This is a genomic window from Micromonospora sp. NPDC049366, assembly GCF_044466625.1.
Taxonomy (GTDB): domain Bacteria; phylum Actinomycetota; class Actinomycetes; order Mycobacteriales; family Micromonosporaceae; genus Micromonospora.
Map to the genome: position 1 here is coordinate 1 of NZ_JBITMV010000024.1, position 56751 is coordinate 56751.

Here is a 56751-nt window from a genome sequence, read left to right on the forward strand (position 1 = left end):
CATCCTGCACTGGTCGTACTGGCGGCGAACATCCCAAGCCCGAGCCCGACGATCCCACTACCAGCGCAGACAGGCCAAATGACGTTGGAGTACTAAGAGGTCGCGCAAATAGGTCGGCGGGGCACCGGCGGGTAGGAGACGGGCACAGGCATCAGTGATCATGAAGGTTCCTACGCCTAGTGATCACTGGAACGCCTGTGACCGCTGTCCCATCAGCGCTGAGCGACCCCTTGTCGGACCAATTCGCCGCGCTGCTGCCGCACGACCCGCCACCGATCCGAGCCACCCCCTGGGCTGCCACCGCCGACGCATCGCCGACCGGATCGTGTTCGACAAGCTCCTGCAAGTGCTGCGATTCGGCTGCTCGTACGAGGCCATCGCCGACTCGACCTGCTCGGCCACCACAATCCGCAACCGCCGCGACGAATGGATCAACCTCGGCGTCTTCGCCCAGCTCAAGGCAATCGCGCTCGACGCCTACGACCGCATCGTCGGCCTGCTGCTCAACGACCTCGCCATCGACGGGTGCATCACCAAAGCACCCGGCGGCGGCGAGATCGCCGGGCGATCACCAGTCGACCGCGGCAAGCAGGGCATGAAACGCTCACTGATGGTCGAGGCCCGCAGCATCCCGCTGCGACGCGTCCTGGCCGGCGCCAACCGCCACGACTCCCCGCTGCTGCAAGCCACCCTCGACCGGCTCGGAGACCTCGGTCAACTACCCGACACATCACCGTGCACCTGGACGCCGGCTACGACTCCGCCGCGACCCGCGACCTCCTCGCCGGACGCGGCCTGACCGGCGAGATCGCCCGCAAGGAGTCAAGGCCCCCGTCCAGGCCACCAAACGGTGGCATGTCGAGCGCACGAACGCCTGGCACAACGCCTTCAACCGGCTCCAACGCTGCTACGAACGCAAGGAGACAGTCGTCCACGCCTACTTCGACCTCGCCGACGCCATCCTCAGAGGCAACCACGGCGCACTGAGGGTGATGGCGATGACTCAGCAAAAATTGGTCAGGCATGTTGTTTCACTAGCGGCGGCCGGGCTAGCCGCCGCAAATATTTCCGGCTGCTCAAAACCAGAAAGTTCGGAGCCGTCAAACAAGCCCAACAGCAAATACCAGGAATTCGACGGATACCTGGCGGAGTACAATTCCGCTATCAAAAGCATGACGCTTCCGCGTAATGCAATGTGGGGAGCAGCGCCAACGAGGCCGCCGGAGCCTATGTTGTATGCACGCGGAGTTGGGTCGACGCGAGCAGAGTTGACTTGGTATTGCGCCTGGGAAAAGGAATGGCTGGCGGCCCTGGCCGAAAACCCGCGAAGCGAGCGACACGACTACGCCATCGAACAGCTGGAACGAGTGAGGACGTTGCAGCTTTATCAAGTCGCGCTGGACGAGGAAGGCAGAACTCAAATCGAAAGAAGTCTGGCGGAAGCGCGCAGAGGCAATCCGGCAGCGGTCGAAGCCGACGTCGCGACGAATTGCTGATAGTCGGCCAGAGGACGGGACCAGCCGTCAGCAGTTAAGCAGACTCCTACGCCTCCAAGACGCGCCGGGCGGCGGCGCGGGAGCGGCGGCCGGTGCGCAGATACTCGTCGAGGAACTCGCCCGGGTCGTCGGCACCGAGCAGTCGTACCACGCCGGCCAGCTCCACCCCGTGCCGGGGCAGCTGGTCGCCGGCCCGCCCCCGCACCAGCATCAGCGCGTTGCGGACCTGCGCGGCGAGGGTCCAGCCGGCGGCCATCGCCGTGGCGTCCGCCGGGTCCACCAGGTCGGCGTCCCGGGCGGCCGCGAGCGCGTCGAGCGTACGCGTGCCGCGCAGCGCCGGGACTGCGCCGGCGTGCCGCAGCTGGAGCAGCTGCACGGCCCACTCGACGTCGGCGAGCCCGCCCCGCCCCAGCTTGGTGTGGGTGGCCGGGTCGGCGCCCCGGGGCAGCCGCTCGTTCTCCACCCGCGCCTTGATCCGACGGATCTCGACGATCTGCTCGCGGGTCAGCCCGTCCGCCGGGTAGCGCACCGGGTCGATCAGCGCGACGAACTCGTCGCCGAGGTCGGCGTCGCCGCAGACGAACCGGGCGCGCAGCAGCGCCTGCGCCTCCCACACCCGCGACCACCGCGCGTAGTACTGCGCGTACGCGGCGAGGCTGCGCACGAGCGGACCCTGCCGGCCCTCCGGGCGCAGGTCGGCGTCCACCCCGAGCGGCGGGTCGGGGGCGGGCATGCCGAGCAGCCGCCGCAGCTCCTCGGCGACGCCGTGCGCGGCGCCGCTCGCCGACCGCTCGTCGACCCCGGCCGGCGCGTCGTAGACGAAGAGCACGTCCGCGTCGGAGAGGTAGTTCGACTCGTACCCGCCGAGCCGGCCCATGCCTATGACGGCGAACCGCAGCCCCGGCGGCGTCGGCTGGGCGGCCCGGGCGGTGCGCAGCGCGGCGGCCAGCGTGGCGTCGGTGACGTCGGCGAGCGCCGTGCCCACCGCCCGCACGTCGGCCAGTCCGGGCACCACGGGGTCGGGGCCGTCGGCGCGAGCCGGGGACGGCGTCGGGGCCAGCGAGCCGGCGCGGCACAGCACGTCGGCGCAGGCGATCCGGACGAGCTCCCGGCGGCGCAGCGCGCGTACCGCCCGGGTCGCCTCGACACGGTCGGCGTGCCGGCTCGCCGCCGCGGTGAACCCCTCGTGCAGCACCTCCCGCGGGCGGGCCACCAGCTCGTTCTCCTCGGCCAGCAGCCGCAGCGCCTCCGGTTCGCGGGCCAGCAGGTCCGCGGCGTAGCGCGACGAGGAGAGCACCCGGGCCAGCCGGCGGGCGACCGGGCCGGAGTCCCGCAGCAGCCGCAGGTACCAGGGGGTGCTGCCGAGCTTGTCGGACACCTGCCGGTAGTTGAGCAGCCCCCGGTCCGGTTCGGGGGCGTCGGCGAATTCGCTGAGCAGCACCGGCAGCAGGGTGCGCTGGATCGCCGCGGTGCGGCTCACGCCGCCGGTGAGCGCCTGGAGGTGGCGCAGCGCGCCGGCCGGGTCGGCGAAGCCGAGGATCTCCAACCGGTGTCGCGCCGCCTCCGGGGTGAGGCGCAGGCCGTCGGCGGGCACCCGGGCCACCGCCTCCAGCAGCGGCCGGTACAGCAGCTTGGCGTGCAGCCGGCGTACCTCGGAGGCGTGGGTGACCCACTCGGCGCGGAACTCCTCGACGGCGCTGCGCCCGGGGGTGGCCGTGTAGCCGAGCGCGGCGGCGAGCCAGCGCAGCGCGGCCGGCTCGGTCGGGACGGTGTGCGTGCGGCGCAGGCCCTGCAACTGCAACCGGTGCTCGACGGAGCGCAGGAAGCGGTAGCCGCGCAGCAGCGCCTCACCGTCGGCGCGGCCGACGTACCCGCCGGCGACCAGCGCCCGCAGCGCCGGCAGGGTGCCCGGCGCCCGCAGCGTCTCGTCGCCGCGGCCGTGCACCAGTTGCAGCAGTTGGACGGCGAACTCGATGTCGCGCAGGCCGCCCGGCCCGCGCTTGATCTCGCGTTCCAGCTCCTTCGGCGGGATGTGGTCGATGATCTTGCGACGCATCGCGCGGACGTCCTCGACCGCCTCCGGCCGCTCCGCGGCGCGCCACACCAGCGGGGCCAACTGGTCGATCCACTCCTGGCCGAGCGCCAGGTCGCCGGCGGCCGGGCGGGCCTTCAGCAACGCCTGGAACTCCCAGGTCCGCGCCCAGCGGCGGTAGTAGGCGACGTGACTGGCGAGGGTCCGCACCAGCGGCCCACGGTTGCCCTCCGGACGCAACGCGGCGTCGACCGGCCAGGCGACCAGCCCGCAGACGTGGATCAGCCGGGTGGCGATCGTGGTGGCCGCCGCCAGGTCGTCGTCCTCGGCGGCGACGAAGATGACGTCCACGTCGGACACGTAGTTCAGCTCGTCGCCGCCGCACTTTCCCATCGCCACCACGGCCAGCCGGGGCCGGGGCGTGTCCTCCGGCAGCTCACCGACGGCGATCGCGTACGCCTCGGCGAGCGTGGCGTCGGCCAGCGCCGACAGCGCCGCCATGGTCTGCTCCAGGCCACGGCCGCCGGTCAGGTCGGCCGCCGCGATCCGCAGCAGCGCCAACCGGTAGGCCTGACGCAGCGCGGCGATCGCGTTGCCCGCGGACTCCCCACCCTCGACCGGTTCGAGGCGCCCCTCGGCGGACGGGGCGCAGCCGTCCGGCCCGGTCCGCAGGACGGTCCAGTGGCCGGGGTTGGCGACCAGGTGGTCGCCGAGCGCCGAGGAGGCGCCGAGCACGGCGATCAGCCGCCGGCGCAGACCCGGATCGTCGTGCAACGCGTCCAGCAGCGCCGGGTCGAGTTTCCCGCTGCGGCGTTCCGCCTCGACGATCCGGTGCAGCTGACGCAGCGCCAGGTCGGGGTCCGCCGCCCGGGACAGCGCCGAGAGCAGGTCCCGCGCCCGGTCGTCCACCGGCTCCTGGAGGTCGGGCCGCCACAGGCCCAGGCCGTCCGGCCCGAGCAGGTCGGCGGCCCGGGCGCCACCGTCGCCCTGCGCGGTGCCGAAGCCGTACCGGGCGAGCCGGCCGGGTGCGCTGGTCGGCCGGCTCATCACTGCCCGAGCAACGGCAGGCTGCGGCGGGCGGCGCCCTCGTCCAGCTCGCCGAGGGCCAGCGCGGCGAACCGGGCGGCGAACGGCTGCCAGACCTCCTCGACGTCGACCATCACCGCGGCGCAGGCGGCCACCACCAGCTCCGGGTCGTAACCCAGGTCGGCGAGGAGCGTGGAGTCGGTGGCCCAGTCCGCGATCATGTCGGTGTCGCACTCGATGTGGAACTGGAGCCCCCAGGCCCGGTCACCGAGGCGGAACGCCTGGTGCGGATAGCGGGTGGACGCGGCGAGCAGCGTGGCGCCGCGCGGCAGCTCGGTGATCTCGTCGGAGTGCCACTGGAGCACGTCCGGGATCAGCGGCACGTACCGGAACAGCGGGTCGGCCTCGGCCGCGTCCCGCCGGCCCACCACCGCCGGCCCCACCTCCGGCCCGGACGGGCTGCGCTCGACCTGCCCGGCGTGCGCGGTCGCCAGCAGCTGCGCGCCGAGGCAGATGGCCAGGGTCGGCACCCGGTGCCGCACCGCCTTGCGCAGCAGCCCCTCCACCTTCGGGAACCAGGGCGCGCCGGGCGAGCCGTCCGCCAGCGGGTACGCCTGCTGTTCACCGCCGAGCACCACCAGCGCCGCGTAGCCCTCCAGGTCCGCGGGGAGCTCGTCACCGGCGTGCGGGCGTACGACCCACAGCTCGAGGCCGGCCTCCGTGAGCCATTCGCCCAGCCGGCGCGGGTCGTCGGTCGGGTCGTTCTCGATCACCAACGCGGTTGCCACGCCGTCGAGGCTATCCGGTGACGGCCCGTGTTCCTCGGCGGCTCCGCCGGGCGTGCCGGGGTGCCGGTGCCCGGGACGGGCGCCAGTCCGGCCCGGTCAGCGGCGCCCTGGCCTCGGGCAACTAGGCTCAGCCGCTGTGCCCGACCACACCGCGCCCACCCCGTCGACCGCCGTCCGCCCGCCCGCGCTGCGTCCCGGCGACACGGTGATGCTGGTGTCGCCGTCCGGGCCGACCCGGCCGGAACGGGTCGCCCGGGGCATGGAGCTGCTCACCGGTTGGGGGCTGCGGCCGGTGCTGGCGCCGAACGCGTACGCCCGGCAGGGTTACCTGGCCGGCGCGGACAACCTGCGGGCCGCCGACCTGAACGCGGCGTTCGCCGACCCGCAGGTGCGCGGGGTGATCTGCACCCGGGGCGGCTACGGCGCGCAGCGGGTGGTCGACGACATCGACATGGCGGCGGTTCGCCGGGACCCGAAGGTGGTGGCCGGCTTCTCCGACATCACCGCCCTACAGTTCGCGCTCTGGCGCGGGGCGCGGCTGGCCAGCGTGCACGGGCCCGGTGCGGCGTGGCTGGACGACCGCACTCCACCGCGCTCGGCCGAGTCCCTGCACGCCGCGCTGATGACCACCGAGCCGGTGACCGTGGCCGCGGTCCCCGAGGAGGAGACCTTCGCCGTCCGCGTACCGGGCCGCGCCACCGGCCCGCTCCTCGGCGGCAACCTCTGCCTGATCGCCGCCTCGCTCGGCACACCGGACATGCCGGACCTGACCGGGGCGGTGCTGCTGATCGAGGATGTGCAGGAGCCCCCGTACAAGGTGGACCGGATGCTCACCCAGCTGCGTCGGGCCGGCGCGCTGGACGGTCTCGCCGGAGTGGCCGTCGGACAGTTCACCGACTGCGCGGACGGCTGGTCGGTGACCGTCGCCGACGTGCTCACCGAGCGACTCGGCGACCTGGGCGTGCCGGTACTCGGCGGCCTGCCGATCGGGCACGGCGTCGGCCAGCTCACCGTGCCCGTCGGCACCGAGGCGACCCTCGACACCGAGACCGGAACGCTGACCGTGGCGCCCGCGGTCCGACCAACCGCGGCCAGGGGGTCAGCGGGTTAGGCGGGCCACGCTGTGCCCGGGCAACCGGTTTGTCCGGTCCGGCGGCTGGACTTCCAGCTCGCTGACAGCTTCGCCACGGGTCCCGCCCAGCCTGACTCGTCACCGTCGGTGAGGTCATCGCACCACCTACCGACGAGCTGGAGGAAGCATGTCCCGCACGATCAGGAAGAAGCACCTGCTGGCCGGCCTGGCCACGGCGGGTGTGCTGGGCGTCGGGATCGCGGCGCCGACGATGGCGTTCGCGGCCGACGGGGGCACGCCGACGCCGAGCGCCAGCGCCGACAGCGGCCCGCAGCAGAAGAAGGCCGACCGTCAGTCGGAGTTCGCCGAGGCGCTCGCCAAGGAGCTGGGCGTTTCCACCGACAAGGTGACCGCCGCCCTGGAGAAGGTGCGCGAGCAGCACAAGGCCGACCGGCAGGGTGACCGGCCGGCGCGCCCGTCCGCCGCGGACCGGCAGGCGAAGCTCAAGGAGCGGCTGGACCAGGCGGTCAAGGACGGCAAGCTCACCCAGGAGCAGGCCGACGCGATCACCAAGGCCGTCGAGGCCGGCGTCTTCCCCGGCGGCTTCGGCGGCGGCTTCGGCGGCGGCTTCGGCGGGCCCGGCCACCGCGGCGGTTGGGGCGGCCACGGCGGCCCCGAGGGTACGACCGGCAAGTGAGCCACCGGCGGCCCCGCCCTACCGCAGGGCGGGGCCGCCCCCCTTGATCGACGCCGGTGGGCCCGTCGCGGCGTTCCGCCCGCGTCGGGCCCCGCCAGGTCGCGCCACTGATGTCGATCAGGCGGCCGGCGGCGAGAAGACGCCGATGTGGTTGCCGGCCGGGTCGAGCAGGTGGGCGAAGGTGAGCCCGGCGGCGTTGGTCTTCGCCGGCACGTGCACCTTCCCGCCGGCCGCCTCGGCACGCCGGATGGTCTCGGCGACGTCCGGCACCTCCACGAAGAAGGTCGCGTAGCGCGGCCCGCCCTCGCCCGTGCCGCGGATCGCCCCGCCGCTCCCCCGGCCGGCGCCTCCCTCGGTCGTCCGGTACGACACCCCGCCGGCGCCCACCTCAGTGAACGTCCAGCCGAACAGCTCGCCGTAGAACCGCTGTGCCTCGTCCGGCCGCTCGGCGCCGATCTCGAACCAGGTGACGGCATTGCTGATGGTCATGTGTTGGCCTCCCGTTCCACGCGCCGGCCGATCGACCGGCGCCGTCAGGAGTCAGCCTCGACGCCGCGAGCGACAGCGTCCTGTCGGTGTTTCCGCATGGATCCGCCGGGGCAGCGCTGGCGGACACCGAAGGGACCGCAACGGGCAACCCGGCCACGCCCCGTCGGGCGCGGACTCCGACCACGCGACGGGCGGGACGGGCGAGACGGGCGGGCCGAGAGGGTCTCCCCGACGCCTGTCGAGCTGCCCCAGATGTGGGGCAGCTCGACAGGCTGCCACCCGGACAAGGGCGCGGTGCCGCCCCCCGCCGGAGCGCGCCCCCGCCAGAGCGTGGGCACCGCAGAGCAGCGCGGGCACCGCAGCGGGCGGGCTCGGACTCAGACCAGGGTCAGCGGGCGGACCCGCTCGTGGGGGATGTCCAGGTCGTCGAGGCGCAACTCCCGGGTGACCGTATCGGCGAGCGGGTGCACCGACCCGATCCGGTCGGTGCGGAAGGCACGGACGCCGCCGCGCAGACGACACCAGGCCAGCAGGTACCAGTGGCGGGAGTTGCCGAGGTAGCCCAACGGCTCCACGTCGCGCGTCGAGTCGGCGCCGTCGCGGTCCGCGTACGCGATGCGCAGCACGCGGCGCGCGGCGACCGCGCCGGCGACGGGGGCCGGGACGGGCGTCACCGGTCCGTCGCCGATGAGGTGCACCCGGCCGGCGAGTCGATGCGCCTCCGCGACGTCGGCCGCCCGCATGACGGCGACGAGCTTGCGCAGCGCGGTGCCGGCCGCGGCGGCGAACGGTGTGCCGCGCAGCCGGTGCAGGGCCAGCGCCATCGCGACCGCCTCGCCGGCGGTGAGGTTGACCGGCGGCAGGGTGCGGGCGCGGTCGAGCACATAGCCGCCGGTGCGGCCCGGCTCGGCCCAGATCGGCACACCGGTCTGCTGCAGGGCGCCGATGTCCCGTTCGATGGTGCGGCTGCTGACCTCGAAGCGGTCGGCCAGCCACCGGGAGCTGCGTGGCCGCGGCGAGACCGCACGCAGCTCCTCGACCAGGGCGTAGAGGCGGTCCGTCCGGTTCACACCCCGCAACCTACGTCCGGGGTGTGACGGAACCGGTCAGGCGATGCTGGCGCAGACGATCAGCGCGGCGCCGAAGTGGGTGGCGGCGCTGACCCGGGCCGCCGGGTGCGGCTCGTCGGTGCAGATGATCTCGCCGAGCCGGCCGGGGGTGAGCAGGTCGAGGACGAAGAACGCCAACGCCATGACCCCCAGCCCGAGCAGCCCGAAGAGCACCGTGGACGCGAGCCCCTTGGCGAAGTCGCTGTAGCTGGTCAGGATCGCGGTGAACACGATCGCGGCGACGCCGAGCTGGTTGGCGGTGAGCAGCAGGCCCGCGTTGCGGTTGCGCTGCACCCAGATCAGATCCCGCAGCTTGCCGGGTGTCAGCAGGTCCACGAGCACGAACCCGGCTGCCAGGAGACCGACCCCGACGACTCCGAACACGACGCTCTGCCAGGCCCCGCTGAGCAGATCCTCCAGCACCGACTGCCTCCCGATCTCCTCCGCCCGGCGGGGGTGCCGGCGCGGTGATCGAGACGATAGCGGCACCGCGCCACCGCCGGCAGCCCCGAGTGGGCCACCGGCGGGACAGGCCCCCTAGAGGGACAGGTAGCGCTGCCGCTCGTACGGGGTGACCTCGCGGCGGTACTGCTCCCACTCGGCGCGCTTGTTGCGCAGGAAGAAGTCGAAGACGTGCTCGCCGAGCACCTCGGCGACCAACTCGGACTCGGCCATCACGTCGATCGCCTCGGCGAGGTTCTCCGGCAGCGCCTCGTAGCCCATGGCGCGCCGCTCCGCGCTGGTCAGCGACCAGACGTCGTCCTCGGCGCCCGGCGGCAGCTCGTACCCCTCCTCGATGCCCTTCAGGCCGGCGCCGAGCAGCACCGCGAACGCGAGGTACGGGTTGGTCGCCGAGTCCAGCGAGCGGACCTCGACCCGGGCCGAGTTCGGCTTGCCGTACGCGGGCACCCGGACCAGCGCGGACCGGTTCAGGTGACCCCAGCAGACGTACGCCGGACTCTCCGTGATGCGGTCCGGCAGGTGCTGCGGGAAGAGCCGCTTGTACGAGTTGACCCACTGGTTGGTGACCGCGGTGTACTCACGGGCGTGGGTCAGCAGGCCGGCGATGAAGGACCGGGCGACCTTGGAGAGCTTCATCGGGTCGCCGCCGTCGTGGAACGCGTTGCGCTCCCCCTCGAACAGCGAGAGGTGCGTGTGCATGCCGCTGCCCGGCTGGTCGGTGAAGGGCTTCGGCATGAAGGTGGCCTGCACGCCGGTGGAGAGGGCCACCTCCTTGACCACGTGCCGGAAGGTCATGATGTTGTCGGCGGTGGTGAGCGCGTCCGCGTACCGCAGGTCGATCTCCTGCTGCCCGGGCGCGACCTCGTGGTGGCTGAACTCCACCGAGATGCCGATCCGCTCCAGCGCCAGCACCGCCTGGCGCCGGAAGTCGCGCGCCACCGCGTGCGTGGTGTGCTCGAAGTAGCCGCCGGTGTCGACCGGGATCGGCAGCGAGCCGTCCATCAGGCCGTTCTCGAGCAGGAAGAACTCGATCTCGGGGTGGGTGTAGAAGGTGAAGCCCTTGTCGGCGGCCTTCGACAGCGCCCGGCGCAGCACGTGCCGCGGGTCGGCCCAGGACGGGCTGCCGTCCGGGAGCAGGATGTCGCAGAACATCCGGGCGCTCTCACCGCTGACCCCGCCCTCGAACGGGAAGACCTGGAAGGTGGTCGGGTCCGGCATGGCGACCATGTCCGACTCGAAGACCCGCGCGAAGCCCTCGATCGCCGAGCCGTCGAAGCCGATGCCCTCCTCGAACGCGGACTCCAACTCGGCCGGCGCCACGGAGACGCTCTTGAGCGTGCCGAGCACGTCCGTGAACCACAGCCGGACGAACCGGATGTCCCGCTCTTCCAGCGTACGGAGGACGAACTCCTGCTGACGGTCCACTTCCACCCCTCGTGACACATTTCCCCGCGGCCGGTCGGGCCGGAGCGGCCTGACCGACCAGTCTCCACGGGCCTGGTTACGCCGACGTTACGCGACCGCCCGGGGGCCGTCCTGCGGTGTCCCGCCTCTCCCCCCGCCCACCGTGTCGCGTCCGGAGCGCTGCGGCAAGATGAGGACATGCCCACCCTGCGTATCGCCCTGTCCCAGGTCAACCCGACCGTCGGCGACCTCGCCGGCAACGCACAGCTGGTCCGCGCCTGGACCCGCCGGGCCGCCGACGCCGGCGCCCAGCTCGTCGCGTTCCCGGAGATGATGCTGACCGGGTACCCCGTGGAGGACCTGGTCTTCCGCCGGTCCTTCGTGGCCGCGTCGCGGGCGGCGCTGGAGCGGCTCGCCGCCGACCTGGCGGCGGACGGGTTGGGCGACCTGCCGGTGGTGGTCGGCTACCTCGACGCCGACGGCCCGCCGCAGATCAGCTCCGACGCCGAGCCGGGCCACGGGGCGCGCAACGCGGCAGCCCTGCTGCACCGGGGCGCCGTCGCCGCCACCTACTTCAAGCACCACCTGCCCAACTACGGCGTCTTCGACGAGGACCGCTACTTCCTGCCGGGCGACATGCTCACCGTCGTGCGGGTCGGCGGCGTCGACGTGGCGCTGACCATCTGCGAGGACCTGTGGCAGGCCGGCGGCCCGTTCGCCGCCGCCCGGCACGCCGGGGTCGGGCTGGTCGTCAACATCAACGGCTCGCCGTACGAGTTGAACAAGGACGACATCCGGCTGCCGCTGGTCCGCCGCCGGGCCGCGGAGGCGGGCGCCGCCATCGCGTACGTCAACATGATCGGGGGCCAGGACGAGCTGGTCTTCGAGGGCGACTCGATGATCGTGGGCGCGGACGGCGAGCTGCTGACCCGGGCCCCGCAGTTCGTGGAGCACCTGCTGGTCCACGACGTGGCGCTGCCCGCCGCCGGCGAGCGCCCCGGCGACGACAGCGCGGTCGTCGACGGGATGCGGGTGGTCCGTACGACCGTCAGCGAGAGCCTGCCGGCACCGGCCGGCCCGGCGGCGGTCGGCGGGACGATCGAGCCGGTGGCCGACGAGGCCGAGGTCTGGCAGGCGCTGGTGCTGGGCCTGCGCGACTACGTCAACAAGAACCGCTTCCCGTCGGTGGTGCTGGGTCTGTCCGGCGGCATCGACTCCGCCGTGGTGGCCGCGCTGGCCGTGGACGCGCTCGGGCCCGACCGGGTCGTCGGGGTGTCCCTGCCCAGCCAGCACTCCTCCGAGCACTCCCGGGAGGACGCGGCCGAGCTCGCCAAGCGCACCGGGTTGGACTACCGCATCGAGCCGATCCAGCCGATGGTCGACACGTTCCTGGCCAACATGTCGCTCTCCGGGGTCACCGTGGAGAACCTCCAGGCGCGCGTACGCGGGGTGATCCTCATGGCGCTGTCGAACCAGGAGGGCCACCTGGTGCTGACCACCGGCAACAAGAGCGAACTGGCGGTGGGTTACTCGACGCTGTACGGCGACTCGGTCGGCGGCTTCAACCCGGTCAAGGACGTGTGGAAGACGCTGATCTGGCGGCTGGCGAAGTGGCGCAACGTGGACGCCGAGCGGCGCGGCGAGACCGCCCCGATCCCGGAGAACTCCATCGGCAAGCCGCCGAGCGCCGAGCTCAGCCCGGGGCAGCTCGACAGCGACACCCTGCCCGACTACGACGTGCTCGACCCGATCCTGATCGGCTACGTGGACGGCGACCTCGGCCGCGACGGGCTGGTCGAGGCGGGCCACGATCCGGCGGTGGTCGACAAGGTGCTGCGGATGGTGGATACCGCCGAGTACAAGCGCCGCCAGTCCGCCCCGGGCACGAAGATCTCGATCAAGGCGTTCGGCCGGGACCGGCGGCTGCCGATCACCAATCGCTGGCGCGAGGACGGCTGAGCTCTCCCGGCCGCCGACGGCACCGTCCCGGCGGGCCGGGCAGGCCGGGCTGCTCGGGCGAGCCGGGCAGGCCGGGCGAGCCGGGCGGGAGTGAAATCCTGCACTGCTCCCTGCCGCCGCCGGGTCGTCCGGTGCGACGATCGCGGTGGAACCCGGGGACCGCGCAGGCGGCCTCGAGGAAGGAGAGAGTCATGGTGGAGTCCACCCCCGCCGAGGTGACCGCCCTCTACGGCGGGCCGGCGACGCGACGGGTCCGCACCCGCGACCTGATCGCCGCCAAGGAGCGTGGCGAACGCTGGCCGATGCTCACCTCGTACGACCAGTACACGGCGTCGATCTTCGACCAGGCCGGCATTCCGGTGCTGCTGGTCGGCGACTCCGCGGCCAACAACGTGTTCGGCTACGAGACGACCGTCCCGGTGACCGCCGAGGAGCTGCTTCCGCTGGTACGCGCGGTGGTCCGCGCCACCCGGCAGGCACTGATCGTCGGTGACCTGCCCTTCGGCTCGTACGAGGAGGGGCCGACCCAGGCCCTGCGCACCGCCGTACGGTTCATGAAGGAGGGCGGCTGCCACGCGGTGAAGCTGGAGGGCGGCCGGCGCTGCGCCGCGCAGATCGCCGCGATCACCGGCGCCGGCATCCCGGTGATGGCCCACATCGGCTTCACCCCGCAGAGCGAACACGCCATCGGCGGCTACCGGGTGCAGGGGCGCGGCGACGCCGCCGAGGAGGTCATCGCCGACGCCCGGGCGGTCGCCGAGGCCGGCGCCTTCGCCGTGGTGCTGGAGATGGTGCCCGGCGAGGTCGCCAAGCGGATCACCAACGACCTGCACATCCCCACCGTGGGCATCGGCGCCGGCCCCGACACCGACGCCCAGGTCCTGGTCTGGCAGGACATGGCCGGCCTGCGCAGCGGCAAGACCCCGCGCTTCGTGAAGCGCTACGCCGACCTGGCCGGCACCCTGACGGACGCCACCCGCCGGTTCGCCGACGAGGTGCGCGGCGGCGACTTCCCGGCCGCCGAACACACCTTCTGACCGGGCGCGGGGGGGGGGGGGGGGGCCCCCCCCCCCCCCCCCCCCCCCGCGGGGCCGGGGGGGGGGGGGCCCGCCCCCCCCCCCCCCCCCCCCGCGACCCTGACCGCCTCAACGGGGCCCGCGGCGAGCCGGCCCCGGACCTCGCAACCCGACCGTGGTCCACTTCGGCCGCCGGAATGTGTCGTACAGGCGTTCTAGTCTGTCGATGTGATGGACGAGCTGACGCGGGCGCAGACGGCCATCCGGCCGTGCCACGACGCGGCGGTGTGGGCCATGCCCGAGCAACATCTGGTCGAAGCGTTGGACGCTGTCCATCGGCTGGAGCAGCGCCTGGCGGCGCTCAAACTGGCCGTGGTCCGGGAGCTCGACGGCCGGGGCACCGCGGCCGCCCAGGGCGCGACGTCGACCGCCGTGTGGCTGCGTGACCGGCTGCGCCTCACGGTGCCTGCCGCCCGCCAGCTGGTCGAGCTCGCCGCCGCCCTGGCCGACGGACCGTCCGCGGTGCGCGACGCGCTCGCCGAGGGCCGGGTCGACGCGGCGCAGGCCCGCGTGATCGCCGACAAGACCTCCGCCGTCCGCGCGGAGGCCGGCGAGGCCGCCGCCGACAAGGCCGTGCACCTCCTGGTCGAGTGGGCCGCGGAGTTCGACCCCGGCCTCCTCCGCAAGCTGGGCAGCCGGATCCTCGACCACGTGGCCCCGGAGTTCGCCGACGCCGCCGCCGGTCGGGCGCTGGCAGCCGAGGAGGCCCGCGCGGCGCGCGACCGCCACCTCACGCTCTCCGAGCTGCGCGACGGGCGACTCCGACTCACCGGCAGCCTCGACGCCGAGACGGCAGCACTTCTCCGCGCCGCCGTCGACCCGCTGACCGCCCCGTCCGGCCCGGACGACGTCCGCTCACCGGGACAGCGCCGCCACGACGCACTGGGCGACGTCTGCCGACTCGCCCTGCGCACCGGCGAGTTACCCGAGCGCGGCGGGGAGTCGGCGCAGCTCGTGGTCACCACGTCCTACGACAGCCTCACCCGACAACTCGGCGCCGGCACCCTCGACACCGGCGCGACGCTGACAGCCGCAGCGGTCCGCCGACTGGCCTGCGACGCCGCGGTGCTGCCCGCCGTCCTCGGCGGCGCCGGTCAGGTGCTCGATGTGGGCCGGCAACGTCGGCTCGTCTCCGGGGCGTTGCGCCGCGCACTCGTGATCCGCGACGGCGGCTGCGCCTTCCCGGGCTGTGACCGCCCGCCGCGCTGGTGCGAAGGTCACCACCTGCGCCACTGGGTCGACGAAGGCGAAACCAGCCTGGCCAACGCGGTGCTGCTCTGTCGTCACCACCATCGGCAGGTGCACCACCACGGCTGGCAGGCACGGCTCGCCGGCGACGGGCACCCCGAGTTCGTCCCGCCCGCCTGGCTGGACCCGCGCCAACGCCCCCGCCGCAACCGCCTACGCCGAAGGAACACCGCATCGTCAGGCGCCCCTCCCACCACACCGGTGGGCCGGCACCATGCGCCGGGCGGGCTGCACGCCGTCTTCGACGTCCCATCCCGAAGCCCGGTGCGCGCTCCGAAGACCACGGCACGACCAGCCGCGCCCATCGCAGCCTCGACAGCCGCGCCGCCAACGGCGCGGGCACCGTCGACGCTGCCGGCAGCGTCGACGGTGCCCGCGCCTTCGGCACTGCCTGTGCCTTCGACGGTGCTCGCACCATCGACAGTGCTTGCACCATCGACGGTGCCGGCACATCCAGCGGCGCCCGCACATCGCGCGGAGGCGGCACATCCAGCGGCGCCGGCAAATCGCGCGGTGCCGGTGCATCCAGCAGCGCCCGCACAACGAGCGGAGGCGGCACATCCAGCGGAGGCGGCACATCCAGCGGCGCCCGCAAATCCAGCGGAAGCGGCACATCCAGCAGCGCCGGCAATTCCAGCAGCGCCGGCAATTCCAGCCGCACCGGCGCTTTCGGCAAGGCGGGCAAGACCGACCGGCGGTCGCCCACCGCGCAACCCCTCACCCCGACGGCGTCCGCCATGACCGACACCGTCACGACGCGCCGACACGGCCGCCCGCAAGGCACCGGGCGTTGGCGGTGCCGTCTCCCGCGGCCGCTGAACTGTCGGCACTGCCGGTGGCTGGGGCACCTTCCAAGCGCCGCCGAGCTGTCGGTGCCGCGGCCGGGCGGCCGTCGCCCGGCGCGGAGAATCTCCGCCCAACGCGAAGAGTCCCCGCCCGGCGCCCACTCAACGCGAAGAACCTCCGCCCGGCGCGAAGAGCCCCCGCCCGGCGCGAAGAACCCCCACTCCAACTCGGAGAACCCCCGCCCAACGCGGAAAGCCCCCGCCCCACGCGGACAACCCCCACTCCAACGCGGAGAACCCCCGCCCCACGCGGAGAGCCCTCGCGCGGCGCGGCGGGCCGTCAGCTCCGACCGAGGTCGGTGTAGAAGGCACTCGGGTCGGCGGCCAGTGACGCCTTGACGTGGGCGCTCCACTCGTCGGCGACGACCTCCAGGGCGTCGGCTTCGATGCCGTCGAGGGCGACGCGGACGACGTCGGCGGGATCGCCCTTCTCGCCGTCGTAGCTGGCCATCATGTCGGTGTCGACGCTACCGAGATGCAGGCCGGTCACCAGAGTGCCCTGCTTGGCCAGTTCGAGCCGGACACCGTTGGTGAGGCTCCAGGCCGCCGCCTTCGCGGCGCCGTAGGCGTTGGCCCCGTCGTACGAGAACCAGGAGGCCGCGGACAGCACGTTGAGGATGGCGCCGCCGCCGTTGCCCGCGAGCACCGGGGCGAAGGCTCGCACCATGCTGAGCGTCCCGTAGAAGTGGGTGTCCATCTCCAGCCGGACGTTGGCCAGGTCGCCGGTGACCAGGTTGGTCCAGGTGCTGACCCCGGCGTTGTTGACCAGCAGGGTGACATCGGAGGCGATCGCCGCCGCGGCGGCGACCTGCTCCGGGTCGGTGATGTCGAGCCGGAGCGTCTCCACGCCCGGGATGTCGATGCGCTCCGGGTTGCGGGCCGTGGCGTAGACCTTCGCCGCGCCGCATTCGAGCAGTTGCCGCGTGAAGTGTCGGCCGATGCCCCGGTTGGCGCCGGTCACCAGCGCGACCGAACCGTTGATCTTCATGTCTTGCCTCCAGTCAGGCAGGGAGTGAGCCCGTTCGCGAGCTACGCTAAAACCTGACGTTGACGTCAGAGACAAGAGCTGTGGCCGAGGTCACCCGGGGAGAGGATGCGCATGCGGATCGGTGAACTGGCCGCGAGGACCGGTGTGTCGGTGCGGGCGCTGCGCTACTACGAGGAGCAGCAGTTGCTGACCTCGGTACGCAGCAGCGGCGGACAGCGCCACTACCCGGACGACGCCGCCGAGCGGGTGCACCTGATCCAGACGCTGTACGCCGCCGGCCTGTCCAGCAGGACGATCCTGGACCTTTTGCCGTGCGTCGACGCGAAGGTGAACACCCCGGAGTCCCGGGCCCTGCTCCGCGCCGAACGGGACCGCATCGACCAGCGGATCTCCGAACTCGTCGCGGCCAGGGACCGACTCGACGCGGTCATCGCGTCCAGCGAGAGCCCGGAGAGCGGGTGCACGTACGCGGATCTCGCGCCAGCGCGCTGACCCGACGACGACAGCAGGCCGGGTAACCGCCGGGGCCCTGGTCGCCGCTGCCCGCCGACGGCGCGGACAACCGGCAGCGCTCGGGCCGGCTGCTGTGCCGCCAACCGGGACGGCTGTGTCGCGCGGTGCCCTGCCGGCAGCTCGGGGGCGAGCAGGTCGGTGGCCCGTGACGGCACACCGGCAGGGCTGAGCCGTCAGAGGTCGGTGACGCGGATGCCGGCGTGCGCCTTGTAGCGCTTGTTGATGGCGATGAGGTTCGCGGTGAACGCCTCGATCTGGTGGGCGTTGCGCAGCCGTCCGGCATAGATGCCACGCATGCCGGGAATCTGCGCGGCGAGCGCGGCGACCACGCCGACGAGTTCGCGGTCCTCGGTGCAGATCAGCACGTCCAGGTCGATCCGGTCGATCGCGGGGTCGGCCAGCAGCGGCGCGCTCACGTGGTTGAACGCGGCGCAGACGCGGGAATCCGGGAGCAGGCCCGCGGCCTGCTGCACGGCGCTGCCCTCCGGCACGTCCAGGGCGTACGGGCCCTGCTTGTCGAAGCCGAGCGGGTTGACGCAGTCGACGACGATCTTGCCGGCGAGCGGTTCGGCGAGCGCGGCGACGATCTCCGCGTGGCCGTCCCACGGCACGGCGATGATGACGACGTCGCTGGTGCGGGCCACCTCGTCGTTGCTCGCGCCGGTGACGGTGCCGCCGGCCGGCACGCCGGGCATCGCGGCGATCTCCTCCGCGGACTGGGCGGCCCGCTCGGCGGAGCGGGAGCCGATCCGCACGGTCTGGCCGGCCCGGGCGAACCGGTAGGCAAGGCCCCGTCCCTGGTCACCGGTGCCGCCGATGATGCCGACGGTCAGCCCGGAAACGTCGGGCAGCGTGCTCGCGTCGTATGCCATGGGCTCATCCTCGCAAATCCGACGGCCGATCATCAGCGTCGAGCGCTGTGACAATCCCCGCTGCGGCGGTCAGGCCCGTTCGAAGAGCACCGTCCGCGCGGCCGGGTCGGCCGTGACCAGGCGCACCCGGACGCGCTCGCCGAGGGGCAGGTCGCCGAGGCAGCGGGCGCGGACCGGCGGGGCGTCGACGGCCACCGTGCCGCCCGGCGGGCGGGGACGGGACCGCCCGTTCGGCGGGGCGTCGACGTCCAGCACCGCCGCGTCGAAGGTCTCCCCCACCCGGTCGGCGAGCAGCACCGCCTCGGTGAGTTCGACCGCGCCGCGGGTCGCCGCGGAGGCCGTCCGGTCGGTGGAGGCCATGACCTCCGGCAGCCGGGGCAGCGCGTCGCGCACCCAGTCCGGCACCGGTCGGCCGTCGTGCAGGGCCAGGCAGGCCTCCGTCGCGTACCGGTCGGCCAGTCGCCGCAGCGGCGCCGTGACATGGGCGTACGCGGCCGCGACCCCGCCGTGCTCCGGCTGCTCGGGTGGCGCGCCGTCGAAGGCGGTGTACGCGGCGCCGCGCATCAGCTCGGCCGCCTGGTCGATGAACGCGGCCGCCCGGGGCTGCGCGGGATCGAGCCCGGCGATCACCTCGCCGGGGCCGGCGTCGTCCGGCCACTGCACGCCCAGCGGCGCGGCGGCGGCGCGCAGCCGTTGCACGGCCTCCGGTTTGGGCGCCGGCATGGTCCGCACCAGCCCGATCCGGCCGGCGAGCATGATGTCGGCGGCGGCCATGCCGGTGAGCAGCGAGATCTGTGCGTTGTACTCCTCCAGCGGGGCCGGCCCCCGCAGCACGAGTCGCCAGCCGTCGCCGTCCGCCTCGACGTCCTGCTCGGGCAGCGGCAGGTTGATCGCGCCTCGGCGCAGGCCCCGGGCGACGAGCCGGGCGCCGATCTCGGGCAGCAGGGCGATCGGCTCGGGCAGCCGGCCGGCGTCGGCGTCAGCCTGCGCGCCGACGTAGTCCAGCTTGGCCCGACTGCGGACCAGGGCACGCTCCAGCGTCACCGCGACGGTGCCGGCGTCGGCGTCCAGGTCGATGGTCCAGACCACCGCCGCGCGGTCGACGTCGGGGAGCAGGCTCGCCGCGCCCTCGCTGAGGGTTTCCGGGTGCAGTGGCACGTTGCCGTCGGGCAGGTAGATGGTCTGCCCGCGCCGCCAGGTCTCCTCGTCGAGCGCGCCGCCGGGGCGCACGTGGGCGGCGACGTCCGCGATCGCGTACCGCACGCGGTAGCCGCCGCCCGGACTGCGGCTGAGGTGCATCGCCTGGTCGAGGTCCCGCGAGCCGACGGGGTCCACGGTGACGAACGGGACGTCGGTGTGGTCGATCGCGGGACGCGGCGGCCGGTCGGCCGCCGCGTCCGCCTCCTGCTGAGCGGCGGTCGGGAACTCCTCGGGCAGCCCCAGCTCACGGCGGAGCGCGGCGAAGTCGATGCGGGGCGCGAGGACGCGTCGGATGACCACGCGTCCATCCTGGCAGTGGGGCCGGTGATCCGCCTCCCCCGGACGACGGGCGCCGGTCCGGCGCCTACCGGGTGGTGCGGCGAGCGGTGGTGGCAGACGTCTTGCGGGCCGGCGCCTTCGCCGCCGTCTTGCGGGCGGTGGCGGTGCCGGCGAGCGACGCGCGGGCCGCCGCCTTCTTGCTGGCGGTCGTCCGGGCCGTGGTGGTGGTGCGGGCCGCGCCGGTCGGGCGGGTGGCGGCGGACACCCTCTTGGCGGGGGCCTTCTTCGTCGCCGTCTTCTTCACCGCGGTGCTCCGGGCCGTGGTCTTCTTGGCCGGCGCCTTCTTGGCGGTGGTCTTCGTGGCGGGCGCCTTCTTGGCGGTGGTCTTCGTGGCGGGCGCCTTCTTGGCGGTGGTCTTCGTGGCGGGCGCCTTCTTCGCCGCCGTCTGCTTGGCGGCGCTGGTGGTCTTCTTGGCGGTGCCCGTGGTCTTCTTCGCCGCGCCGGTGGTCTTCTTCGCGGCGCTCGTGGCCGTCTTCTTCGCCGCGCCGGTGGTCTTCCGCGCCGCCGACGTCGTCTTGCGCGCCGCCGCGGTCGTCTTGTTCGCCGCCGAGGTGGTGGTGCGCTTCGCCGCCGCGGTGGTCTTCTTCGCGGTCGTGCCGGCCTTCTTCGCTGCGGCCGAGGACGTGGCGGGCGCCTTCTTCGCGGTCGCCGCCGTCTTGCGGGCGGCGGTCGACGTCTTCGTCGCCGCCTTCTTGGCGGGAGCCTTGGCGGCGGTGGTCTTCTTCGCCGGAGCGCGCCCCGCCCCGCCGGCCGCCTTCTTGGCCGGCGCCGACGCGGTCTTGCCGGCGGCGACCCGCCGCGCCGGCGTGGTGCGGCTCGCGGCCGTGTTCCGCTCCGCCGCGGCGGTCTTCTTCGCGGTCGTACGTTTGGCGGCCGGGCGCGTGGTGGCCTTCGATGTCTCGGCCATCTCGGTTCCCTCCTCGGGGACGTGCTCTCGCGTGTCTCCTCGCGGAGCACGGAGTACCTCGGCACGGGCCGTCCCGCGCCGTCTACCTGTCCTCCCCGGCCCAGCGGGCGTCCTCGGCGTCCCACGCTTCGTTACGCTCCTGCACCCGCTGCAGTGCGTTCTCCGCGTCGGCTGCCGAGGCGTACGGGCCGAGGACGTGCTTCGCCGGGCACACGTTGTCGTCGGTCTCGACCCGGTGGTGTCGGGTACACCAGTAGAAGTGCCCACCACGTCCGCTGTCGCTCATGGGATCACTGTGCACCGCGCACCGCCGGGCCGCCACCTGAACACCGCAAGTCGCCGCTGGTCTCCACAGTAGATCTGCTAGCGGCACCTCGGGATGAAATCCGGCAAAAAGGGCAGGATCTCCCCGGTCGGTGACCGGGACTGGACGGCCCGGCGGGACCCGGCCGGGCCCTCGACCGAACGGCTGGTTCCGGCGCGCCTCGGCCGTGGGCAGGATCCCTTCGTGATCATGACGACGACGGACACCGCGGTCTGCCCGAACTGCGGCGCGGCCACGGTCACGCTCTTCGACGGCCCCGCCTGGTGCGCCGCCTGCGAGTGGAACCTCGACGCCTTCGACCCGCGGCGTCGCGCGCCCGAGTTCGGCTGGGCGTGGGTCGACCGGTGGACGCACCGGGTCGCGTACCGACTCACCCGCGGCCAGTTCGCCGGACTCGTCGGGCGTCCGCTCGGCAGCGACCGGTCGAGCGCGGCGGAGGTCGCCATCGCGGTCGCCTCCGTGCTGCTGACCCTCGGTGTGCTGGCGCTGGCCGCGACCGGTGTCTGGCTGACCGTCGCGTTCGGCTTCCCGTCGTTCGCCGCCGTGCCGGGCGTCGCGTTGATCGGGCTCGCCGTCGCGCTGCGTCCCCGGTTCGGACGCGTCGACCCGGACCTGGAGGTGCTCACCCGGGACCGGGCACCGGAGCTGTTCGGGCTGGTCGACGAGGTGGCGGCGGCCGTCGGAACACCCGCGCCGGACATCATCGGCGTCGACGCCGACCTGAACGCGTACGCGGGCGCGGTGGGCGTGCGTCGCCGGCGGGTGCTCTGCCTCGGGCTGCCGTACTGGGGCTCGCTGGACGCGCCGGAACGGGTCGCCCTGCTCGGTCACGAACTGGGCCACTTCGGCAACCGCGACCCCCGTCGGATGCTGCTCACCCAACCGGCGTTCACCATGCTCGGGTCGGCCGCCGACCTGGTCCGGCCGGTGGACACGGTGCGGGGCGGCGGCCTGCTCGAGATGGCCGGCGCGGCGTTGGCGACGGTGTTCCAGTGGACGCTGTCCCGCCTTCTCTTCGGCGTACACCTGGTGCTGCTCGCGGTGGCGCAGCGGGACGCGCAGCGCGCCGAGTACCGGGCCGACGAGATGTCCGCCCGGGCCGCCGGCACCGACGCGGCGAGCCGCCTGCTGGACATCGCCCTGCGGGCCGAGTCGGTGGCGCTCGCCGTGCGACGCGAGGCGCGGGCCGGGCACGGCCCGCAGCGGTGGCGGGCGGCGGTGGCCGAGGCCCGCGACGCCGCCGCCGACCAGCTACCGCTGCTCCGTCAGCTGTCGGTACGGGACGACGCCTCGCTGTTCGCCTCCCACCCGCCGACGGGCCTTCGCCACCGGATGCTGCGGGAGGGGCCGCGGTACGAACCGGCAGTGGTGCTCACCGAGGAGCGGTCCGCGCGCATCGACGCCGAACTGGCCCGGGAGTACGAGCGGGTGCGGCGGGACCTGAGCTGGTCGGGCTGAGGTGCGCGCGCCCGGTCGGGGGTCGACGGTTAGGGTCGCGGCATGGGCGTACCGGACTACATCCTTCGCATGCGAAAGCACATCGGCCACGACCTGCTCTGGCTGCCGAGCGTCAGCGCGGTGGTTCGCAACGACGCGGGTGAGCTGCTGCTGGGCAAGCGGTCCGACGACGGTCGCTGGTCGGTGGTCAGCGGTTTCGTCGAGCCCGGCGAGCAGCCGGCGACGGCCGTGGTCCGGGAGGTGCGGGAGGAGACCGGCCTCGACGTGGAGCCGGTCCGCCTCACCAGCGTCGTCTCGCATCCGCACAGCTACCCCAACGGCGACCGCTGCGAGTACCTGAACCTCGGCTTCCACTGCCGTCTGCTCGGCGGCACGGCCCGGGTCAACGACGACGAGTCCGAGGCGGTGGAGTGGTTCCCGCCCGACCGGCTGCCGGACCTCGACGCCCACGCCCGGCTGGTCCTCGCGCACGCCCTCGACGACGCCCAGGGCGCCTGGTACCTGCCGCCGGGCGCGGTCTGGGACGACGCGACCGGGCCGCGCTAGACGGCCCGGTCGTACGCCCACTGCCTTGCTGTCAGGCGGGAATCCGCTCGACGGGGATCCACAGCTCGGACTCCGCCTCGGTCCCGTCCGAGGAGAGCACCGTCCGGGAGATCTGCGGTCCGGGTCGGCTGTGGTACGGGTTGGACGGGAACCACTGCGTGAAGACGTCCCGCCACAGGTACTGCACGGCCGACGGAAACGCGCCGGAGGCCTCGAAGACGGCCCAGCTCCCGGCCGGTACGTCGATCGCGTCCAGGTCCTGCGGCACGTCCGCGCCGGTGACCACCGCGTGCCAGTAGTCCAGCTCGCTGCCCTCGGCCCGGTCGCCGATGAGGTTGTCGCTGACGTTGACGATGCCGGCCGGCTCCTGGTCGGAGAGCGCCTCGATCCGGGCGATGGTCTCCCGGCCGAGGCCCTTGATGAACGCGACGATCGCCGGGTTCATGCCCTCGTGGACGAGCGGCACCCGCGCCTTGCGGCCCACCAGCCGGAACCCGTCCTTCTGCACGATCCGGTATCGCATGCTGCTGCTCCCTTCGACGGTGAGTCGGAAGGACATCCGGGGCTGGGCGTGCAGCGCGGCGCCGGTCCGCCGGGCCTCACCCGGCCCGACGCCGTGCATCGCCTGGAACGCCCGGGCGAACGCCTCGGCGGAGCCGTAGCCGTAGCGGACGGCGATGTCGAGGAGCGTCTCCTCGCCGGCGATCACCTCGGCCGCCGCCACGGTGAGCCGCCGACGGCGGACGTACTCCGACAACGGCAGTCCCGCCAGCGCGGAGAAGAGCCGCCGGAAGTGGTACTCCGACGTCATCGCGATCCGCGCCAGCTCGGCCACGTCGATCCGCTGGTCGAGATGCTCCTCGACGTACGCCATCGCCTGGTTGAGCCGCTCCAGCACCCCGGTCTCCTTCCCTGTCGACGACGACGCTAGGCCGCACGGGCAGGCCCGGACCCGACATGCGGTGCCCGTGATTGTCGGGTCACGACCAGGTCTTCGCCTCGGCGTCGAAGACCTCCGGTGCGGACTCCACCGGCAGTACGCAGAGCAGGTGCCCGCCGGGCGCGCGCAGGATCCGGCACTCCTGCCACCGCGTCATCTCGGTGGCGCCGAGGCCGACGAGCCGCGCCGTCTCCGCTTCGACGTCGTCGGTCTCGATGTCCAGGTGGAACCGGGGCGTGTCGTCGACCGCCTGGACGGCGAGGACCAGTCCGGGCAGCGCGCCGTGCAGGTCGGTGAACTGCGGCTCCGGTTCGTACGTCCGGGCGGGGACGCCGAGCGCCGCCGACCAGAAGGAGGTCGACTGGTCCGCCTCGTCGCGGGGAGCGTCGATCAGCAGGGCGTAGACGCGGCTTCGGTGCATCCGCGAAGGCTAGCCCGCGCGGCTGCGGCCCGTCCGGCCCGGCGGCCCCGGGTTTGACCGCGCGTGCACAGTGAAACGGCGTAGCCCAGGTCGCCGGCCGCGAGGAGAAGCGATGCGCAGAGGTGTGCGGATGCTGGGGTTGTCGGTGTTCGGCGCAGGCGTCGGCATCGGGGTCGGCTGGGGCCTCGGCACGGCCGCCACCCCGTGGGCGGTCGCCACGTGCCTGGTCGGCCTCGCGCTCGTGCTCCTCGGCGCGGGGGCGGCGGCCGAACCCCTCGCCGATCCGCAGCGGCCACCCGCCGAGCGACCCACCTTCGCGCAGCTGGGGCCGCGGGTCGAGCAGATCCTCCGGTTGGCGGAGGAGCAGGCCGAGGCGGTCGTCGAGGAGGCCAGACGCGAGGCGGAGCGGATCGTCGCGGCGGCGCGGTCGGAGGCCGCCACCGTCGGCGACGCGACGCGGAGCGACCTCGCCGGGCCGGGGGCGGAGTTCGGGGCCGCGCCGGACGACCGGCGGCGTAGCGGCGGGTCGGCTGACCCTGACCAACTCGGTCCCGCGTCGTCGGAGTGACCGCCGGCGTCGGGCGCGAAGGTGCGGGGGTGCGACGACCGCCGAACCGGCACCGCCGCAACGCCTGGTGACGAGGCCGGTCGGTACGATCCTCGCCATGCCGCCCGAAGCCTTCGGTGTCGCGTCCGAACCGGGTTCGGAAGCGCTCCCAGTCATGCCGGGCGTCGAGGACGTCTACCGTGACCTGCTGAAGGCGGCACCCGTACCGGAGCGGGAGTTCCTTGCCGACACGGCGCCGGCGGCCCGCGCGGCCCTCGCCGGGCTGATCGGCTGCGGGGCGGTACACCGCGACGGCGCCGGCGTGCTGCACGTCCGGCCACCGCGCGCCGCGCTGGAGAACTGGGCCATGCAGCGGGAGGTGGAGGCGGCCCGGGCCCGCGCCGCGGCGGAGACGCTCACCGGCCTGTACACCGCCGTGCACGGCACGGGAGCCGCGTTCGTCGAGGTCATCGAGGGCAAGCACGCCGCCCGCGAGCTGTTCCGCCAGTTGCAGGTCGGGGCCCGCACGGAGGTACGCGGGCTGGAGCGCGGGCCGTACCTTCGCGACACCGCACGGGTGCCGGAGGAGGTGCAGTACGACGGGCTCCGGCGGGGTCTGCGCTACCGCTGCGTCTACGAGGGCGAACTGCTGCACGACGAGGCGATGCTGGCGGCGGTGCGCGCGGCGGCCGGAGCCGGCGAACGGGCCCGGGTCTTCCCCGAACTGCCGCTCAAGATGATGCTCACCGACACCGACCGTGGCCTCATCATCCTGCCGCGCGACGGCGGAGACGACGCCGACGCGGTGCTGGTGCACCGGTCCCGGCTGCTGGACGGGCTCAGCGACCTCTTCGAGGTGTTCTGGCGGCTCGGCGCGCCGATCCACCCCACCGCCGACGCCGCGGAGCCCGACGCCGAGCCGACGGCCGCCACCCAGCGGCTGCTCGCGCTGCTCACCGCCGGCCTCACCGACGAGGCGATCGCGCGCGATCTCGGGGTCAGCAAACGCACCGTGCACCGCCGGGTCAGCCGGCTCCAGGAGCTGCTCGGGGCGCGCAGCCGGTTCCAGCTCGGGGTGCAGGCCAGCCGACGCGGCTGGTTGTGAGCGGGGCGGCGCCGGGCTGGCCGGATCCTGCCATGTCCGGTCTTCGTCAGCGCGAGACGCGAGCGGCGAAACACAACTCCGTCAGGGTGTAGCCGTATCGATCAACAACGGAGAGGACCCGAGGATGCCTCACCCCTCGATCGGCTCGCGCCGCTCCGCCCGGGCGCGCCGGGCGACCGCCACACTCGCCACCGCCCTCGTCGCCGCCGTCCTGACCGCCGGCACCGCCGTCCCCGCCGCCGCGGCCACGGCGACCGAGCCCGACACCGCCGTCCTGGCCGCGGCGCTCGCCGGTCAGCAGCCGCACTGGGAGCCGTGCGGGCTGCCCGACGTCGCCCCGGAGCAGGAGGCACAGCTGCGGCTGACCTGCGCGACGGTCACCGTGCCGCGGGACTGGCACAACCCCACCGACGGCAAGACCATCCAGGTACGCGTCAGCCGCACCGCCGCCACCGGCAGCGACCGCAAGGGCGTCCTGCTGGTCAACCCGGGCGGTCCGGGCGGCAGCGGGCTGTCGCTCGCGCCGTACGTGGCGCTCTCCGCGCCCGAGCTCGCCGCGCACTACGACGTGATCGGCTTCGACCCGCGCGGCGTCGGACAGAGCACCCCGCTGCTGTGCACGGTGACCTACACCGACGAGGACGTCACCAACGACCTCATCACCCGCGCCAACGTGGCCGGCTGCCGCTCCACCGAGCTGACGAAGTACATCACCACCGAGCAGACCACGTACGACATGGACTTCATCCGGGTGCTGCTGGGTGAGCGGAAGCTGAACTACCTCGGCTACTCGTACGGCACCTGGCTCGGCACCTGGTACGCGGCCACGTTCCCGAGCCGCACCGGCCGGATGGTGCTCGACTCGGTCGCCGCGGTCGGCTCGTCGACCCTGCAGGAGACCTGGGACCTGCAGCCGTTCACCCGGGACCGGGCGTTCCAGGAGCAGCTGCTGCCGTACATGGCGCGGCACGCCGACCTGTACGGCCGGGGCACCGACCCGATGGCGATCCGCGAGATGTTCGAACGGGCCGGCGGCACCCGCCTCGGCATGGGGCCGTTCATGTTCGGCTACTTCATCCTCGGCGCGTTGTACGACACCACGAACTACCCGACCGCCGCCGCGGCGGTGAACGCGGTCATCGAGTACTACGAGGAGTGGAACGGCTGGACGCCGGAGCAGATCCTCGCCGCAGCCACCGAGAAGTTGCTGGCCGCGCCGGGCATCGACGCCGCCAACCGGGCGTACATCCAGCAGTCGCGGGCCGCCGCCGAGGTGGCGCTCAAGGCTGAGCGGAACCGGGTGGCGCCGACCCAGGGCACCGCCGAGTACACGTACGACATCGACTACGTCTTCGAGGTGATCCGCTGCCAGGACGGGCAGTGGAACGACAGCGTCGACTACTGGAACGCGTTCAGCCGACGGCTGACCCGGGACGCGCCGCTGGTCGCCCCGTTCCTGCAGAACCCGCCGGCCTGCGCCTACTGGCCGACGGCGAACAAGATGCCGAAGCCGGATCGGAAGACCTTCCCGAAGGTGCTGATGCTGCAGAGCGAGCTGGACGTCGCCACGGCGTACGAGGGCGCGCTCGCCGCGTCCCGCAAGCTGCCCGGCGCGTCGATGATCAGTGTCGACAACGAGGGCAGCCACGGCGTCTTCCCGTACTACACGCCGTGCGTGGACGACCCGGTCTACGCGTACCTGTTGGACGGCCGGCTGCCCGACGAGCAGTACACCGGCTGCCAGGCCGTGCCGCTGCCCGGCGAGACGACCGTCTACGAGGTGGGCGGCAAGCTGACCGGCAAGGGCACCGTGCGTACGCAGCTGATCAGCGATGACATGCGGGCGGCGAACCGGATGCTCAAGCGGATGCTGCGCACCGAGCCCGGACCGTCGTACCCGGAGTGAGCTGAGCCCGACGGCCACCGGCGCGATGCCCGGCGGTCGCTGAGATCACGTCGCACGCCCGCCATCCGTTCGGATGGCGGGCGTGCCCCGTCTCCGGCCCGGACGATCGGGTCAGCCCAGGACCCTGCCCAGGAAGCCGGTCAGGTTGGTCGTGGTGCGCTCGATCTTCTCCGCCAGCGTGATGGTCTCGTCGAGGTGCCGCCCGGCGTCCTTCTTCCGCCGCAGGTAGAGCGAGCAGGCCAGGTCGGCGCAGAGGTAGAGACCCACGGAGTCGCCCTGTCGCCCGGTCGGTCCGGCCTTGCGGGCGGTCATCAGCGCGACGCCGTCGCCGGTGTGGGTGGTCAGGCAGAGCGAGCACATGCTGCGCCGGGCGCGCCCGGACCCGGTCGCCACCCGCAGCGCCACCCCGACCGGGCCGGTGCCGGGGTCGGCGACCAGGTAGGCCCGCTCGGCCCCGGAGAGGTCCCGCCACCCGAAGAAGTCGAGGTCGGTCCAGGGGCGGTCGATGAGATCCAGTGGGACCGCCAGCCGCTTCGCCTCGCCCTTCGTGCAGTTGACGAAGGAGGCGCGGATGGCGGACTCGGTCAGGGGAACCATAGGATCCAGCCTAACCCCTTTAGGCAGAACCCCAAAACAGTTAGTTGGGACTCGGTGAGACAAGAGCCCCCGGGATCATTCGAGGGCTCTTGGCCTCCCGTCACCTCCGCATCACGGTGACGAGATGCCTGAGGTCAGGCCGGGTGTCAGGCGTCGCGCCTACGGCGAGCCAGGATCAGGCCGGCACCTGCGCCGTTGGCGACGACGCCGATGGCGAGCAGTGGCAGCAGGGTGCCGGTGCCGGCGCTGCCGGTGATCGGCAGTTCGGAGCGGGTGGGGTGGGAGTGGGAGTGGGTTGCCCTCCCGCACGGGCATTGAGCTTCCCGGCCGAGCCGGCGACGGCGTAATACGGCGATTTCAGCCGGTGCGGCAGCCGCCTTCGACGAACCGACTGCCGCACCGCCTTGATCAAGGGGCGATGTAAGCCGTGTCCCAGAAGTCGGCGTTCCTCATATTGAAGAGCCGAACCTTGCAATTGCCCTGATTGCCGACGCTGAACACGTAGGAATACTCGCGATTGGCCTCGGTGCGGAAGCTGCCGCCGTCACCGAACCACCGGTTGTTGTCACAAATCAGGTTGAAATCGAGTATCAGACCGCCGCCGTTAGCGTTGGTCGTGAACGCCGCCCGGTAGCCAGGACTCGGGTCGATATTCGCGCACAGCCGTCCGAACCCGATATAGGGGGTGCTGCAGGTGCTGGTAGCAGCCCGGGCTGCCGTGGGGACAGCCAGCAGGCCCAGCCCTGCGACTACCGCGCCTGCCACTGCGGTGGCAGCCCTGCCGATAGATTTCTTAATCGCTCTCACTCCTCATTCGCCTGACCGGTCAGCGTCACCGTCGATGATGGGCTTCATCCGGGACAGACGATGGCGAGCGACTCGCGTTCACTCGTCACCTCGACCAGGTTCGGCGACGCAGATCACGTCGCACCGCATTCTCGCCCCCACCCCAGACCAGCCCCGAACCTGCGCGCACGCGGCGCATCCACGTTCCTGGCCGATGCCGGCCGGGCGGCACCGGATCCGGTGTGCGCAGCCATGTCTTCGCTGGCCCGACGGTCAGGGGACAAGGGCTACGAAGCGGAGGCCCGTGGCGTGCTCTGCCAGGTCGAGGGCGGCCGCCGGGTCGTCCAGGCCGACCGTATGCATCTCGATCGCGGAGAGGTCCAGGAGTCCGGAGCGGATCAGGTTCCACACTGTGGTCACGGTCTCTTCGTTGCTCATCCAGGAGCCGCGCAGGGTGAGCCTGCGGCGCATCAGGTCGCCGTACGGGATGGTGAGGTCTTGGCGTACGCCGCCGATGACCACAAGGGTGCCGCGCCCTCGCAAGCTGTCGTAGGCGGCCATGGTCGCGTTGGCCGTTGGCGTAGCGCCGAGGGCGTCGAGGGCGACGTCGACCGGGCCGATACCCGCCGCATCCGTCGTACGGTCGCCGGTCAGCCGGTGGATGCACACGCGGGGGTCGAGCTCGGCCAGCCGGTCGAGCGCCTCCTTGTTGCGGCCCACCGCCGTCACCGTCGCGGCGCCCTCGGCGAGCGCCATCAGCACCGCCGCGCCGCCGAGTTGGCCCGTCGCACCGATCACCGCGACGTCGCGGCCTGTCAGCGGGCCCGCCGCGTGCAGGCCCGTGGCGGCGATGCAGAGCCACGGCAGGAACGACAGACGGGCCGGGTCCGGGTAGTTCTCCGCACCGGGCAACTTGACAAGTGTTTCCTTGGCGCAGAGCGCCGTCTCCGCGAAGACGCCGTCGCGCCACACCGTACGCATGCGATCCGTACGCTCGCTGCCGGCCCCGGAACCGCCCAGGCCGACCCAGCCCACCAGGATCTCGTCGCCGCCGCCCGCGTCGAGCAGCGCCGTGTCCAACACGACGTCGCCCGGGGCGACGTGGAACACGTCGGGCGCGACGTCAGTCACCCGGCCGACGCAGGAGGGACCCAGGATGAGCGGCACGGGCAGGCCGCCGCGGCTCCCCTTCACCACCATCTTCGTGTACGCCGGCAGGTGCGCGGCGAGCACTTCCACGAGCACACCACCGCCCTGGAGTGTCGGCGAGGCAACCTCGGAAAGTCGTACGTCGTCGTCTTCTGAAGCAACAGTCCAAGCACGCATGGGACAAGCTTGGCGACCAGATAAGGTGGTATCCAGAGCCGCATTATTCTGGTATCGGAGGTCCCAGGGTGAGCAACGAGCTGGGCACGTTCCTGCGCAGCCGGCGCGAGCGGATAGCCCCGGCGGATGCGGGTCTGCCGGTCACGCGGCGCCGGCGCACACCAGGGCTGCGCCGGGAGGAGCTGGCCCTGCTGGCCGGCATCAGTGCCACCTGGCTCACCTATCTTGAGCAGGGCCGCGACGTACGCCCCTCCGGCCAGGTGCTCGACGCCCTGGCCCGGGCGCTGCGGTTGACCGGCGCCGAGCAGCAACACCTGCACCGCCTCGCCGGGGCGGGAGCCACGCCCGAGCAGGACGCCCCCGAGGAGGCGACGCCCGAGATCGCAGGGGTTCCGGCGTTGCTGGGCGACAACCCCGCGTACGTCACCGGCATCTGCTACGACCTACTCGCGACCAACGACGCCGCGGTGGAGCTGTTCCAGGGCATGGGGCCGGGTGGCAACGTCGTACGCTGGGTGTTCACCGAGCCCGCCGCCCGTCAGGTACTGGTCGACTGGGAGCGGGAGGCGCGCAGCATCCTGGCCCGGCTGCGGGCGATCGCAGGACAGCATCCCGGTCACCCGCGGGTAACCCGACTCGTGGCCGAACTCACCGAGACCAGCCCCGAGGTACGCCAGTGGTGGCCGCAGTACGACATCCAGTTCAGCCACGCGGGCCGCAAGCGCCTCCGGCATCCCCGACTGGGCGTGATCACCGTGTCGCACACCGCGTTCCACGTCGCTGAGCGAGCCGAACAGACACTGGTGGTCTACCACCTGCCGGACAGCACAGACCTCCCTGTGGGAGCAATACCTCCCGCATGAGCCGCCATGCGTAGGTGGCTGAGTTGGTGAGCGACGGACGAGTCGACCTGTACGCCGGATTATGAAGTTCATTCGCGCCCTGAGCAGGCGTTTCGTTCGCCATGCACCCGCTCAGGGCGTCGCCAGGGCGTCAGGGCTTTTCGTCGGGGCTGAATAGGTTGTCGATCGCGTTGCGGGTGCGTTCCTCGCTGGCCGGCATCAGGTGCGTATAGACCCGGAGGGTGAAGCCCGGATCGGCGTGGCCGAGGTACGACGCGAGGGCCTTGATGCTCTCCCCCGCGTCGAGCAGCGACGAGGCGTAGAAGTGGCGTAGCGCGTGCATCCCGGTGAAGCGGGTCGGCGTGATACCGGCCGCCACGACAGCGGGACGCCAACTCTTGTTGTCGAAGGTGCGTCGGTTGATCGCGCCGCGCCGGGTGGTGGTGAACAGCAGCGGGACCGTGACCCGCTCGTCGGTGGCCGGGTCCTCCCACGGCAGGGTGAGCGACACCGGGGCGAAGTCGTCGACGTGCTGCTTCAGCACCTGGGCTACGGAGTCGGGCAGCGGTATCCGGCGGTCACGGTCGTTCTTGGGCAGCCCGAACACCAGCCGGGAGCGGACGAGCTTGACCTGACGGCAGACGTGCACCCAGCCGGCGTCAAAGTCGATGTCATCGACCCCGAGGCCGAGGATCTCCCCCTGCCGCAGACCGCAGCCGGCCCCGAGGTCGACCATCGGGCGATATCGCTGGGCGAGGCCACCGCGGATTGCCGAGACCTGGTCGTACCGCCACGGCACCACCCGGCGTTGCACCGGTCGCGGCGGCTTGACTGACTTTGCCGAACACGGGTTCTTGGCGATCCGTTCGTCATCGACGGCCGCGCCGAGGATGGTCCGCAGGTGAGCGAAGACCACGGCCCGGGTCGCCGGGGCCAGCTTGCCGACCATATCCGCGTCCCATGCCCGGATGTGGCCCGGCTTGATCTCGGCCAGCTTCTTCGAGCCGAAGAACGGCAGCAGGTGCTTGCGTACCCGAAACTCCGTGCTCTCCCTAGTCGACTCGTCGAAGGACCGGGTGCGAAGCCAGGTTTCCGCGTACTCGGCGAAGGTCATCCGACCGGCGACCGGGTCGACGTACGAGCCGCGCAGCTTGTCCGACTCAGTCGAGACGAGGAACGCCTCAGCCTCACGCTTGGCGCGATCGGGGAATGACTTCTTGCGTTCCTTGCCGTCCGGGCCGATGTAGCGCACCCGGTAGCGCAGGCCCTTGCCGAACAGTTCCGTCTTGACCCGCTCCCGTTGCCCGCCCGGGTGACGCAGCGTCTTGTACCAGCGATCCTCTACGTGTCCCATCAGGCCGCCGCCTGCTCACGTACCCAGGACCGGACCGCTTCCGGTTCGTACCGCAGGTGTCGGCCGACCCGTGCCGCAGGCGGACCGTACTTGACCTTGCGCCAGCGGTACAGCGTGTCGGTCGGTACCCGCAGGTACGCCGCCACGTCCCGGATCGTCCAGAGCCCATCGTTCGTCACCGTCACTGCCCCTCCCCCGTCTTGCCGTCCGTTTCCGTTCGTGTGGTGTCGGGGAGTTGGGCCGCACGGTCCTTGGCCGCGAGGAGTTCGGAACGCCAGCGGGCACGTTCGCCGATCGCCCGCAGCAGCCGATGCGCCAGCGGCCCCACGTCGGGATCGTCGGGGCGAGCGAGTTCCCAGGCGTGCCGGACGGGTTCGACGGTGGCGCCCTGGTCGTCGATGCCATCCAGACCTACGCTGACGCCGAGCAGTGCGCGCACCCAGGCCCAGACGTCGTGCTTGTGGTCGGAGAGGGTCTTGCCGGACCAGTCGCGGGAGATGAGGATGCGCCGGCCGCCGATGCCGAGGGTGTCCCGTTGGTGGACTTTGCCCTTGCAGCGGCCCGGCTTGAGTTTCGCGTGTGCCCGCTTGGGTTGGATGCCGTAGAGCAGCCAGTTCGCGCAGCGGTCGGTGCAGGGGGTGATCTGGAGTTCCTGCCAGAGCCGATCAAGGTGCGCCCGTTGCCGGTCGGTGGTGGCCTTGTGAACGTCGCCCGTGTGCTTGGTGATGTATTTCGTGACGTAGCGGATGGTCCGTTCGGCGTCTTCGGTGCCAGGCATGACGCCGCGTGCGTCGACCTGGGAGCCGAAGCGCACCACGTGCACCGGTTGCGCGTCTGGGTCGTCGTCGATGGCGTCGAGGGCTTCCGACCAGGTGGTCAGCGGCGCACGGGTGTCCGGGTCGACCCATGCCGAAGCCTGCTCGTCCCAGACGGGGAGCCGGTCGAGGGTATACCGCTGGACATCCACGGCGGGCCACCACACCTGGTGGTAGGTGGCCGCCGCCACGGTGCGGAGCACGTCGCGGGGGATGGTGCCCCGGATGGCGAAGTGAGCGTGTGGGGCGAGTCGACGTTGGGGCTCGACGCAGCCGGCGTACTGAACGTTCCATCCCTCGCAGCGGCGCAGGTTCTGCCAGAACCGGTCGAGCAGCCGAGGGAAGTGGACGGCGTCCCAGGCTGCGCGGCGGTAGTCGTACCGGTCGGGGTTGAGCGGAGTGCCGTCGGGGCGGACCGGGCCGTAGGAGTCGAGGGTGAGCGTGAGCCACATCGACGGCCGGTAGGTGGTGCCGTCGGGGGCGGTGTAGGTCTTGCCGACGGTGCGGCGCTCGACCTTTCGCCGAGGTAGGTCGGGGGCATCCTGTCGACGGCGGGTGGAGCGCTTGCGGCGTCGGCCATTGTCGTCGTCGGCCTGGACGTCGTCGCCGGTCGAGTGCGGCGGGGCAACCCGGCCCCGGAGCCCTTCGGCCGCGATGGCTTCTTCTACTTCGCGGATTGCCTCGTCGAGGTCTTCGACCTGGTCCCACTGGCTTGCGCGGGATGCCTCGTCGCGGGAGAACTCCAGGTGACCGCGCAGCAGGATCAGCGCCTTCTGTTCCTCGGTCGCCGGTTCCGGTGGCGGTAGCGGCTCGTCGTCGCGGTGCCAGCCTTCCCGGATCTGTGCCTGCCGCAGCCGCCGGTTCTTCTTGGCGCACGGCGCGCACTTGTCTTCGCGGGTTGCGCCGCAGGGCAGGTCGATGATCTCGGTCAGGCCGGTGTTCAGGTCGGTGCGCCGCATCGCGAGGGGGCGGACGCAGACGCCGTATTCGGCGGCGATCTCTTTGAGTACGTCGACGGAGCGGGGTAGTGCCATGCGGGCCGCCCGCGACCCCGGCCGAGGTGGTGCAGCCGGGGTCGGGGCGGGTTCGAGGCCGGGCAGGGTGGCAGCGGTCATCGGATGATCCCGACGACGTGCGGCCGGTTGGGCTGAACGACACGGGGAGGCAGCGCCGCCGGGACGACAGCCGCTGGCTCAGCCGGGCGGACCGGTTCGACGGCGGTGGCCGGCTCAGGTTCCTCGGTCCGGTACGCGGTCGGCTGGTCCGGCTCGACGGCCGGTGGCGTGACCGGAGCGTTGGACAGGACGACCTTGACCAGGGCGAGGAAGGCCAGCGACGGCACCGCCGCGACGATCCAACCCCACACGGACGGTTCGGCTCCGGCGACCTGGGCGGCGAGGGACAGCAGCGCGAACGCCACCAGGAGCGAGCCGACCAGGCCGACCGGGCGACCGGTGCGACGGCGGGCGCGTAGTTCCAGGCCGAGGTAGATCGCCATCAGCTCGACGGCTACGGCGTTGGCCCAGCCGATCCAGTGTGGTTGGCCATGGGCAACGGACAGGTCATGTACGTGGGTGAAGGCGGCAGCGCCGGCCATGGTGCCGATGGCGAGCAGGATCACCAGGCGTACCGCGGATTCGGTGCGCGTGGTCATCGCCACTCCTGCAACGGCTTTTCGCGGATGGTCAGGTCGATGCGGATGCGCCGGCCGTTCATGTCGTGGCGGCGGTTGACCATGTGCGCCAGGCCGTGCAGTGCGGCGGCGGTCTGGTGGGAGGGGCCGACGAGCCGGATGTGCAGCGGACGCCGGAGCCGGTTGATGATGCGGGTGAGGGTGTTCACGGCGGTTACCTCCGGGCCGGTCGGATGTCGGTGCGGATGTAGTCGGGTGGGGTGCCGAGGGAGGCGACCGCTTCGGAGAGGCAGCGCCACAGCGCCCACGCTTCGTCGGGGGTCAGGGACATCCGTCGCCGGCCCGCACCCACCGCGAGATAGACCGGGTACGGGTCGGGCCGGTCCGGGTCGACGCGGACGGAGACGGCGGTGACCGGTTCGGGGGTACGCAGCCGGTAGAAGCGGCGGCCGGTCGCGGTCATCGGCCCTCACCCCCGGTGTCGCGGTCGAGGAGACTGCGCAGCGATTCGGGCAGCAGCGGCCCGGACGGCTTACGCGGCAACGGTGGCCGGGCGGGTTCGGGGGCGGTTTCCCGGCCGACCTGGGCGAGGATGTCCGCCGCGTCGACCGGCGCCGGGTAGTGGCGGGCCATGGCCCGGATGTCGTCGTCGGAGACGTACGAGAAGCGGACCCGCATGGGGTCGGGGGTGCCGTCGAGGATCACGTACCCGACGCCCTTGGCCCACCTGGGCATCTGGTCGGCCAGCGCGCCCCGGTTGCGGGCACCGTCACCAAGGACCATGTCGACCTGCGACGCCTCGGTCAGGCCGAGCGCGATGCGGGTCGGGAACAGGTCCCGAAACGGCAGCACATCCTTACGCGGATCCTGCAACGCCGCCACCACGAGGACCCCGACGCCGGCACCCTGGGACAGCAGCAACCCCAGCGACGACGCGATGCGCTTACGCAGCTCCACATCTTGCAGGTACGCGGTCAGCGCCGCCATCTCGTCAACGACGACTACGACCAGGGGGTCAGCCTCGGTCGGCGTGTGTACGCGCACCGTGCCCGCAAGGCGGGACTGCCGTTCGCGTAGCACGGTGACGGCCTCGTCGAGGAGGTCGGCCATGGCCTCGAACGACTTGCAGGCGAACCGGGCGAACATCGGACGGCCGAGCGCGAACTCCATCCCGCCCTTGGGGTCGATCACCCAGAGCCGGACGAGGCCGGAGGCGATCCCACCGCCGAGGACACGCACCAGCGACCACAACACCGAACCCTTACCGGAACGGGTCGCCCCACCGACGAGAACATGCGTGGCAAGCAGGTGCAGTGACCAGGGGCGCAGGTCTTCCCGCCGGGCCAGGGGCAGCGCGGTGAAATCCGGCACCGTCGGCACCGGGAACGGTGGGACCACCGTACGCAGCGCATCGGTACGCACCACCGCCAGGTAGACCAGCGTCGGCCGATCCCGGTACCGCACCCGGTCGACCAGCCGCAGCAGCCAGGCCGCCTGGCCGGTGCGGGTCGGCGGGTCGCCGGGGCTTTCCGAGTAGACCCGGACGTGTCGCCGGCCGAAGGCGTATGCCAGGTTGGCGCTGACCGCCTGGAACTGTTGCGGTGTCTGGCCCCGGACCATGCGGACGGTCAGCACGTCGAGCGCCTGATCTGATCGCACCCGCAGGAGTTGCGGCAGGACCGGCCGATGGTCGTACGTGTCGGCGAGCCGGCACAGCGTCATGGCCTCACGCCACACCCGCCGGTAGACGAACACCCGCCGGAACGTCCCGAGCAGAGGACCCGCCAGCCAGGTCCACCAGGACGACTCGTCCCGCCACCGCCACACCGCCGAGACCGCCGACGCGAGCACCAGCGGCACCACCAGACCAGACCAGCCGAACTCGACGTACAGCCACAACGCCAGCACCGCCGAGCCGGTGGCCACCGGATGCCGCAGGCACCACCAGACAGCCCGCGCGGACCAGCGCAGCACCATGCCGAACAGCACCGCCCACAGCGGCAGCGCGAACCGCTTCGGCCGGATCACCATCAGATCCCCGGCCGAGGTCATCACCACTTCACCGCGAGGCCGCCCGATCACCAGGCACCCCGCAACAGCCGAACCCGACACACGCCACACCCGGGCCAGCCACGGCCAGCCCGACGCCTACCCTTGGACACGTCACGACCTCTCTCGACAGAGCAGGGGAAGAGACACCAGGGGGCGGGGCTGCCGTCCGCCAAGACCAGACAGCCCCGCCCCCACCTGATACGGCTACGCCGCCGCCTTCTTGCCGCCGGCAACCGGAGCCCGCAGCCCGGTCGCCCGCAGCGAATACGCCATCCGACCGTTGTTCGCCACGTACGGCGTCACCGTCATCCCGTCGAACTCCACCGCCTCGAACGGCGCACCCGACGGCGGGACCGGCTGATAGTCAGCCGAGATCTTCACCGTCGTCTCCCGCGACCGCTTGCCCAGCTCAGGGTCAAGGTCCATCACCCGGACCTGCCACACGCGCTGACCGGTCACCTTGTCCTTGGCCGGGGACCGCCGGCCGGTCTTCTCGTCGTAGTCCTCAACCTCACCCAGCGACTCGGGCACCAACGCGCACCCCGCCGGGAACACGTCCTCGAACCGCACGGCGAACCTCGTACCGCCACGCAGAGCCATCGCTCATCCTCCAGGTTGTTAACTTGTCTGCCAAGTTGCGGTCTAAGGTAGACGGCACTTGGCAGACAAGTCAACAAGTTCCTCGGCGCGCGCATGTCAGCGCTGACTCACGATCTTGACGCTCCGCAGGCTAGCGAAGCGGAGGCGATGCAACTGACGCCTAACCGAGCACGTCAGGGCAGCGCAGCACCGGACCAGGTTCTGGACCAATTCCGCCCAATGGGACAAAGATTGAAGCAAATTAGCTTATCAAGCGTGCGTCGAAATTGCCTACCGCTGACACACGCAGCTGAAAACACACCATCGCCACCAAATAGGCCGCTGCTAGTCCTCGGCCATCTCGCGATGTTCGCTTCGGTGATGCCGTACTACCTTGATGGTTCCATTGACCCACGCACCGCCGGCTCGGCGAATCCTTCTGGGCCGATACTGACGCCGAGGGAGCCCGAAAGCCAACAGCGCCGCCAAGAAGACCGCGAGCACTGCTACGTAGCTAATAAACGAACCGGCCACGCCAAGATTCGCAAGGCCTTGCAGTGGACCGGACAGGGTGTTGGCCACCCCCTCCCCAGGAATCGATCTCACCAAATTTAGGGTCTGATCAATCGCAGGCAGCCCAAAGATAACCGCAACTATGAATGCAGCCACTGCAGCGGCAGTTGATCGGGCAGCAACTCGCTCCGCCCGCTCGGATGCATCAATAGCACCAAGTTGATCGAGGCGCTCCCCTATTTGTGCACGAATACGCTCAGCGCCAGACTCTCGCAGGAGAGCTAACACCTGATCCTGCGCACTTCCATAGGACAGCGCGGAGCGATGGAATTCCTGTAGGCCGAATATGAGCCTTCGCTGCAAGGCACGCGCACCCTTAGCCGTACGTTGACTCTCGATCATCTGCAAAGACTTGTCCAACGCACGGAGCTGCCAGTATTGAAGAAGGAAGCTCTCGCCCAGCAACAGCGTCCACAGATGGTCATCGAAATGCCTCGACCCCTCCCCCCAATGCATGAGCAGCGTTGATGCGTGGCCATGCCAGACCGAATGATCCATCCTAATAGAGGTATCTGGCGGAAGCTTAAGTGTCGCCGCCTCACGCAACCCTGCGTAACCACCATCACGCAGCAACATTCCCGTCAGCTCGGCTCGATGCCGGCTGGTCCAGGCAGACTGCGTCTCGCAACAGCCTAGGCGATCGATACAAACAGTGGCATGACACAACCACTCATCGCCCGATGCGCCCGAAGCTTCGAGTATTGCATGCTGATACGTGCGGAACAGATCAACGAGACTCACCGGTTCAGCGTGATCGAATCGCCGCCATCGCGTCCCCTCACGCACTTCACTCAACCACTTGCCGGGCATTCTACGTCGGTCGATGTTAAGCCTCTTCGAGGCAAACAGTAGGACCGGTTCGGCGACTTCGCTCCAACTAAATTCAACACCCGATCCAATGGATCGCGATATCAGCTCATCTGTATCTATTCCTTCCGGCATCCGAACCGCCACAGTTAACTGGAACACGCCTGATTGGTGCACGAGAAGAAGGACCTCTCCGGCCTGTCCAGCCGCGCCCCCTTCCTGACCGTCGAAACCAGCAAGCGCAAAGTTCGCGCTCCGCAACGTCAGCCGCAGGTACGGCTCGGACTCCAGATATGCCGGCTGATACATATCCTGCTCGCGCGCATGCTGAATAGCATTCAATGCTTGCCGCTTTGCAACAGCATGATTAACCTTATCAATGAGGTCGCGCATCATACCTTCGACACCCTCATCAGTGTCAGACGGTTTACCAGCACCATCGATTTTCCGTCCGATGGCCCGCTTCAGCCTTCTGCCAAATACCAGCACCGCCACCTCGGCCGCAAGTAACGGATTTTTGCATATCCAGCCCAATAGCCGCCCGCCATCTATAGCGCGGCCGACCTCGGCAATCCCCTCGGCTTTACGAATAGTTCTGGCAAGTTCCTTGTATCGAGGCGCCATAAGCACCTCACCATCTGCAGGCGAGGTAACCGTCTCGGCAAGCTCTGCCGCTAAGAGTCGGTCAGCAACAGCGTGCGGGGAGACAGGTGAATCACCAAAGACGAACGTATAATAGATGACTGCTTCGGTATAAGTGGCGATGTGTTCCGGGGGCACGTCCAGAATCGGCAAAGTCGGGTTGTGCAGGCGACGCAGAGCATCGATGATGCGTCCGAACCTCATGCGCCGGATCCTACGAGGACCGTGCGACTCTCGGTCAGCTTGACCGGCGGAGGCTGCTTCCGGCAACCGCGCCGCTGGACGGATCTGGCCCTCGTTGAAGGGGCACGACGAGGTCGCCGCCGGAGTTGAATAGAAGTTGCTGGCCGCAACGTCCAGCGAGCCGGTAGACCTGATCAAGAACGGGCTTTACCCGCGAGGCTACGGCGCAGGGGTGATCGGCAGGCCGTTCGGGAGCATTGAGGCCAGGGCTTCGGCTCTGGCCTCGATGATTTTCATGCGGCCTTCGTACTCGATGGGTTCGCGGTGGGCGGCTTGGCTGGTGACTTGGCCGGGCCATTTGCGGTAGAGGAGGCCGTGTTCGCGGGTGAAGTAGCCTTCGCTGACTGCGCTGGCGGCCAGGAGAAGGCCGGTGTCCTCAGAGGCCGGGAGCGCCATCCAGCCGCCGAGGGCCAAGAGCAGGTCCCGGCGGATGCAGAGGGTGGCGGGGTGGACCTGGGCGCGGTAGCCGTTGGCTTGCCAAAAGCCGAGGACGGCACCGCGGCTGATGGGGCCGCCGTCCGGATCCTTGTCCCATCCGACGGTTGACCCGTCGGGCATCAGATCCAGGACGCGCGAAGTCGTCCAGCCGATGTGCGGATGCGCCTCGAAGGCGGCGATGTCCCGGGCGAGAGCACCGGCCGTGAGTTGGTCGTCCGCGTCGAGCACCTTGACGTGTTGCCCGGTGACACGGGAAAGAGCGAGGGTGCGGGCAACACCTGGGCCGCCGGGACGACCGCCGCCGATGCTGATGCGAGGGTCGTCCGGCAGTACCCCGTTCAACGCGCCGGTCTGCCCGTCTTCCTGGACGAGCCATTGCCAGTCCCACCCGTCGGGCATGTCCTGCTTGACCAACGAGTCGTACGCGCCAGCCAGGTATTCGATGCTCGGGGCATGGACGGGCGTGATGACCGAGACGAGGTGCGTCAAGTTTTCCACCGTTGCAGTTTGTGGGAGTAGACCAGTTCCGTCCGGTCCCCCGGCATCACCACGTCGGCCACCTCGACGACACGCCCGGTGATGTCGATGGAGGTCTTCCGCACGGTCAGCACCGAGACGCCGGGGTCGATGTCGAGGAGTTCGGCCTCATCCGGCGACGGCGGACGCGCGCGAACCTCGTCCTCGATGCGGTCCAGCTCGACGCCGACCGTGTAGAGCTGGTGCTGCGAGCCGCCGGGCCAGGGCTCGTTGCTGGCGTCGAGCAGGTCCGGGTTCGCGGCCACCAGCTCATAGGGCAGGTACGAGTACGACATGGTCAACGGCGCATTCTCATGCCGCGACGACGTCCAGTACACCCGCCGCAGCAACGGCGTACCCGGCTCAACGCGCAGCGCCGCCGCCATCTCCGCGTCCGCTTCCACGCGGGTGTACTCGGCGTGGAACTTGAGATCATCGACAGTCAGGCCGGTGTCATGCTCGGTCGCACCCGTCTTGAGCCGCTCGGCCTCATCGAGCAGGACCCGGTCCTTTTCCCACTGGTACCGCTCCGCGTTACGACGCCGTACCCGCTGACGCGGTGCCCGTACGTAGGTCCCGCGCCCCTGCTCCGCACGGACCAGACCCCACTCACGGAGCTGCCGGATGGCGTTGCGGACACTCGTACGCGACAGGCCCGATGTCTCGGCCAACTCCGTCTCCGACGGCATCAGCGTGCCGGGGGCGAGTTCCCCGCTCGTGATTTTGACCCGCAACTCTTCGGCGAGTTGCAGGTAACGAGGGCGCCAGTCCCGGCCATGCACACCGGTCACCGTACCCCCTAGACGTTCCAACGACTGCCAGGTGGTCCCACCCGCCGGCCGCTCCGGCACCGGAGGTACCTCGACCACCGGCCGACGCAAACGATGCGCGGATACCGGCGTACGGCGGGAGCTGCGGTCAGTGGCGGTCATCGTGTCCCTCCAATGGTTGTCCCTTGGTCATCACCCGCCACCGGGCGTAGGTCAGTTCGTAGATCAGCCGATCGAGCTGCGCCCGCGACAGCACCACCGATCGCGTAGCACCAGAGCGAGTCGCGTCGACCTTCACGACCGGGTCACGGCGGCGGAAGCGGTCCAGGAGCAGTTGCAGGCTCACCCAACCGCCGCCCTCGCTGCCGATCGTGGCCAGCAGCCCCCGGTGCATCGGATCGTTCGGCCCGCAGCCCCGGCACCAGTCAGGACACGACGCCTCCTCGGCAGTGATGGCCGCCGGGATGTTGGTTGGCTCGTCACTGCCGCCCATGCTGGTCCTCCCCTGGGCTGGCGGCTTGCGTCAGGAGCGAGCCGAGTTGGTCGACCAGTTGCACCGCTTGCGGGAGGGTGAGTTCGGCCCAGCCAGCGCCGGCACGGCAGGAGGCGTGCACCGCGACCGACGGCGGCTCGTCGTCGGAGCCGATCAGGTATGACGCGACCATCCCAGAGGACCGGACCTCACCAACCCGCAGCAGTACGCCGCGATGACGTCGCGCCATGTGCGCGAGCACCGGCGGCACCAGATGCCCACACCGATCCAGCGCACACCACGCAGGATGACTCGCCACGGCAGGCCGCCGACCTGTCTGACTCATCGCGGCCACCGTCCACCGTTGCCCCGAAAAATCTGCCCCCGGGTCAGCAGCGGCGCATGACGCAGTGCTGGCAGCTCACGGGTCCGCTCCATGGCCCAGCGCAGCGGAGCGGCGTTGCGAGCAGGCACGGATTCGCGTGGTCGGTTTCCTGCTGCTCCGGCCTGGTCCGGCTGTCGGCGGGACCGCCAGAACGAGAACCAGGGACGTCGACGATGAGAGCCAGGCATCGCACCTCCAGGTATAGGAGAGCCGGCGGCCGACCAGGGGGAATCAGCCGGCCACCGGCCCGACACAGGGCACGGCGCACCGTCCGACACCGGACGGGTCGGGTATCACCGAGCCACCTTGTACGCGCGGCCACCGCAACCGGCCCACCAGGACGCCGCGCCTCACCCACGACCAGGCCGACGCAGCACCACCCCTGATACACGCCGTCAACCCAGCCGCACATCCGAAACGTACCTACAAGTGGACGGGTTGTCTACACATCAAAGCGACACTCCCGCTTGGCACTTGGTAAGACAAGTGCCATGTACGGTGACCAAGTGCCCACCCCGCGCTACGGACAGCCGCGCTACCGTTTGATCGCAGAAGAATTGAGAGAGCGCATCGAGAGCGGCCTCATTCCACCCGGGACGCTCCTGCCCGCCGAAAGCACTCTCACAGCCGAGTTTGGCGCGAGTCGTGGGACTATACGACACGCAATCGCCACGCTTAGGGACGAAGGGATTGTTGCAACACAGAGCGGCAGAGGGACTTTTGTCGCGCTCCCACAAACCGACAGGTCTGAAGCGCCCACCCAGCGTCAGATCATCGCAGATGAGCATTTAGCGAAGCTGCTAGGTGTTGCGATTGGGGCTCTGCTGGTTGAGCATGAGAGCGTGATTCGAAAGCCAGGGAAAGCCAATCGAGTCGTCAGACTTATCGAACCGACACAAGGACCAGATAGCTAATCCTAACCAAGTCCAAAAGGGTGGCATCACGGCCAGTTCCAGCAATAAAAATGATCCAACTAGGGCACAGAAAGGCCCTCCGGCACTCGGCACTTGACACTGGCACTCGCCAGTCAAGTGAAAGTCGGACTTCTGACACTCCCGCAGATCCTGGAAGTAAACGAGAATCACCCTCGGTAGGATTCCGCCTCATTCAACCAACCCCTCGAAGGAGACGGCGTGGCTCCTAGTGCTCAATTGACATACCGTCAGGCAATGAAAATCATCGCAAACGGGGATGAACAAATCACGCGGCTCGACCGTGCCCTAGGAGGCGTCATACTCGGCGCGTCACCCCTCACCGGAGGCGCCAGCCTTGCCTTGGTAGACCCAAAGAACGAACTAGTCGCGCTACTTCGGCACGCAACAGGAAATGCCGCCGGAAGAATTAAAGGCAAGACTGGCAAGAGTCATTATGATCTCCTAGAGGCTGCGCACACAGTTCTGGGGCTATCCGCCTTTTTCGACGCCTTTAAGAATGAAGTCGGTTCACGATACAAAGAGTTGAATATCTCCGATGACGAGAGGCATCGGATTGCGTCAAGGTTGAATGACGTCGGCATGGCAGGCGACCTCGAGGGAGAGATAGACAGCGGAACGATACCGCTTCCGTCTCCAATGCGGGGATTCGTTGAGAATCTACCGCACGTAGAGGAACGCTACCGGCGCCTGGCCGACCTTACTCTAAGCTTCGTCGAAGGGTTATCTGCGTGGCCCGCAGTTCGCCCTACTGCCAGCAGAAACCGCCTACAAGAAACAGTTACAAAGAAGGCGGCTGCGCTTTATCGTGATAGATATACCCGCCTAGCAGTTGACATTCCAGAATTCTCATTCTGGGCATCGTCCGATGAGCATGCGGCAACTCGGGCAGAAGTTCGGGCTATAGCGCAGCAAATTGACAGAGTCCAGGGAAACAGCACCGAAACCCTGGCTGCTCTCGAACAGAGGCTATCCGCAACCATACTAGGCCGACAAGCCGCAGACATCGAGGCTCGTTTAGCCTCATCATCAGCCGGCGTTCTCACCAAGAACCTATGGCGCAGTGAGCACTCTAGCGACAGGCTTACCTTCCCGAGGGTCATTGACGGATTCATCAGTCCTCGATACCGCCTCGCTGTCTACGAACAAAACGAGGATCTCACAAGTGAAAGCTACTGGGAAGAAAAGCCAGTCAAGGCCGATTTAGCGGGCTTCCTCGCGAGCTACATCGCACACCCGGACAGCACCCAGAAGCCCCTCATTATCTTGGGCCACCCTGGCGCAGGGAAAAGCCTACTGACAGAGATCGTCGCTGCAAGGCTACCGCCTGCCGCGTTTACTCCGATTCTTGTTCGGCTTCGACGTGTTAACGCAGATGCGGAACTACATCAGCAGATTGAGGCAGCCATTGAGGCGACGGCAAGGGAGCGCATAAGTTGGGGTGCCCTATGCCGCGAATCACCGACAACGAAGGTCGTTATTTTTGACGGCTTCGACGAGCTGATCCAGGCAACCGGGGTAACACAGTCCGGATACATAGAAAAAATCGCCCGCTTTCAAAGTGAAGAGTGGCAAGTCAACCATTCAGTAATTCCTATTATTACGTCCAGAACGCTAGTCATGGATCGCACAAGAGTTCCTAAGAACTCTGTCGTGATCCGACTTGAACACTTTGATGATGCGCAGGTGACCCGTTGGGTTGATTCGTGGAATCACGTCAACCGACTTAGCGAAGAGTTCATCCCCCTAGACGCCACCCGGCTCATCGGTCTAGGCGGACTCGCTAGACAGCCCCTTCTTCTGACACTGCTGGCCATTTATGACGCAGAGAGCGGAATCGAAGCCCTCGCCGCTGGAGCTAATGGCGATATCTCTCAAGCCACACTGTATAAGAAACTTCTTGATTCCTTCATCAGTCGTCAGGTCAGGGAGAAGGCTCCAACTGAAGTCGGCGAGCCCGAACTGCGCCGGCAGGAGAAGGTCCTTCGACGTGACTTAGCCCTAGCCGCCTTTGCCATGTTTAACCGTGGCCATCAGTATATCGCCGAGGAGGATCTTGCAAGGGATCTAGACGCCTTCATGACAGACGATCGACGTTCCTACGAGAAAGGGTTTGCCGAGCCCGTAAGTCGCGCAAGTAAGACAATCGCTGCCTTCTTCTTCGTCCATGTAGCACAGGCGGATGAACACATAGGGGACGTGAGCCGGAGAACCTATGAGTTCCTACATGCCACTTTCGGCGAATACCTCGTAGCGGAACACGTCTGTTTCCTTCTAGCTGACCTCACTCAAGACTGGGAACGCACTCGGGAACGTCTCTTCGTCGCACGTCCCGACGACGGAGTATTTCGCGCACTACTTTCTCATCAACCACTTACCAGTCGAGAAGCAACAACCGCCTTCGCTAGAAGCATCATCCGTGAATCTTTCCAGGATACGGAGCCAGTACGCAGGACGCTGAGCATATTGTTTCGAGACGCTAGAAAGCGAGGATCGGGACTTGAAGATTACGAGCCGGTCCCCTTTGACCCAATCGTACGTTTGGCAAATTACACCGCCAACATCGTAACCCTTGCGGCTCTATCACGCGATGAGGGTATGGAGATCGAAGAGCTTTCGAACGAAACGGTTTGGCGATCGACTGTCTACCTCTGGCGGGCGGGTTTGTCCGGATCAGCCTACGACGGTCTGATGCTGAAGTTGAGTAGGGTGCAAGATCGCATAGTCGCGACGCCGACAGCTGGAGTCGCGTTGCCAGACCAGATCGCCGAACTTATTGCCGGAAATCTGACCCGGGAGGCTCACTTCCGTCTAGGCCACAGTGCCGGCGCAGAATTGATCCGATCGAGATTCTCACTCGATCTGCACAATGCTTTAGTGAATACGGTCACAACGAGGTGGCCAGTGCCCCAGTTTGAATATCTAACCTACTGGGACCTTCGCAACTACTATTCAATCTTTCAACTGCTTCGCAACCACCCCGACGAGATTATCGCTCCAAACACCGCCATGCTGCTAGTAAACCTGCTTGTGGATGACGGCCCATGGATGCCGCAGGATCTCGTGACGGAGATAGTTGGCGCGCTCCTGCATGCGATCACGAAGAATGATCCAACCGAATATCGGCATCCCCTGCCTTCCATGTACGCCTTGGTGGTTAGGTGTCCCTACTTGCTAGACGCGCACCACGAACTGCTATCCCCAATGCTCTTGAAAGGGCGTTTCAAAGGAGCATTGGACTCTCTCCTCCTCCTCCGCAGCGCCCAGTCTGTTCCGGATGCGCATAGAGATGCTTTTATAACGGCCAGCCAGAATGTGGTGCGTACGACACGAGCCGGCGACTACGGCGAGCCGGTCGTTAGCTTCGACATGGTCAAGTTGGTTGAAGAAGCTGCCACACCTGATCAGCAAGTTCTGTATCTACTTGATACGCTCCGATCCTTCGGAGAGATTGCATGGCGTTCTGTACCCCCCTCCACGCTCGTTAGGATTGTGGAGGGACGTCAGTGGCGTGGGGTGCGAACAATTATTGGCTCAATTATTCGTGATTACCTATCGTACTACGGTCGCACCCCCGCTTCCATCGGTCTGCCATCAGCCATCGAGGAACTTCGAGAACTCGCTCGGGAAAGCTGGCAGCCTCCCCGCTTAGCCGAAAGCTCGAAGGCAGACCCTAGACCGACCTGAGTACTGCCGATTTCCTCTGTTCTGGATCAAGGCACCGCGCTCCGCGCGGTGCGGGGCGGCAAGCCCGGCCGGCAGCAAGCCGCCCCGGCCGCCTACGGCGCCGGGGCGGTAAGCCACCGACAGCCGCCGGGACACCGCCCCCACGGGAAGAGGAGCCAGCCTCAGCTATGCCGTGACGGAAGCCGGCAGGTCAATCCGGTCGAGTGGTCGGGGCTTCCGCCTGCCGCGCCAGTCCAACCCCGGGACTGGCTTGCCACCGGATCACCGGTCGCGGCACCAGTTCCACCGCCAGGACATGCCCGGCCCTTCCCACAGAGCCGCCGGCTCCGATCCGAAACGATCGAGCAACAGGCCCCCTCAGACGGCCCACAGCGACACAGCCAGCCCGACCCGGCAAGAGGTCAACTGAGCCGGCGCTCAGGGCGCCTCCAGGGCGTCAGGGCGTCGTTAGGGCGTCAAACGCCGCCCAATGTTGACCATGAACAACCACCGACGCCTGGACATAGAACCAGCTCAGAGCCTTGATCGGGGCTCTGAGCTGGTGGGCGACGGACGAGTCGACCTGTACGCCGGATTCTGTGCGCGGCGCGCGCCCGTGGGCTCGCGCCGGCGGCGGCCATCCATCTCGGCCTACCGTTGCCGGCAGGCTCCAGCGGCCTACCCGCAGACATCGGACGGGCCGTCCTCAAGCGTCTGCGCGGGGCGTCGTCCTCGCGGTCGACAACCCTTCTTGGCCTTGCTCCGGGTGGGGTTTACCGAGCCACCCCGGTCACCCGGGGTGCTGGTGGGCTCTTACCCCACCGTTTCACCCTTACCGTCCCCGTTGGGGTCGGCGGTCTGTTTTCTGTGGCACTGTCCCGCGGGTCGCCCCGGGTTGCCGTTAACAACCACCCTGCCCTGTGGAGTCCGGACGTTCCTCGGCGGCGGGCCGGGGCCCGCCGACGCGACCGCCCGGTCGACTCGTCCGTCGCGCACTCATCCTAACGACGGCAGGGCGTCACCTATTGCCACCCCGCCCGCCGCACGATCGCGCCGCGCGGCACGAGCCCGCCGGGCCACCGGGCCGCCGGGCCCCCGGGCCGCCGGGCCCCCGGGCCGCCGGGCCCCCGGGCCGCCGGGCCGCCGGGCCGCCGGGCCGCCGCACGATCGCACCCGCGGCACGAGCCCGCCGGGCCGCCGCACGACCGCGCCGCCCGGCACGAGCCCGCCGGGTCGCCCTGAGCGACAGCCGCCGACGAGAGCCGCCGCATCGGCGATCGGCACGGTGACCGAGCGCGCGCGTCGATCGCTCGGGTACTAGCCTGCGGGGATCATGGATCTCACCTCCGCCGTGCTGCTGCTCGCCGCCGGCCTCGCCGCCGGCACGGTCAACGCGGTGGCCGGCGGTGGGTCGCTGATCACCTTCCCGGCCATGATCGCCGTCGGGCTGCCGCCGGTCGCGGCGAACGTCAGCAACTCGGTGGCGGTCTTTCCGGGGTACGCGGCCAGCGTCGCCGGGAGCCGGATGGACCTGCCCCGGGGGCGGTCGCTGGCCGCGCTGGTGCCGACCACGGTGCTCGGCACGATCGGCGGGGCGCTGCTGCTGCTCGCCACGCCGGCGCGCGCCTTCGAGGTGGCCGTACCGTTCCTGGTGCTCGGGGCCACGGCGGTGCTGGCCTTCCAGGACCCGCTGCGCCGCCTCGTCGGTCACCCCCGCGACCTCTCGCCGCGCCGCCGTACGGTCACGGTGCAGGCCATGGTCGCGCTCGGCGCGGTGTACGGCGGCTACTTCGGCGCGGCGCTCGGGGTGATGCTGGTCGCCGGTCTGGCGCTCGTCCTCGACGCGACGCTGGCCCGGGTGACCGCGATCAAGAACCTGTTGTCGGCGGTGGTGGGGCTGACCACGGTGGTGGTGTTCTCGCTGTTCGGGCCGGTGAACTGGGCTGCCGTGGCGGTGGTGGCGCCCGCGACGCTGCTCGGCGGTTATGTGGGCGCCCGGCTGGTCCGCCGGCTGCCGCCGGTGGTGCTCAAGACGCTGATCGTCGTCTTCGGCACGGTCATCGGCCTCTACCTGCTCTGGCGCGCCCTCGGCTGACGGCAACCGGCACCCGACGCCGACGGCAACCGCCACCCCGACGCCGCCCCACCGCCGCTCAGTACGCCTCGCCGACCGGCTCCTCCGGGGCGTGCTCGGCACCGGCGGCGGCGCGGTTCCAGCGGGACCACAGCACGCGTTCGCCGTAACCGGCGGCCATCAGGTGCGCGGAGGCGAGGTACACCAGCACGCCGACCGCGAGCACCGCGAAGCCGACCCAGAAGGGCAGCGCCAGCGAGTGCTCGGCGAGCTTGCCGGCGATGATCGGGGCCGGGGCGGCGGCACCCCAGCGGACCAGGTTGAACGCGCCGGTGGCGACGCGGCGGTCGCGGGAGCCGAGGCCGAGCGCCAGGTCGGTGAGGTTGGCGTTGGCCAGGCCCATGCAGAGCCCGGAGGCGACCAGCACGACCAGCGCCTCGGCGGTGCCGGTGGAGGTGGCGAAGAGGACCATGCAGATCAGCAGCCCGGCGATGGCGACGCCGACGGTCTGCACCGCGCCGATCCGGTGGGCGAGCCGGTGACCGATCACCAGGATGCCGGCGGCCAGGCCGAGGCCCCAGCCGGTGAACGCCAGGCCCAGCGGAACGACGTCCAGGTGCAGGAAGAGCGGCGTGTAGCCGAGGACGAGGAAGAAGACGAAGTTGTACGCCGCGGTCACCACGCAGAGCGCGATGAAGGCGGGCCGGCGGTAGGTGCCGAAGATCTTCCCGACGCGTACGGGGGCCTGTCGGTTGGTCGGTTCACGCAGCTTGCGGGCGGCCACCGCGAGGGCGAGCACCATGAAGACGCCGCAGACGAAGAAGGGCAGCCGCCAGGTGACCTGGCCGAGCAGACCGCCGATGAGCGGGCCGACCGCGAAGCCCAGACCGAGCGCGGTCTCGAAGAGCCCGACCGCCCACTCGCGGTCGACGGCCAGGTTGACCAGCACCACCATGGCGGTGGCGAAGAACATCGCGTTGCCGAGGCCCCAGACACCGCGCAGGACGCTGAGCTGGACGATGTTGTCGCTGAACGACGCGAGGATGGCGGCCAGCCCCACCACGGACACGCCGGTGACCAGCACCGGCTTGAACCCGAAGCGGCCGCTCGCGAGGGTCGCCGGGATCATGCCGACGGCCATCACCGCGATGTACGCGGTGAACAGCAACTCGACCTGCCACGCGGTGACCCCGATCGCCTCGCCGATGGCGGGCAGGATCGGGTCGACCACGGCGATGCCCGCGATGGCGAGGAAGGCCACCAGGGTGGTGGCGTAGATGGCACTGCGGTTCGGCTCGGAACGACGATCCACTCCGACTCCCCATTTAGCTGTATCCTACAGTTACTTATTCTGTATCATACAGCTATGAGCGATGACCACGAGCGCACCCTCGGCCGCATCGAGACCGAGGTGGCCCTGCTGATGCGCTTCGGCGAGGCCACCCGGCGGGCCACCGGCACCGCCGAGCACCGGGTGCTCGACCGGGCCGCGTACGTGATCCTGCGGCACCTGGACGACGCCGGCCCGCAGAACGTCTCCGCGCTCGCCGCCCGGCTCAACCTGGACGGCTCGACAGTGACCCGGCAGGTGTCCGCGCTCCAGCGCGACGGCCTCATCGTCCGCGCCCCCGACCCCACGGACGGTCGGGGCACCGTCATCTCCCCCACCCCGGCCGGCCTGCAACGGATGGCCGCCGTGCAGAGCGCCCGCACGCGGCTCTACGGCGACATGCTCGCCGACTGGAGCCCCGAGGACCGCGCCACGCTGGCCACCCTGCTGGGCCGCCTCAACCAGGCCCTGGTGTCGCGCAACCGTCGCCGCTGACCGCGCGCGACGTCGGCACAGGCCGGCCGACCGCGAGATCACGCAAGATCCTGGGTGTTGTGGCCTTCCGCGCGGTCCAACACCACTACAACAAGGATCGAGCACGATCTTGGCGGTGGCCCGGGCACGGATACGCCCGGGCGCCGAGCGGCGTCGGCACCCGGGCGTACCAGCGGTCAGGCCACCGGTTCGCGGGCCGAGTCGGCGTCGCGGTCGGTGCCCGGGGTGACCCTGGGGTCACCCTCGTCGGCGAAGTAGTCGTCCGGCTCGGTGCCGTCGACCCCGTCGTTCACCTTGCCGGCGCGCAGCACCAGCGTCAGCAGCGCCGCGACGGCCAGGTTGACCAGCACGGCCACGATGCCCACGTAGATCGTCTTCGGGGTGTCGAAGCCGAACTTCTCCAGCGGGAAGGCCGAGCCGCCGAAGTGCTTCCGGGTCGGGCTGGCGACCTGGTAGAGCATCCACATGCCGAGCCCCATGCCGGCCACCCAGCCCGCGATGAGCGCCCCCCGGTGGAACCATCGGGTGTAGAGGCCCAGGGCGACCGCCGGCAGCGTCTGGAGGATGATCACGCCGCCGATCAGCTGGAGGTCGATGGAGAACTGCGGGTCGAGGAAGACGATGCAGGCCACCGCGCCCACCTTGACCACCAGCGAGGTGATCTTCGAGACGTTCGCCTCCTGCGCCGGGGTGGCGTCGCGCCGCAGGTACTCCTTGTAGATGTTGCGGGTGAACAGGTTCGCCGCCGCGATCGACATGATGGCGGCGGGCACGAGCGCACCGATGCCGATGGCCGCGTACGCGACGCCGGCGAACCAGTCCGGGAACTGCTGGTCGAACAGCACCGGCACGACGGTGTTGCTGTCGACGGTGCCCTCCTTCGACCCGGGCAGCGGAGTCACCCCGGCGGCGATCGCCATGAACCCGAGCAGCGCGATCAGGCCGAGCAGCAGGCTGTACGCGGGCAGCGCGGACATGTTCCGCTTGATGACGTCCCGGTTCTTGCTGGCCAGCACGCCGGTGAGGCTGTGCGGGTAGAGGAAGAGCGCCAGCGCCGAGCCGAACGCCAGGGTGACGTACTGGAGCTGGTTGTTGGCGTTGAGCAGGATGCCGTCGTTCGGGCTGGGGGTGGCGTCGAACTTGGCGTCCGCCGCGTCGAAGATCTCGCCCCAGCCGCCCAGCTTGTAGGGCAGGTAGAAGACCGCCACCAGGATCACGACGTAGATGAGCGAGTCCTTGACGAACGCGATCAGCGCCGGCGCCCGCAGCCCCGACTGGTAGGTGTAGGCGGCCAGGATCGCGAACGCCACGATGATCGGCAGGTGTCGGGCGAGCGTGCTGTCGCCGGTCACCCCCATGGTCTTGAGGACCGCCTCGATGCCGACGAGTTGCAGCGCGATGTACGGCATGGTGGCCACGATGCCGGTGATCGCGATGAGCAGCGCCAGCACCGGCGAGTCGAACCGCTTGCGGACGAAGTCCGCCGGGGTGACGAAGCCGTGCCGGTGCGAGACCGACCAGAGCCGCACCAGCACCAGGAACACCAGCGGGTAGATGACGATGGTGTACGGCACGGCGAAGAAGCCGGCCGCGCCCGCCCCGAACATCAGCGCCGGCACCGCCACGAAGGTGTACGCGGTGTAGAGGTCACCGCCGACGAGGAACCAGGTGATCCAGCCGCCGAAGCTGCGTCCGCCCAGGCCCCACTCGTCCAGGTGGGCCATGTCCTTCGGGGCCCGCCAGCGGGCGGCCACGAAGCCCATCGCGCTGACCAGCAGGAGGAGCAGGCTGAAGACGATGATCTCGGTGAGGTGGTCGCGCCACATCAGCGGTCACCCCGCTTCTTCGTCAGCTGGTACACCACGGTCGTGGTGGTGACGCCCAGGATGATGAAGGCCAGCTGGAGCCAGTAGAAGCGCGGGAAGCCGAACAGGCGGGGCGAGTCCGCGTTGAAGAAGGCCGGGACCAGGGGCACCACGATCGGGATGAAGAGCAACCAGTTCCAGGGGCTGTGGTCCTTCGCCCTGGACGACGCCGTGGGTGGCGCCTCCGGTTCGGGTGCAGCCATGTGACACACCTCCGGGATGGGGAAACGCGCGTTGTGACGGCCGGAGGCTACGACCATGTGACCGCTGTCACGCCGGATCGCCCGACGCCGCTGCGCCGAACGGCCGACGATCTGCGCCGAACGGTGAGCCGAGCGCGCCCTTCGACCCGACCCCGGCGCGGCAACGGGCCCGGGCGCGTGTCGCACCCGGGCCCGTCATCGGCTCAGCGCTGGGCGGTCAGCCCCGCGCGGTCACCGCTCGGCCGTCCACAGCAGAGCGCGGCCGAGCTGCGCCTGGAGACCCTTCGGGTGCAGGCGGAACGTCGGGTCGGTGCCGAACAGCACGACACCGCTGCCGCCGGCGGACACACCCCGGACGATGCTGGCCTGGCCGGCCGCCGCGCCTTGCCCACCGGCGCCGCCGACCGCCCACCAGCCGGACAGCAGCGGGTCCGCCGCGTACGACTGCTCGACGGCGACGCCCGCACCCAGGTTCGTGAACCAGACCGGCTGGCTGATGAACGCGTGGGCCGCCGCGCTGGTGCTGACCGGTCCGCCGGCGTTGACCACGTTGGCCACCCCGCTGGCCAGGCTCGGGCCCGCCGTGGCGGTCACCGACAGCAGCCCGGACGCGTTGCTGAACCCGGCACCGGGCGTGCCCAGGCCGACCACACCGCCGCCACGGGCGAGGAAGGCGTCCAGTGCGGCCCGGTTCTCCGGCGTCAGGTTCGCGAGGGTGACGGTGCCCGCCACGAGGAGCACGTCCACGTCGGCGGTCAGCGTCGTGCTGAGCGTGGCGGCGGTCAGGGCCCGGGCCTCGAAGCCGAGGTCGGCCAGGGTGTCCCGCTCCTCCACCGTGCCGAGGTAGCCGACGACCACCCGGTCCAGCCGGACCCCGCTCCACAGGGCCGGCGCGCGCTCGAAGGTCACCCCGTTGGCGCGGACCTCGGCCCGGGCCAGCCTGCGGTTGGTCGGCGTGCCGGGGACGACCACCGACCCGTCGGCGAGGCGGTGGACCGCGACGCCCTTGGCCAGCAGCGAGTTGACCGTCAGCAGGTCGGCGGCGTCGCGCGGGTCGAGGCGCAGGTCGCCGTTGCCGGGTGGCAGGTCACCGCCGGCCTGCCCGTCGTACGTCCGCTCCAGCCGCACGCGGGGCAGCTCGTCCCAGAGGGTGTCCACGGTGGCGCCCCAGGTCAGTTCCTGGCTCCAGGCAGCCGGCCCGGCGTACAGGTCGTCCACCCGCTCGGTGATGTCGATACCCGGCTCCAGCAGCGAGTTGACCAGGCCCCGCTTGGGTTGGTGCAGATCGACGACGTACGAGCCGGTGTCGTAGCGCCGGCCGTCGGCGGTGAACGGCTTCGTCGCCCGCCACACCCGGCCGCCACTACCGATCAGCAGGTCCACCAGGCGTGCCGCGGCCGGCTCGGAGCGCTGCCCGGCACCGGTGGGGATGACGTACGCCCGGGGGAACGTGGTGCGGTAGTCGTCCTCCGGGCCCCAGCCCGGCACGTAGCCGTCGGGGATGTCACGCAGCGGCTCGCCGGCCCAGCCGCGCCGGTAGACCTCGGCCTGGTCGTGCAGCACCTCGGCGCGGTGCTCCTGGATGTACCGCAGCGACGTCCGGATGGCCACCTCGTGCACGTCGGTGTTGATGCCGGACCGACGCACCCGCTCCTCCGGCGTGAGGTTGCCGCCGCGCGGGTTCAGCGGCGCCTCGATGGTGTAGGGAATGCTGCTCTGGAGCATCGCGAACGACGGCACGTAGATCGGCGGGAAGTCGTCCCACACCCCCGGCTCGTCGTCCCGGAACGGGATGCGGGCCCGCTGCGTCTCGGGATACCCGAGGTCGCGCAGCCCCGCCTCGATCGCCAGCGCGTTCGGCAGACCGTGCTTGATGTACAGGTCGTACTCGTTGTTGACGTTGTGCGGCGGGGTGCTGGGGTGCAGCAGCGTCGGGCTGACGTAGCCGTGCAGGTCCAGCGTGATGATCGGCTTGGTGTCGACGATGAGCTCGCGGATCAGGTTGGTCTCCGGCTGCGACACGATCGTCAGGTCACGGTTCAGGTCGTAGCCGGCGGCGTTGGCCCGGGTGCCCGCCACCCGCCCGTCCGGGTTGGACGTGATGTTGAAGACGAGACGGTTGCGCCTCAGCAGCTGGGCCGTCTCGGCGCTGGTGTCGGTGGCCAGTTGCTCGATCACCCGCAGGGCCGCGTCGGTGCCCTCCCACTCGTTGCCGTGGATGTTGGCGTTGACGAACAGCGGGGTCTTGTAGCCGGCGAGCAGCGCCTGGTCTCGCTGGGCGCGGACCGGCTCGTCCTCGATCTCGCGCTTCCAGATCTCCTGCTGCCGGGCCTGCGCGCGGGTCTCCGGCGCGGTCACCGTGACCGCGTACAGGTCGTAGCCACCGGCGGATCTTCCGGCCACCCGGGCGGAGACCCGGTCACTGGCGGCCTGGAGGGAGTTCAGCTTCGGCGCGATGTCGTCGTATGCGATGACGCCGATCGGGATGGAGGCGTCCGCCGGGTTGTCCGGCCAGACCGGCAGGACGCTGCGCTGGGGGAAGCCGCGAATGTCGGACAGGTCGGGAGCGGTCGGCGGCACCGTCGGCAGGGCCGACGCGGCGGCCGGCGCGGTCAGCGCCGCCGTCGCGAGCACCGTCGCGGTCACCGCGGTCGCGGTGAGCCGGGTGAGGGTTCTACGGACGAACAAGGACACGTCTCCTGTCACGAGGAGGAGTGCGCGCAGGCGGACGCGCCGCAGGGCCGGAGACCTGCGGAATCGGGGTTACGCCAGCAGCGTGCGAGGAGGAGGGGAACCCGGCGTCAGAGGGAGCGTCGACAGGCGGCGCTGGCGACGCGCAGGAGGTCGATGTGACCCCGCTTCGTCAGGTGAACGCTTCGCACGAGACCGATCCTCGATCGACGCTCACCACACTGTCAACGGAATCCCAGATCGTCCGACGTGGCGGTCGCCACCCGTCGGAGGGGTTGACGTCAGCCGATGTCGGCCAGGTGGGCCGTCTCGTTGACCGAGCGGACGGCAACCCCGCCGTCCGGCCACAGGTCCACCACGGAGATGCCGGCGGCGTCGAGGTAGAGCCGGTGCAGGAAGGCGTCGTCCGCCGCGAGGGCGTCACGCAGCACCAGCTTGATCGGCGAGACGTGCGAGACCACCACGACGGTCTCCCGGGCGTACGCCTCACGGAGCGCCGCCACCGCCCGGCTCGCGCGCTCGGCGACCTCGGCGAACGACTCCCCGTCCGGCGGGGCCACCCGGGTCGAGGCGAGCCAGGCGTCCAACTCACCCGGCCAGCCCTCGCGCACCTCGGCGAAGGTCCGCCCCTCCCAGGCGCCGAAGTCGCACTCGATGAGGTTCTCGTCGCGGCGCACCGGCACGCCACCGAGGGCGGCGGAGATCGCCTCGGCGGTCCGCGTACACCGGGAGAGCGGTGAGCTGACCACGGCCGCGGCGCCCGGCGCGAGCGCGGCCACCCGGGACGCCGTGGCCTTGACCTGCTCCCGGCCGCGGGCGGAGAGCGCGACGTCGCCGCGGCCGGAGTAGCGGCCCTGCTCGGTGTACTCGGTCTCGCCGTGCCGCACCAGGATCA

52 protein-coding genes, 1 other RNA gene and 1 pseudogene (1 of these 54 only partly in view) are annotated in these 56751 nt (G+C 70.3%); 18 read left to right on the top strand and 36 right to left on the bottom strand.

The window, feature by feature from the left end:
- Positions 1–197 precede the first annotated feature (197 nt).
- Both ACIBTV_RS27900 and ACIBTV_RS27905 read left to right on the top strand, forming a co-directional pair.
- Positions 198–965: pseudogene (locus ACIBTV_RS27900) on the top strand (IS5 family transposase); the annotation flags it as partial.
- A gap of 27 nt (positions 966–992) precedes the next feature.
- Positions 993–1496 (top strand): hypothetical protein, encoded by a 504-nt coding sequence (locus ACIBTV_RS27905; RefSeq protein ID WP_396709736.1) that lies wholly within the window; start codon positions 993–995, stop codon positions 1494–1496.
- A 46-nt stretch (positions 1497–1542) separates the two neighbouring features.
- Here ACIBTV_RS27905 and ACIBTV_RS27910 read toward each other — a convergent pair whose 3' ends face one another.
- Both ACIBTV_RS27910 and ACIBTV_RS27915 read right to left on the bottom strand, forming a co-directional pair.
- Positions 1543–4575 carry a bifunctional [glutamine synthetase] adenylyltransferase/[glutamine synthetase]-adenylyl-L-tyrosine phosphorylase gene (locus ACIBTV_RS27910; protein ID WP_396709601.1) on the bottom strand — a complete coding sequence of 1011 codons (3033 nt, stop codon included), beginning with the start codon at positions 4573–4575 and terminating at the stop codon, positions 1543–1545.
- Entirely contained in the window at positions 4575–5342 is a 768-nt protein-coding gene (locus tag ACIBTV_RS27915) for a type 1 glutamine amidotransferase (protein WP_396709603.1), read from the bottom strand. Before ACIBTV_RS27915 ends, ACIBTV_RS27910 begins: the two co-directional genes overlap by 1 nt.
- Before the next feature lie 208 nt (positions 5343–5550).
- Here ACIBTV_RS27915 and ACIBTV_RS27920 point away from each other — a divergent pair, with 208 nt between their 5' ends.
- Both ACIBTV_RS27920 and ACIBTV_RS27925 read left to right on the top strand, forming a co-directional pair.
- On the top strand, positions 5551–6453 hold the full coding sequence (locus tag ACIBTV_RS27920) for an LD-carboxypeptidase (RefSeq protein ID WP_396709726.1): 903 nt from the start codon (positions 5551–5553) through the stop codon (positions 6451–6453).
- 148 nt (positions 6454–6601) lie between these two features.
- Entirely contained in the window at positions 6602–7111 is a 510-nt protein-coding gene (locus tag ACIBTV_RS27925) for a hypothetical protein (RefSeq protein ID WP_396709605.1), read from the top strand.
- A 117-nt stretch (positions 7112–7228) separates the two neighbouring features.
- Here ACIBTV_RS27925 and ACIBTV_RS27930 read toward each other — a convergent pair whose 3' ends face one another.
- The 4 genes from ACIBTV_RS27930 to ACIBTV_RS27945 all read right to left on the bottom strand — a co-directional run bounded on the left by ACIBTV_RS27930 (position 7229) and on the right by ACIBTV_RS27945 (position 10596).
- Positions 7229–7600, bottom strand: a complete 372-nt coding sequence (locus ACIBTV_RS27930; protein ID WP_396709607.1) for a VOC family protein — start codon at positions 7598–7600, stop codon at positions 7229–7231.
- A gap of 377 nt (positions 7601–7977) precedes the next feature.
- Positions 7978–8670: a helix-turn-helix transcriptional regulator gene (locus tag ACIBTV_RS27935; RefSeq protein WP_396709609.1), complete on the bottom strand. Its 693-nt coding sequence runs from the start codon at positions 8668–8670 to the stop codon at positions 7978–7980.
- A 36-nt stretch (positions 8671–8706) separates the two neighbouring features.
- A complete protein-coding gene (locus ACIBTV_RS27940; RefSeq protein ID WP_396709611.1) occupies positions 8707–9132 on the bottom strand; it encodes a DUF350 domain-containing protein in 426 nt (141 codons plus the stop codon).
- Between the two features lie 114 nt (positions 9133–9246).
- Entirely contained in the window at positions 9247–10596 is a 1350-nt protein-coding gene (locus ACIBTV_RS27945) for a glutamine synthetase family protein (RefSeq protein ID WP_396709613.1), read from the bottom strand.
- 177 nt (positions 10597–10773) lie between these two features.
- On the opposite strand from ACIBTV_RS27945, the gene ACIBTV_RS27950 reads away from it, so the two are divergent.
- From ACIBTV_RS27950 to ACIBTV_RS27960, 3 genes are all read left to right on the top strand, one after another.
- On the top strand, positions 10774–12534 hold the full coding sequence (locus ACIBTV_RS27950; protein ID WP_396709614.1) for an NAD+ synthase: 1761 nt from the start codon (positions 10774–10776) through the stop codon (positions 12532–12534).
- 191 nt (positions 12535–12725) lie between these two features.
- Entirely contained in the window at positions 12726–13571 is an 846-nt protein-coding gene (gene panB, locus ACIBTV_RS27955) for a 3-methyl-2-oxobutanoate hydroxymethyltransferase (RefSeq protein ID WP_396709616.1), read from the top strand.
- Positions 13572–13781: 210 nt separating this feature from the next.
- The gene (locus tag ACIBTV_RS27960; protein WP_396709617.1) at positions 13782–15599 is read left to right on the top strand and encodes a DUF222 domain-containing protein; all 1818 of its coding nucleotides are present in this window, start codon (positions 13782–13784) and stop codon (positions 15597–15599) included.
- 384 nt (positions 15600–15983) lie between these two features.
- Here the strand turns inward: ACIBTV_RS27960 and ACIBTV_RS27965 are convergent, their stop codons facing one another.
- Positions 15984–16691 (bottom strand): SDR family oxidoreductase, encoded by a 708-nt coding sequence (locus tag ACIBTV_RS27965; protein WP_396709619.1) that lies wholly within the window; start codon positions 16689–16691, stop codon positions 15984–15986.
- Positions 16692–16802: 111 nt separating this feature from the next.
- Here ACIBTV_RS27965 and ACIBTV_RS27970 point away from each other — a divergent pair, with 111 nt between their 5' ends.
- Positions 16803–17183, top strand: a complete 381-nt coding sequence (locus ACIBTV_RS27970; protein ID WP_396709621.1) for a MerR family transcriptional regulator — start codon at positions 16803–16805, stop codon at positions 17181–17183.
- A gap of 194 nt (positions 17184–17377) precedes the next feature.
- On the opposite strand, the gene npdG is transcribed toward ACIBTV_RS27970, so the two are convergent.
- The 4 genes from npdG to ACIBTV_RS27990 all read right to left on the bottom strand — a co-directional run bounded on the left by npdG (position 17378) and on the right by ACIBTV_RS27990 (position 20808).
- Positions 17378–18076 (bottom strand): NADPH-dependent F420 reductase, encoded by a 699-nt coding sequence (gene npdG, locus ACIBTV_RS27975; protein ID WP_396709623.1) that lies wholly within the window; start codon positions 18074–18076, stop codon positions 17378–17380.
- Positions 18077–18145: 69 nt separating this feature from the next.
- The gene (locus ACIBTV_RS27980) at positions 18146–19576 is read right to left on the bottom strand and encodes an RNB domain-containing ribonuclease (protein ID WP_396709624.1); all 1431 of its coding nucleotides are present in this window, start codon (positions 19574–19576) and stop codon (positions 18146–18148) included.
- 64 nt (positions 19577–19640) lie between these two features.
- The gene (locus ACIBTV_RS27985; RefSeq protein ID WP_396709626.1) at positions 19641–20522 is read right to left on the bottom strand and encodes a histone; all 882 of its coding nucleotides are present in this window, start codon (positions 20520–20522) and stop codon (positions 19641–19643) included.
- Positions 20523–20604: 82 nt separating this feature from the next.
- Positions 20605–20808 carry a hypothetical protein gene (locus tag ACIBTV_RS27990; protein WP_091599571.1) on the bottom strand — a complete coding sequence of 68 codons (204 nt, stop codon included), beginning with the start codon at positions 20806–20808 and terminating at the stop codon, positions 20605–20607.
- 228 nt (positions 20809–21036) lie between these two features.
- Here ACIBTV_RS27990 and ACIBTV_RS27995 point away from each other — a divergent pair, with 228 nt between their 5' ends.
- Positions 21037–22305, top strand: coding sequence for a M48 family metallopeptidase (locus ACIBTV_RS27995; RefSeq protein WP_396709628.1), 1269 nt, complete (start codon positions 21037–21039; stop codon positions 22303–22305).
- Between the two features lie 42 nt (positions 22306–22347).
- The gene (locus ACIBTV_RS28000; RefSeq protein ID WP_396709630.1) at positions 22348–22851 is read left to right on the top strand and encodes an NUDIX hydrolase; all 504 of its coding nucleotides are present in this window, start codon (positions 22348–22350) and stop codon (positions 22849–22851) included.
- A gap of 31 nt (positions 22852–22882) precedes the next feature.
- Here ACIBTV_RS28000 and ACIBTV_RS28005 read toward each other — a convergent pair whose 3' ends face one another.
- Entirely contained in the window at positions 22883–23749 is an 867-nt protein-coding gene (locus ACIBTV_RS28005) for a helix-turn-helix domain-containing protein (protein ID WP_396709632.1), read from the bottom strand.
- An 82-nt stretch (positions 23750–23831) separates the two neighbouring features.
- Positions 23832–24212: a VOC family protein gene (locus tag ACIBTV_RS28010; RefSeq protein WP_396709634.1), complete on the bottom strand. Its 381-nt coding sequence runs from the start codon at positions 24210–24212 to the stop codon at positions 23832–23834.
- A gap of 112 nt (positions 24213–24324) precedes the next feature.
- Between ACIBTV_RS28010 and ACIBTV_RS28015 the strand changes: the two genes are divergently transcribed.
- The 3 genes from ACIBTV_RS28015 (at position 24325) to ACIBTV_RS28025 (ending at position 27770) form a co-directional block, all read left to right on the top strand.
- Entirely contained in the window at positions 24325–24780 is a 456-nt protein-coding gene (locus ACIBTV_RS28015) for a hypothetical protein (RefSeq protein WP_396709636.1), read from the top strand.
- Positions 24781–24877: 97 nt separating this feature from the next.
- Positions 24878–25864: a LuxR C-terminal-related transcriptional regulator gene (locus ACIBTV_RS28020; RefSeq protein WP_396709638.1), complete on the top strand. Its 987-nt coding sequence runs from the start codon at positions 24878–24880 to the stop codon at positions 25862–25864.
- Positions 25865–25988: 124 nt separating this feature from the next.
- Complete coding sequence (locus ACIBTV_RS28025; protein WP_396709640.1) at positions 25989–27770, top strand: alpha/beta hydrolase; 1782 nt, start codon at positions 25989–25991, stop codon at positions 27768–27770.
- A gap of 111 nt (positions 27771–27881) precedes the next feature.
- Here the strand turns inward: ACIBTV_RS28025 and ACIBTV_RS28030 are convergent, their stop codons facing one another.
- The 3 genes from ACIBTV_RS28030 to ACIBTV_RS28040 form a co-directional block, all read right to left on the bottom strand.
- On the bottom strand, positions 27882–28367 hold the full coding sequence (locus ACIBTV_RS28030) for an FBP domain-containing protein (RefSeq protein WP_396709642.1): 486 nt from the start codon (positions 28365–28367) through the stop codon (positions 27882–27884).
- A 408-nt stretch (positions 28368–28775) separates the two neighbouring features.
- Entirely contained in the window at positions 28776–29174 is a 399-nt protein-coding gene (locus ACIBTV_RS28035; RefSeq protein ID WP_396709643.1) for a hypothetical protein, read from the bottom strand.
- 252 nt (positions 29175–29426) lie between these two features.
- On the bottom strand, positions 29427–30398 hold the full coding sequence (locus ACIBTV_RS28040) for a zinc-binding dehydrogenase (protein WP_396709645.1): 972 nt from the start codon (positions 30396–30398) through the stop codon (positions 29427–29429).
- A gap of 149 nt (positions 30399–30547) precedes the next feature.
- On the opposite strand from ACIBTV_RS28040, the gene ACIBTV_RS28045 reads away from it, so the two are divergent.
- A complete protein-coding gene (locus tag ACIBTV_RS28045; RefSeq protein ID WP_396709647.1) occupies positions 30548–31342 on the top strand; it encodes a helix-turn-helix transcriptional regulator in 795 nt (264 codons plus the stop codon).
- 130 nt (positions 31343–31472) lie between these two features.
- Here the strand turns inward: ACIBTV_RS28045 and ACIBTV_RS28050 are convergent, their stop codons facing one another.
- The 13 genes from ACIBTV_RS28050 to ACIBTV_RS28110 form a co-directional block, all read right to left on the bottom strand.
- Positions 31473–32675 (bottom strand): tyrosine-type recombinase/integrase, encoded by a 1203-nt coding sequence (locus tag ACIBTV_RS28050; RefSeq protein WP_396709648.1) that lies wholly within the window; start codon positions 32673–32675, stop codon positions 31473–31475.
- Positions 32675–32854, bottom strand: a complete 180-nt coding sequence (locus ACIBTV_RS28055; protein WP_396709728.1) for a helix-turn-helix transcriptional regulator — start codon at positions 32852–32854, stop codon at positions 32675–32677. The genes ACIBTV_RS28050 and ACIBTV_RS28055 overlap by 1 nt, the downstream gene beginning before the upstream one ends.
- Positions 32855–32856: 2 nt before the next feature.
- Positions 32857–34605 carry a replication initiator gene (locus ACIBTV_RS28060; RefSeq protein ID WP_396709650.1) on the bottom strand — a complete coding sequence of 583 codons (1749 nt, stop codon included), beginning with the start codon at positions 34603–34605 and terminating at the stop codon, positions 32857–32859.
- Positions 34602–35144 carry a DUF2637 domain-containing protein gene (locus ACIBTV_RS28065; RefSeq protein ID WP_396709652.1) on the bottom strand — a complete coding sequence of 181 codons (543 nt, stop codon included), beginning with the start codon at positions 35142–35144 and terminating at the stop codon, positions 34602–34604. Before ACIBTV_RS28065 ends, ACIBTV_RS28060 begins: the two co-directional genes overlap by 4 nt.
- Complete coding sequence (locus ACIBTV_RS28070) at positions 35141–35332, bottom strand: hypothetical protein (RefSeq protein ID WP_396709654.1); 192 nt, start codon at positions 35330–35332, stop codon at positions 35141–35143. Before ACIBTV_RS28070 ends, ACIBTV_RS28065 begins: the two co-directional genes overlap by 4 nt.
- Before the next feature lie 5 nt (positions 35333–35337).
- The gene (locus tag ACIBTV_RS28075) at positions 35338–35586 is read right to left on the bottom strand and encodes a hypothetical protein (RefSeq protein WP_126711250.1); all 249 of its coding nucleotides are present in this window, start codon (positions 35584–35586) and stop codon (positions 35338–35340) included.
- On the bottom strand, positions 35583–37175 hold the full coding sequence (locus tag ACIBTV_RS28080) for a cell division protein FtsK (RefSeq protein ID WP_396709656.1): 1593 nt from the start codon (positions 37173–37175) through the stop codon (positions 35583–35585). The genes ACIBTV_RS28075 and ACIBTV_RS28080 overlap by 4 nt, the downstream gene beginning before the upstream one ends.
- 204 nt (positions 37176–37379) lie before the next feature.
- A complete protein-coding gene (locus ACIBTV_RS28085) occupies positions 37380–37775 on the bottom strand; it encodes a transcriptional regulator (RefSeq protein WP_396709658.1) in 396 nt (131 codons plus the stop codon).
- 324 nt (positions 37776–38099) lie between these two features.
- Positions 38100–39980 (bottom strand): hypothetical protein, encoded by a 1881-nt coding sequence (locus tag ACIBTV_RS28090; protein WP_396709660.1) that lies wholly within the window; start codon positions 39978–39980, stop codon positions 38100–38102.
- A gap of 198 nt (positions 39981–40178) precedes the next feature.
- Positions 40179–40955 (bottom strand): glycosyltransferase family 2 protein, encoded by a 777-nt coding sequence (locus ACIBTV_RS28095; protein ID WP_396709663.1) that lies wholly within the window; start codon positions 40953–40955, stop codon positions 40179–40181.
- Positions 40943–41764, bottom strand: coding sequence for a GntR family transcriptional regulator (locus ACIBTV_RS28100; protein ID WP_396709664.1), 822 nt, complete (start codon positions 41762–41764; stop codon positions 40943–40945). Before ACIBTV_RS28100 ends, ACIBTV_RS28095 begins: the two co-directional genes overlap by 13 nt.
- A gap of 127 nt (positions 41765–41891) precedes the next feature.
- Positions 41892–42236: a hypothetical protein gene (locus tag ACIBTV_RS28105; protein WP_396709666.1), complete on the bottom strand. Its 345-nt coding sequence runs from the start codon at positions 42234–42236 to the stop codon at positions 41892–41894.
- The gene (locus tag ACIBTV_RS28110; RefSeq protein WP_396709667.1) at positions 42223–42477 is read right to left on the bottom strand and encodes a hypothetical protein; all 255 of its coding nucleotides are present in this window, start codon (positions 42475–42477) and stop codon (positions 42223–42225) included. The genes ACIBTV_RS28105 and ACIBTV_RS28110 overlap by 14 nt, the downstream gene beginning before the upstream one ends.
- Positions 42478–43091: 614 nt before the next feature.
- On the opposite strand from ACIBTV_RS28110, the gene ACIBTV_RS28115 reads away from it, so the two are divergent.
- Both ACIBTV_RS28115 and ACIBTV_RS28120 read left to right on the top strand, forming a co-directional pair.
- Entirely contained in the window at positions 43092–43514 is a 423-nt protein-coding gene (locus ACIBTV_RS28115; RefSeq protein WP_396709669.1) for a GntR family transcriptional regulator, read from the top strand.
- Positions 43515–43733: 219 nt separating this feature from the next.
- Positions 43734–47219: an NACHT domain-containing protein gene (locus ACIBTV_RS28120; RefSeq protein WP_396709671.1), complete on the top strand. Its 3486-nt coding sequence runs from the start codon at positions 43734–43736 to the stop codon at positions 47217–47219.
- A gap of 549 nt (positions 47220–47768) precedes the next feature.
- Here the strand turns inward: ACIBTV_RS28120 and rnpB are convergent.
- Positions 47769–48182: RNase P RNA component class A (rnpB, locus tag ACIBTV_RS28125), an RNA gene on the bottom strand.
- Between the two features lie 349 nt (positions 48183–48531).
- Between rnpB and ACIBTV_RS28130 the strand changes: the two genes are divergently transcribed.
- Positions 48532–49293: a sulfite exporter TauE/SafE family protein gene (locus ACIBTV_RS28130; RefSeq protein WP_396709672.1), complete on the top strand. Its 762-nt coding sequence runs from the start codon at positions 48532–48534 to the stop codon at positions 49291–49293.
- Positions 49294–49351: 58 nt separating this feature from the next.
- On the opposite strand, the gene ACIBTV_RS28135 is transcribed toward ACIBTV_RS28130, so the two are convergent.
- Positions 49352–50584, bottom strand: a complete 1233-nt coding sequence (locus ACIBTV_RS28135) for an MFS transporter (RefSeq protein WP_396709674.1) — start codon at positions 50582–50584, stop codon at positions 49352–49354.
- Positions 50585–50638: 54 nt separating this feature from the next.
- On the opposite strand from ACIBTV_RS28135, the gene ACIBTV_RS28140 reads away from it, so the two are divergent.
- Positions 50639–51097, top strand: a complete 459-nt coding sequence (locus tag ACIBTV_RS28140) for a MarR family winged helix-turn-helix transcriptional regulator (protein WP_396709676.1) — start codon at positions 50639–50641, stop codon at positions 51095–51097.
- Between the two features lie 176 nt (positions 51098–51273).
- Here ACIBTV_RS28140 and mctP read toward each other — a convergent pair whose 3' ends face one another.
- From mctP to ACIBTV_RS28165, 5 genes are all read right to left on the bottom strand, one after another.
- Entirely contained in the window at positions 51274–52923 is a 1650-nt protein-coding gene (gene mctP / locus ACIBTV_RS28145; RefSeq protein WP_396709678.1) for a monocarboxylate uptake permease MctP, read from the bottom strand.
- Positions 52923–53165, bottom strand: coding sequence for a DUF3311 domain-containing protein (locus tag ACIBTV_RS28150; protein ID WP_396709679.1), 243 nt, complete (start codon positions 53163–53165; stop codon positions 52923–52925). Before ACIBTV_RS28150 ends, mctP begins: the two co-directional genes overlap by 1 nt.
- Positions 53166–53396: 231 nt before the next feature.
- Complete coding sequence (locus ACIBTV_RS28155; protein ID WP_396709681.1) at positions 53397–55853, bottom strand: M14 family zinc carboxypeptidase; 2457 nt, start codon at positions 55851–55853, stop codon at positions 53397–53399.
- Positions 55854–55966: 113 nt separating this feature from the next.
- Positions 55967–56047 carry a putative leader peptide gene (locus tag ACIBTV_RS28160; RefSeq protein WP_355149468.1) on the bottom strand — a complete coding sequence of 27 codons (81 nt, stop codon included), beginning with the start codon at positions 56045–56047 and terminating at the stop codon, positions 55967–55969.
- Positions 56048–56137: 90 nt separating this feature from the next.
- Positions 56138–56751: the 3' portion of a bifunctional RNase H/acid phosphatase gene (locus tag ACIBTV_RS28165; protein ID WP_396709683.1), read on the bottom strand. Its footprint extends 604 nt past the window's final position; 614 of the gene's 1218 nt are visible here — the last part of the coding sequence; its start codon lies off the right edge, out of view; its stop codon occupies positions 56138–56140.

Excerpts from the sequence above, each read along its gene's own strand:
- ACIBTV_RS27985 (WP_396709626.1), bottom strand. The coding sequence starts at position 20,522 with ATGGCCGAGACATCGAAGGCCACCACGCGCCCGGCCGCCAAACGTACG.
- ACIBTV_RS27990 (WP_091599571.1), bottom strand. The coding sequence starts at position 20,808 with ATGAGCGACAGCGGACGTGGTGGGCACTTCTACTGGTGTACCCGACAC.
- ACIBTV_RS28050 (WP_396709648.1), bottom strand. The coding sequence starts at position 32,675 with ATGGGACACGTAGAGGATCGCTGGTACAAGACGCTGCGTCACCCGGGC.
- ACIBTV_RS28080 (WP_396709656.1), bottom strand. The coding sequence starts at position 37,175 with ATGACCTCGGCCGGGGATCTGATGGTGATCCGGCCGAAGCGGTTCGCG.
- ACIBTV_RS28060 (WP_396709650.1), bottom strand. The coding sequence starts at position 34,605 with ATGACCGCTGCCACCCTGCCCGGCCTCGAACCCGCCCCGACCCCGGCT.
- ACIBTV_RS28025 (WP_396709640.1), top strand. The coding sequence starts at position 25,989 with ATGCCTCACCCCTCGATCGGCTCGCGCCGCTCCGCCCGGGCGCGCCGG.
- ACIBTV_RS28020 (WP_396709638.1), top strand. The coding sequence starts at position 24,878 with ATGCCGCCCGAAGCCTTCGGTGTCGCGTCCGAACCGGGTTCGGAAGCG.
- ACIBTV_RS27970 (WP_396709621.1), top strand. The coding sequence starts at position 16,803 with ATGCGGATCGGTGAACTGGCCGCGAGGACCGGTGTGTCGGTGCGGGCG.
- ACIBTV_RS27960 (WP_396709617.1), top strand. The coding sequence starts at position 13,782 with ATGGACGAGCTGACGCGGGCGCAGACGGCCATCCGGCCGTGCCACGAC.
- ACIBTV_RS28000 (WP_396709630.1), top strand. The coding sequence starts at position 22,348 with ATGGGCGTACCGGACTACATCCTTCGCATGCGAAAGCACATCGGCCAC.
- ACIBTV_RS27965 (WP_396709619.1), bottom strand. The coding sequence starts at position 16,691 with ATGAAGATCAACGGTTCGGTCGCGCTGGTGACCGGCGCCAACCGGGGC.
- ACIBTV_RS28150 (WP_396709679.1), bottom strand. The coding sequence starts at position 53,165 with ATGGCTGCACCCGAACCGGAGGCGCCACCCACGGCGTCGTCCAGGGCG.
- ACIBTV_RS27920 (WP_396709726.1), top strand. The coding sequence starts at position 5,551 with ATGCTGGTGTCGCCGTCCGGGCCGACCCGGCCGGAACGGGTCGCCCGG.
- ACIBTV_RS28140 (WP_396709676.1), top strand. The coding sequence starts at position 50,639 with ATGAGCGATGACCACGAGCGCACCCTCGGCCGCATCGAGACCGAGGTG.
- ACIBTV_RS28115 (WP_396709669.1), top strand. The coding sequence starts at position 43,092 with ATGTACGGTGACCAAGTGCCCACCCCGCGCTACGGACAGCCGCGCTAC.
- ACIBTV_RS28090 (WP_396709660.1), bottom strand. The coding sequence starts at position 39,980 with ATGAGGTTCGGACGCATCATCGATGCTCTGCGTCGCCTGCACAACCCG.
- mctP (WP_396709678.1), bottom strand. The coding sequence starts at position 52,923 with ATGTGGCGCGACCACCTCACCGAGATCATCGTCTTCAGCCTGCTCCTC.
- ACIBTV_RS28105 (WP_396709666.1), bottom strand. The coding sequence starts at position 42,236 with ATGGGCGGCAGTGACGAGCCAACCAACATCCCGGCGGCCATCACTGCC.
- ACIBTV_RS27950 (WP_396709614.1), top strand. The coding sequence starts at position 10,774 with ATGCCCACCCTGCGTATCGCCCTGTCCCAGGTCAACCCGACCGTCGGC.
- npdG (WP_396709623.1), bottom strand. The coding sequence starts at position 18,076 with ATGGCATACGACGCGAGCACGCTGCCCGACGTTTCCGGGCTGACCGTC.
- panB (WP_396709616.1), top strand. The coding sequence starts at position 12,726 with ATGGTGGAGTCCACCCCCGCCGAGGTGACCGCCCTCTACGGCGGGCCG.
- ACIBTV_RS28130 (WP_396709672.1), top strand. The coding sequence starts at position 48,532 with ATGGATCTCACCTCCGCCGTGCTGCTGCTCGCCGCCGGCCTCGCCGCC.
- ACIBTV_RS27925 (WP_396709605.1), top strand. The coding sequence starts at position 6,602 with ATGTCCCGCACGATCAGGAAGAAGCACCTGCTGGCCGGCCTGGCCACG.
- ACIBTV_RS28065 (WP_396709652.1), bottom strand. The coding sequence starts at position 35,144 with ATGACCACGCGCACCGAATCCGCGGTACGCCTGGTGATCCTGCTCGCC.
- ACIBTV_RS28085 (WP_396709658.1), bottom strand. The coding sequence starts at position 37,775 with ATGGCTCTGCGTGGCGGTACGAGGTTCGCCGTGCGGTTCGAGGACGTG.
- ACIBTV_RS27995 (WP_396709628.1), top strand. The coding sequence starts at position 21,037 with ATGACGACGACGGACACCGCGGTCTGCCCGAACTGCGGCGCGGCCACG.
- ACIBTV_RS27910 (WP_396709601.1), bottom strand. The coding sequence starts at position 4,575 with ATGAGCCGGCCGACCAGCGCACCCGGCCGGCTCGCCCGGTACGGCTTC.
- ACIBTV_RS28030 (WP_396709642.1), bottom strand. The coding sequence starts at position 28,367 with ATGGTTCCCCTGACCGAGTCCGCCATCCGCGCCTCCTTCGTCAACTGC.
- ACIBTV_RS28075 (WP_126711250.1), bottom strand. The coding sequence starts at position 35,586 with ATGACCGCGACCGGCCGCCGCTTCTACCGGCTGCGTACCCCCGAACCG.
- ACIBTV_RS28015 (WP_396709636.1), top strand. The coding sequence starts at position 24,325 with ATGCGCAGAGGTGTGCGGATGCTGGGGTTGTCGGTGTTCGGCGCAGGC.
- ACIBTV_RS27905 (WP_396709736.1), top strand. The coding sequence starts at position 993 with ATGGCGATGACTCAGCAAAAATTGGTCAGGCATGTTGTTTCACTAGCG.
- ACIBTV_RS28010 (WP_396709634.1), bottom strand. The coding sequence starts at position 24,212 with ATGCACCGAAGCCGCGTCTACGCCCTGCTGATCGACGCTCCCCGCGAC.
- ACIBTV_RS27930 (WP_396709607.1), bottom strand. The coding sequence starts at position 7,600 with ATGACCATCAGCAATGCCGTCACCTGGTTCGAGATCGGCGCCGAGCGG.